This is a genomic window from Tsukamurella sp. 8F, assembly GCF_029167375.1.
GTDB lineage: Bacteria > Actinomycetota > Actinomycetes > Mycobacteriales > Mycobacteriaceae > Tsukamurella.
In genome coordinates, this window is the sequence record NZ_JARFTP010000018.1 from 1 (window position 1) to 56,499 (window position 56,499).

Consider the following 56,499-nt stretch of genomic DNA (forward strand, 5'->3'; position numbering starts at 1 on the left):
CCCCCCCCCCGAGACGGCGGCACCGCGATCCCACCCAGGCCGCAGAGCACCATGTCCGCACCGTCCAGCAGGATGGACGCGACCGCGACGGGATCCGGCAGCGGCCCCGGGACGAACGCGATGCGCGACAGGTCGGCCCCCTGCTCGAGCGCGGCCAGCGTCCCGAATCCCGGCAGGCCACACACCGCCACGCGAGCACCGGCAGCCGTCACCGTCGCCACCAGCGAGACCTCCAACGAAGCCGTGCCGGACAGGGTCGCCACCGTCCCGCGCGGCAGGCCCTCGCCGGGCAACAGGTGTGCGATCTGTGAATCCACCGGCAGCGTTCCGGCGCTCGCAGGTTGCTCCCCCGGAGTCGTCGGCGGCGCATCCGCCGGAGCCCGTGCCGCCGTGCCCGGGACATGCCTGTCCGGCATCGAAGCGAGACGTCTGCGCAGGTCCTCCAACTTTTCTTCGCGGCTGCGCGAATCGGTTCCCCGCTGCGTCAAGGCCATATGTCACACCCCTCCCATACCGTGTGAGATATGAGAGCCACGGGGAAGACGCGACTCGAAAATGTTTTCGATCTCGCCGTCCACGCTAATACCGGCCCGCAGCCGCCGTCAAGCGGTCGACAGCCTCGGCAGCCGGGGCGGGGCGATCGGCTGTGAACTACCATCGAGGCGTGACGGAGAGCCGATCGGAGCGGGTTCCCGGGCCCGACTATCTGGTGTCGGGCCGATACCGCCTGAAGTCGAAGATCGGTGGCGGCGGCATGGGTGCGGTCTGGCTCGCACAGGACGAGTTGCTGGACCGCGAGGTCGCGGTCAAGCAGGTGGTCTCCACCGCCGGGATGACCGAGGACACGGCCACCGAGATGCGGCAGCGCGCCATGCGCGAGGGCCGGATAGCGGCGCGCCTGTCCCACCGCAACGCCATCGCGATGTACGACGTGGCGCTGGACCGCGGCGAGCCGTGGCTCGTGATGGAGTACCTGCCCTCCCGGTCGCTCGCGCAGGTCCTGCACATGACCGGCACGATGCCCGAGGGGCAGGTCGCCCAGATCGGCGCTCAGATCGCGGATGCGCTGGCCGAGGCGCACGACTCCGGGATCATCCACCGGGACGTCAAACCCGGCAACATCCTCATCGCCAACCGCGGCCGGCAGTCCGGCATCGTCAAGCTCACCGACTTCGGCATCTCGCGCGCGAAGGACGATGTACAGCTCACGCAGACGGGCGTCATCACGGGCACACCCGCCTACTTCGCCCCCGAGGTCGCCCGCGGCGACGAGCCCGCCGAGACCGCGGACCTGTACTCCCTAGGCGCCACGCTCTACACCGCGATCGAGGGTGTGCCGCCGTTCGGTGCCGACGAGAACTCCCTGGTCCTGCTGCACAAGGTGGCGCGCGGCCAGATCAATCCCCCCACGCACCGCGGCCCCCTCATGGACGTGGTCCTGTCGATGCTCGAGCCCGACCCCGCCCGCCGGCCGACGCTGGCGCAGGCTCGGGACCGGCTCGCCGCGGTCGCAGCGGGCGGCGGAAACGCCGCCGGCGTGCTGGCCTCGCCACTGCAACAGGCCGACGGCGCCACGCCCGTATGGATGCGGCGCGCCCCGGGGCGCGAAGGGCGGACGTCCGACAGCGCGTACATGCGCCCCGTTGCCGGCCCCGGCTCGCCCAGCGGGTTCGGCCCGGGAGGGCCACCGTCGGGCGCTCGCCCCTCGGGCTCGATCCCGGGCACGGGCATGGTGCGTCCGCTACCGCCGCATCCGTCCAACCCACGCCAGTTCCCAGTCGCTCCTCCGCCTCAGTTGCGGCCGAAGAACGATTCACTGTCGCCGGCCGCGCTGGCCACCGCGATCATCCTGGCATTCATCGCGGTCGCGGCCGTCGCGGCCATCGTCATCGTGCTGATCAACCGCTGACACGTGCCATGCCGGGCCACGTCCACAGATACCTGCCTGCCACCGATCCCTCCCGCACCCCACTCGTCCTGCTGCACGGCACCTACGGCACCGAGACCGACCTGCTGCCATCAGCCGGCGAGGTGGCCCCGGGTGCTGCGCGACTGAGCGTCCGCGGCACGGTCGCGATGGACACCGGATACGCCTTCTTCCGTCGCCACCCCGACCGCCGGGTGGACGAGGCCGACCTCGCGGCCCGGATACCGGAACTGGCGCATCTCATAACTCGGCGTCTCACCGAACCGCCTATAGCATTGGGATTCTCGAACGGTGCCATCATGGCCGCCGCACTCCTCGCCACTCGCCCCGGCCTCCTGTCTTCTGCGATATTGCTGCGCCCGCTGTCGCCGTTCGCCGATCTCCCGCATCCCCTGGAGGGCGTACCGGTCCTCCTGATCGACGGCACGGAGGACACCAGACGGGCCCCGGACGACGGGCCGCGGCTGGCCGAACAGCTGCGGCGAGCGGGAGCGTCGGTCACCCACCGCCGCCTCCGGACCGGACACCTTCCCACCCCCGGCGACATCGTGCTCGCGCGCGAATGGCTGGAGGACCGCGGACTCTGACCCATACCCCATAGGGGTACCTTGTGCTATCGTCGATCATATATACCCCCAGGGGGTAATGAGAGGAGCTCGACGATGACCGTGACCGAATACCGGGTGACCGGGATGACCTGCGGGCACTGCGAGACGTCCGTCCGCGAGGCCGGCTACTCGGCCACACCGGTCTCGTGAACACCGCGGCACGCCTCGCCGCATACGGCGCGGGCCTGGCGGTCGCGTTCGCCGCGGCGTTCGCCACCGCCGCCGCCGTCGTCCCGGAGAGCGCCGTCACGGACCGGCAGAACGGAACCACCATGAAGCACGACGCAGGCCACGGCTCGGCCGGGGCAGACGGCGCCGCCGCAGCTGCAGGGCACGGCGCCGGCACAAGCCACGCCCCTGCCGGAACCTCGCTGTCCGCAGGCGGCTACGTGCTCTCCGCGGTGCAGGCACCGTCGGCGGCGGGCGGGACGGGCGACCTGAGCTTCCGCATACTCCACGCGAACGGCACGCCCGTGACGGCCTACCGGCAACAACATGAGAAGGACCTGCACCTCATCGTGGTCCGCTCCGACGGAAGCCGATTCCGGCACGTGCACCCGGCGCTCGACGTGACGACCGGCACATGGTCGATCCCCTGGACGTGGGACGCAGGGGGCAGCTACCGCGTGTTCGCCGACTTCCGACCCGCCGGCGCGGCGGAGGGCGTGACGCTCACCCGCACCGTCGACGTCGCCGGGGAACTGCGACCCGCATCCCCGAGCGGGCCCCGCACCGTGGATACCGTGGACGGATACCGGGCCGAACTGACCGGCGATCTCGTCGCCGGCGGCCAGAGCGACCTCCGCGTGACGCTCACCCGCGACGGCGCGCCGGTCACCACACTGCAGCCGTACCTGGGAGCGTTCGGGCACCTCGTCGCGCTCCGCGAGGGTGACCTCGCGTACTTACACGTCCATGCCGAGGGCGACGAGCCGCGGCCGGGCCAGACGTCCGGGCCGACCGTCGATTTCGCCGCGCACGCGCCGACCGCCGGCCGCTACCTCCTCTACCTGGACTTCCAGGTGCAAGGCACCGTGCGCACCGCGACGTTCGTGCTGGACGCGGCCCCGGACGGCCACCACTAGGGATTCGAGAGGATAATCGTGTCCACCATGACCGAGCCCACGACCTTCGAGTTCGAGGTCGGCGGGATGACCTGCGCCTCGTGCGCGAACCGCATCGAGCGGCACCTGAACAAGCTCGACGGCGTCATCGCGACGGTCAACTACGCGACCGAGAAGGCCACAGTCACCGCGCCCGCGGGCTACGACGCCGACGACCTCGTATCGGTGATCGAGAAGACGGGCTACACCGCGACGCTCCCGGCCGCCGTTCCCGAAGACGCCGATGGCGACCCCGAACTCACCTCCCTCCGCCACCGGCTGATCGGCGCCGCGATCCTCGCGGTGCCCGTGATCGCCATGGCGATGGTGCCGCCGCTGCAGTTCACGTACTGGCAGTGGGCGTCGCTGACGCTCGCCGCGCCGGTCGTGCTGTGGGCGGGTTGGCCGTTCCACCGCGCGGCATGGGCGAACCTCCGGCACGGGACGGCGACGATGGACACGCTGGTCTCCATGGGGACGCTGAGCGCGTTCCTGTGGTCGCTGTACGCACTGTTCCTGGGCACCGCCGGCACGCCTGGTATGCGGCACGGATTCGAGTTCACGCTCGCGCGGTCGGACGGCGCAGCGAACATCTATCTCGAGGCCGCCGCCGGAGTGACGTTGTTCCTGCTGGCCGGGCGGTATTTCGAGAAGCGGTCGAAGCGACAGGCCGGCGCGGCCCTCCGCGCCCTGCTCGAATTGGGCGCGAAGCAGGTGACGGTGGTCCGCGCGGGCACCGAGGTATCGGTGGCTATCGACGACCTGGTGGTCGGCGACGAGTTCGTGGTCCGGCCCGGCGAGAAGATCGCCACCGACGGTGTCGTCGTATCCGGGGCCTCTGCGGTGGACGCGTCGATGCTCACCGGCGAGTCGGTACCTGTCGAGGTGCGCGAAGGCGATCCGGTCACGGGCGCGACGGTGAACGCCGGCGGCCGGCTGCTCGTGCGTGCGACGCGTATCGGCGCCGACACGCAGCTCGCGCAGATGGCCCGCCTCGTCGAGGACGCGCAGACCGGCAAGGCGGCCGTACAGCGTCTCGCGGACCGGATCTCCGGGGTCTTCGTGCCGATCGTGATCGCGATCGCCGTTGCGACGCTGGGCGCGTGGCTCGGAGCGGGATTCGGCGCATCCGCGGCGTTCACCGCGGCCGTCGCCGTGCTGGTGATCGCCTGTCCGTGCGCCCTGGGCCTCGCGACGCCGACCGCCCTGCTCGTCGGAACCGGGCGAGGCGCGCAGATGGGCGTTCTCATCAAAGGCCCCGAGGTCCTCGAGTCGACGCGCCGGATCGACACCGTCGTCCTGGACAAGACGGGCACCGTCACAACCGGGGCCATGACACTCGTCGACGTCGTACCCGCGGCGGGCGTAGACCGCGCCGAGTTGCTCCGCCTCGCGGGTGCGCTCGAGCGAGGGTCGGAGCATCCCGTCGGCCGGGCGATCGTAGCGGGCGCCGCCGAGGGCGACCCGCTACCCGCGCCCGAGGATTTCGCGAACGTGGAGGGCCGTGGCGTGCAGGGCGTGGTCGACGGCCATGCGGTGGTGGTCGGCCGCGAGTCGCTACTCGCGGACTGGTCGCTGCACCTGGACGAGGCCCTGCGCGCCGCCCGTACGGATGCCGAGAACGAGGGGCGCACCGTCGTCGCGGTGGGCTGGGACGGTGCTGCTCGCGGCCTGCTCGTCGTCGCCGACACGGTCAAGCCGACAAGCGCCGACGCGATCACACGCCTGCGCGGTCTGGGCCTCACGCCCGTGCTGCTCACGGGTGACAACGAGACGGTCGCCCGCCGGATCGCCACCGAGGTGGGCATCGACGAGGTACACGCGGGTGTGCTGCCGGAGGGCAAGGTCGACGTCGTCACCGGGCTGCAGGCACGGGGCAGGACGGTGGCGATGGTGGGAGACGGCGTGAACGACGCACCCGCGCTCGCCGCCGCCGACCTGGGTATGGCGATGGGCACCGGGACGGATGTAGCGATACAGGCCGCCGATATCACACTGGTAGGCGGCGATCTGCGCAGCGCAGCCGATGCGATCCGCCTCTCCCGATCGACGCTGTCGACCATCAAGACGAACCTGTTCTGGGCGTTCGCCTACAACGTCGCCGCGATCCCCGTCGCTGCGCTGGGCCTGCTCAACCCCATGTTCGCGGGCGCGGCGATGGCGCTCTCTTCCGTCTTCGTGGTCGCAAACAGCCTGCGGCTGCGGCGCTTCCACTGATTCCACCGGCCTCTCGCCGCTCGATCGGGGGTTGTGGAAGCGGATGGCTGTTCAGCTAACCCCGATCCGCAGGTCCGGCCACAACGCCGACGCCCCTCAGGTAGGCGGCGAGAACACCCTCCACCGATACGGCACCTCCCACCGCTCGGTGGAAGACCAGCGAGTCGGTGAGAGCGATGACCTCCTCGACGCGTTCATACGAAACCGGTAGTCCCGCCCGGGCCAGCGACGACGTCACCGTCCGGCGGGCGATGGCGTGCACCTCGGACCCGGTGGTCAACCGTTCGCGCAGGCGAGGCTCGTCGTCGAGTTCGAGGATGAGCGCGTAACGGGCCCGCATGTCGTCGCGCCTCACCGCCAGAGCCTCGACCAGGTTCGCGATCTCGCGTGCGACGTCGCCCGGTGTGAGTCGGTCGGCGGCCGCATCGAGATCGACGGCAGCCTTCAGTGTCTCATCGACTGTTCTATCCGCGAGGGCGTCCACGATCAGCTCGAGGAGCGCCGACCTCGTCTTGGCGTGATACGACGTGGATCCCAGCGGTATGCCCGCCTCGCGGTCCACCGCGCGGTGGGTGAGGGCACGTACACCATCGCGGGCGACGATGCGGATGCCGCTGTCGGCGATCGCCCGACGCCGCCGGTCTACTCTCGACACGCAGTGAATGCTACAGGTGTAGAGTTCTGATGTATCTCTACACCTGTAGCGTTTTTGAAAGGCGGCCCGATGTTCGTCGACTTCGTACCCGATGCCGCGCTGTACCCCTTCGAGTCGCGGTGGTTCGACTCGGCGCGCGGGCGCGTCCACTACATCGACGAGGGCGATGGTCCGCCGCTGCTGTTCTGCCACGGGTCACCGACCTGGAGTTTCCTCTACCGCCGGATCGTCGAGGCGCTCCGCGATCGCTACAGGTGCATCGCAGTCGACCTGCCTGGATTCGGATTATCCGAGCGCCCAGGGGGATTCGGATACACGATCGCGGAGCAGACCGACGTGCTCGGGGAACTGATCGACCGTCTGCGGCTCGACGGATTCGTCGTCGCCGGTCACGACTGGGGAGGTCCGATCGGGCTGGGCGCCGCCGTATCGCGCGCGCCACGGGTGCGCGGAATCGCGTTGTTCAACACCGTCTTCTGGCCCGTGGAACCGATCGCGAACCGCGCGTTCGGCGCAGTCATGAGCACCCGCCCGGCGCAGCGCCGGATCCTAGAGCGGAACCTTCTCATCGAGCGGGTTCTGCTCGGCCCACTCGGGCCCGATCTGACGCCGGACGAGGCCGACCACTATCGCTGCGTGCAACCCACACCGGCGGCACGGGCGGCACTCGCGGTCATGCCGCGGCAGATCCGGGAGGCGCGAGAGACGTTGGCCGCCCTGGCCGACGACGTTCCCGCGGCGCTCGGGGACAAACCCGCGCTCGCGGTATGGGGCATGCGCGACAGTGTCTTCCGGCCGCGACACTGCCTACCTCGGATCCGCGCCGCCTTCGCCGACCTCGAGGTGGTCGAGTTGCAGGATGCAAGTCACTTCATACAGGAGGACGCGCCGGATCGTGTGGCCGCCGCGATCGCCCGTCGGTTCGCCTGAACGCACTGGGGCCGACCGCGCCTCCGGCGTCCGATCGCCGCCGCGCGGCCGATCCTAGTCCGCCAGATGACGCGTGTGTGCCCAGCGCGTGAGGGCATTGCGATTGGACTGCTGGGTCTTGCGGAGCACGTTCGACGCGTGGGTCTCCACCGTCTTGATGGAGATGAACAGGTCCTCGGCGATCTCCCGGTACGTATAACCGCGCGCCAGCAGACGCAGCACCTCCAGTTCACGCGGGGTGAGGGAGTCGAGTTCGGGGTCCAGAGCCGGCTCACCCGCCGGCGATCGGCCGGTGAACGAGTCCAACACGAAACCCGCGAGGCGGGGCGAGAACACGGCGTCCCCGTCCGCGACCCGCCGTACCGCATCGGCGAGCTCCGATCCCGAGATGGTCTTGGTGACGTAGCCGCGGGCTCCGGCGCGGATGGTGGCGATGACGTCCTCGGCGGCGTCGGACACGCTGAGCGCCAAGAAGACCGGCTGCTTATCGAGTCGTGCGCGGGGGGCACCGTCGGATACTCCGCGCACGACGGCGACTCCCCCACCCCCGGGCATGTGCACATCGAGGAGGACCACGTCGGGGGCGGTCGTGAGGATCCCGTGCACCGACTCGGCCACGGTCCCCGCCTCACCCACCACCTCTATGGCGGCTTCGCGCGCCAGCTCGGCCCGCACGCCCGAGCGGAACACCGCGTGGTCGTCGACGAGGAACACCCGGTACGTCACTGCTCTCCCTCCTGCGCCGCGCGCCGCGGGCCGCGCGGCATGGTCAGCCCGATCTCGGCCCCGCGGCCGACCTTCGACTTCACGTCGACGGTGCCTCCGCGTCGCTCGATCCGACCGCGTACGGACCCGGCGAGGCCCTGCCGGTCCGACGCTACCGCGGCCGGATCGAACCCGACGCCCCGGTCTCGGACGAAGGCACGGACCTCGTCGGCGGCGACCTCCACGAACAAGTCCACCGACTCGCATCCAGAGTGTTTGGCGGCGTTGACCAGGGCCTCCTTCACCGCACCCAACAGGGCCGTGAACCTGTCGTCGAGGCCCAGCTCGGCACCCTCGACGTCGCCGACCGTCACGAGCGCCACACGGATTCCATGCGTGTCCTCGACCTCGCCGGAGACCACCTCCAACGCCGCGGCCAGAGACGTCGCCGCCGCCGTCTTGGCTCCGAACAGCCACTGCCGCAGCTCGCGCTCCTGACTACGTGCAAGGCGCTTGACGGATGCCTCGTCGTCGGCCTGCTTCTGAATGAGGGCGAGGGTCTGCAGCACCGAGTCGTGCAGGTGGGAAGCGATCTCCTCGCGTTCGGAGGTGCGCACGCGCGCAGCGCGCTCGTCCCCGAGATCGCGCCACAGCCGCAGCCACACGGGCACCGTGAGCAGCGTCGCGCCGACCAGCGTCAGCACGACGGCCAGTAACGAGGTCCGGAGCGTCGCGACGTCGACCCGGCCGATCAGCACCACACCGAGCCCGACGACCACCAGCGTGGCACCGCCGAGCATCCGCGCCCAAGTCAGTGCGCGCGCACGCGACGACCTACCGAGCCTGCCAGCGAGATCCCTTGGGGCCGTGTCTGCTTCACGCCAGACGAGGGCCGCGCCGATCGCGACCACGATCAGCGGGACCACGAACGACGTCCCACTGCCGTCGGCCAGTCCGGCCAGGACCACGGCGCCGAGCACGCCCAGGATCGCCATACCGAGCGAGCGGCTGCGCTCCGCCGGAGACGGGACCTCTGTGTCGGTGCCGAGCGGGCAGAGGAACCACAGCACCGCGTACGCGACCGCGCCGGCCCCCATCAGCGTGAGGAGCATGAACACGATCCGCACGCGCATCACGTCGACACCCAGGTGATCTGCCACGCCGCCCGCGACACCGCCGATCACCCGGCCGCCCGACCGCCGCTGGATCCGCGCCGGTTCCTGCACGGGGGCGTACGCGGGTCCCGCCTGCCCGGCGGCATCCGAGGGTGCCTGCCCCGCTGTGCGCGACGGCGCCCCGTACTGCGGGAAGCCCGGCGTGGCCGCGTGCTGCGGGTGACCCGGCGTCCAGCGGTACCCGCCCGACGCGGGCACCGCGAACCGCCGGCTCGCACGCCGCCCAACACCCGATCGTCTTCTGGCCATCACAGCCGATACTCGCACGGAAACCGGGTACCTGACATCGGGGATCACCCCGACCCGGACCGGGGAGGAGATTTCAGGGAGGTTCCCGATGGTCTCGCGACGCCCGACGCCGGAGGATTATCGCCATGAGTACAGGTACGTTCCAGGCGCAGGCCTCGCAGATGTGGGAGACCCGTCCGCTGCGCGCCCGCCAGGCCCCGTTCGCGGGCGTTTGCACGGGCTTCGCGCGGCGCTACGGCGTCGATGTCACCTTGATCCGGGCCGCGGTCATCGCGGCCACCGTCCTCGGCGGCGCGGGCATCATCGCGTACATCGCGGGCATGATCGTCCTCCCCAAGGAAGGCGAGGCCACCCCGGTACGCCCCGGGCCACGGATCGGCCCACCTCCGGTCGTGCTGGCCATCGCCGTCGGCATCGCGGTCATCGCCGGCGGCGCGTTCGGGCCGAGCTGGCCGGGCAGCGGCATCGTCTCCGGGCTGCTGTTGATCGCCGGATGGTATGCGCTGCACCAGCGCCGGCCGGTCCCGCCTCCCGGCACGTCGATCGCTTCGCCGACCCCGGCGGGGGCCTACCAGCCCGCGGGCGCGTTGTGGCAGCCCGGGGGTTGGACGCCGCCGTGGTCTCCGTGGTCCACGTGGCCGCCGCAACAGAACCCCGGCCAGGGCCCGGCCGCGCAGCCGGGCACCGAAGGCCCGGCGCAGCCGGGCGGCGCACACGAGGCCGCAGAGGAGGCCCGGCCGGAGGCGACTGCGACCACCGGCGAGGCATCGTCGGGCCCGGATCTGCGGAAGCACACCGCCCCGCAGCCTCCGGTGCAGGAGGCACAGACCGACCAGGTGATGCCGCCGCGCTGGGACCCGCTCGGCGCCGCTCCCTTCGCGTGGGACCTGCCTGAGCCGGCGGTCGACATGTTGCCCGAGCCCCTGCCCCGCCGTCGCTCCCGCGTCACCGCTGTGACGCTCGGTCTGGCCCTGATCGTCGCGGCGGCGCTCGCGGCGATGAGCATGACCGGTGTGCTGTCGCTGTCGCCGGTGACGATCGCCGCGGTCACGCTCGGCGTGGTCGGCGCGGGCCTTGTGGCCGGAGCGTTCGCGCGGTCCGGATACGGGCTGCTCGCGGTCGCCATCCCGCTCGCCGGGTTCGTGGTGATCGGCACGACGGCGCAGAACGCGCTCGGGGGCTTCCAGGGGACCTTCGACGGCCCGCGCGGCGACCGTACGTTCACCGTCACCGACGCGACGCAGCTCCGCCCGTCCTACGATCTGGGCGTCGGCTCGCTGACCCTCGACCTACGCGAGCTCACCCTCGACACGGACCGCACGGTCACCACGCACGTCGGTGTCGGGGACACCCGTATCGAGGTCCCCAAGTCGATGAACGTCAAGGTCGACTGCAACATCCGGATGGGCGACGCCCAGTGCCCCGACGGCCTGCAGAAGGGCACGAACGCGGACGGGCCCACGCTGACGATCGACGCGAACGGAAACATAGGACAGGTGGAGGTGCGTCATGAGTGAACAGCACGATGGCGAGAAGGACCAGGAGTCGAAGGGCTTCGCACCCGGCCTACTCATCGTGGGGGTGCTCGCACTGTTGGTGGCGGCCTGGGCCCTGGTAGGCGGCCCACAGTTCGTCGGCGGAGCGAAACTGCTAGGGGGGCTGGCGATCACGGCCGTCGCCATCGCCGGAGTCGCCCTGATCGTGCGGCCGACGAAGAAGCAGTGCTGAGACCCGGGGAGACGCGCCCGGTGGCCCGGTTCGATTGCGAACAGGGCCACCGGTGTGTTCAGCGCAGTGTGATGAAGCCTGTGCCGGGCGTGGACGCCTTGACCGTCACCACCGCGGGCGGCACGTTCACCCAGCGCGCCGTGAACGCGATCCTGCCGACGCCCGGATCCACGGTCGCGATCTGCGGGTACGGAACATTCCAGTCCGCGGGCTTGACGGTGACCGAGCCACGCTTCCCCGTGCCCAGGTTGCGGTAGTCGATCCGCACCATCGAGTCGTACGCGGAGGGTCGTATCGACGACCATACCGACAGCCGGGACTGGCCTGGCCGACCGGTACTGTCGGCCACCACCTTCGAGTGGAACGTCTGCGGCACGAGCATTCCGCTGAGCTGCGTGGCCGTCATCGGGATCTGCGAGACCGGTAGCGGCGCCGCCTGCGCGGGCCCGGCCGCGGTCGCAGAGACCACCGCCGCCGCGACGACTCCCGTGAGCATCCTCGTGATCATGTCCGCCCCTTCCGCTTCGAGGATCGACCGTGGCCGGTGGCTACAGCGCACGGCACGCTACTGCCGTGTCATCGGAGCCCTCGGGTCGGGCGTTACGCCACTATGGCGGCGAAACGGTCACGAGAACAGACCCGCGTTCGCCCGCGCCCACTCTGCAACCGATGCGGCCGGAACCCCGGTCAGCTCCTCGACCAGCGCGTTCGCCTGCTGCGGGTGATCGACGGACGACGCGATGAGGTCCAGATACCAGACCCCGTAATCCCCCATCGTCGCCTTCAGCCGTTCCTCCGCCTCCGCACGGTCGCACTTCTCGTAACGCACTTCGCGGCCGATCCCGACGCCGATCTGTTCGGCGATCTCGGCGCGGGTGAGAGTAGCGGGGCCGGTGATGGGGAACATCCGGCCCGCGTGGTCGGACTTCCAATCCGCAAGCAGCACAGCGGCTGTGCGTGCGATGTCATCCATACCGATCGGCGCGGCCGCCGCATCCGGGTACGGCTCGCGAACCGTGCCGGTCCGGGCGATCTGCCCCGCCCAGCCGGCGAAGTTCTCGAGGAACTCGCCGGGTCCCAGCTGTGCCGCGGGGATACCCGATGCGGCGACGGTGTCCGCGAGCTCCTGCCAGTGCGCTCCGCCGGACAGCGCGACCAACCTCGTCACGCCGGCATCGCGCGCGAGCCCCAGCACCTCCTCCGCGGTCTTCGGCAGCGGCGCGAGGTACATCGCGTCCACGCCCTCGAGCGCGGCGGGCAGGGTCTCGGGTCGGCCCAGGTAGCCGACGGCGGTCTCCACCCCCTCCGGCAGGCCGGCGCGGGCGGGATCGGTGGTCAGCGCGCGGATGTCGCTGACGCCGCTGCCGAGCAGGTGGTCGACGACCTTGCGGCCGATGTTTCCGGTGGCTCCGGTGACGAGGACGGTCATGCCGCCGAGGGTACCGGCACCCACCGACACCTTTCCCGGACAGGAGTCGGATTGCACGCGAAGATCATTGCGTGCGAATCGGATTCACTCCCATTCGATTGTCCCCGGCGGCTTGCTCGTCACATCCAGCACGACCCGGTTGACCTCCTCCACCTCATTGGTGATGCGTGTGGAGATGACCTCGAGGGTCTCGTACGGCACACGGGTCCAGTCGGCGGTCATGGCATCCTCGGACGAGACCGGCCGCAGCACGATCGGGTGACCGTAGGTGCGACCGTCGCCCTGGACGCCCACACTGCGCACGTCCGCGAGCAGGACGACCGGACACTGCCAGATGGTTCCGTCCAGCCCCGCGGCGGTGAGCTCCTCGCGCGCGATGGCATCGGCCTTGCGCAGCAACGCAAGACGTTCCTTGGTGACGGCGCCGACGATGCGGATCGCCAGACCGGGACCGGGGAAGGGCTGACGCCCGACGATCTCCTCGGGCAGCCCGAGCTCGCGGCCGACGGCGCGCACCTCGTCCTTGAACAGCAGGCGTAGCGGCTCGACGAGGGTGAACTCGAGGTCGTCGGGAAGGCCGCCGACGTTGTGGTGGCTCTTGATGTTCGCGGTGCCCGAGCCACCGCCGGACTCGACGACGTCCGGGTAGAGCGTGCCCTGCACGAGGAAATCGATCTTGCCGCCGGCCGAACCGACGACATCCAGCGCAGCGCGCTCGAACGCACGAATGAACTGGTCGCCGATGATCTTGCGCTTGGCCTCCGGATCGGAGACGCCGTCCAGCTTCTCGAGGAAGACGTCGGCGACGTCGGAGGTGACCAGTCGCGCACCGGTGGCGGCGACGAAGTCGGTCTGCACCTGCTCACGCTCGCCCTGCCGCAGCAGGCCGTGGTCCACGAAGACGCAGGTCAGCCTGTCACCGATGGCCCGCTGGACGATGGCCGCCGCTACCGCGGAGTCGACACCGCCGGACAGGCCGCAGATCGCGAGGCCGCTGTCGCCGACCTGGTCCCGTACGTCGGCGATGAGCTGGTCGGCTATGTTGGCCGCGGTCCACGTGGCCTCCAGACCGGCGATGTCGTAGAGGAAGCGCGTAAGCACCTCCTGCCCGTGCGGGCTGTGCAGCACCTCGGGGTGGTACTGGACACCGGCCATGCGGCGGTCGGCGTCCTCGAACGACGCCACGGGGGCGCCCGGGGTGGAGCCGACGACGGAGAAGCCCTCGGGCGCGGCCTGCACGGCGTCGTTGTGGCTCATCCAGACCGGCTGCTCGTCGGGCAGGCCCGTGTGCAGAACACCGCCGTCCGGGGTGAACGTGGTGCGACCGAACTCCCGTCCGCCCGTGTTGGCGACCGTGCCGCCCAGCGCGCGGGCCATCATCTGGAACCCGTAGCAGATCCCGAAGATCGGCACACCCAGGTCGAACACCGCCGGATCCAGCGACGGGGCGTCCTCCGCGTACACGGACGCGGGTCCGCCCGACAGCACGATGGCGGCCGGCCTACGCTCTGCGATCTCGGCAGCCGTGATGGTGTGCGGGACCACCTCCGAGTAGATGCGCGCTTCGCGCACGCGCCGCGCGATGAGCTGCGCGTACTGGGCTCCGAAGTCGACGACGAGGACCGGGGCGGGGGAATTCTCCGTCACCCGCAGCAGTCTAGTGCGCAAACGCCACTCGGCCCCAACCGCGCCGGGTCCACAGGCGGCGGCGTACTCCGGAGCCGCTAGAGCCGGAACGACTCGGCGGCCGCCCGGACCCGGTTCACATGCGCTCGACGGGCGGTCTCGTCGGCAGCTCCCAGGTTCGACAGGTCGGCGAATCGCCCTGCGCTGCCGTCGATCTGCTCACGCAGAATGTCCATGTGTCCGAGGTGCCGGGCCGTCTCGATGGTCATATGAAGGAGGATCTGGCCGAGCGTCACGTCCGCTCGATCAGCAGGCCAATGCGGCACCGTCCCCGGAGCGTCGAGGCCCGCACCGGCAAAGGTCTCCAGGGCATGTCGCCACGCGGATTCGTACTGACACAGGATCAGCTCCCGGCTCTCCCCAGGCAGAGCCCACATGTCGGTATCGGGATCGTCCGCAGCATCCAACACCAGCGACACATCGAGCGGGCGCCCGAATGTCGCCCCGAAATATCCCGCTTCGCAGCAGGTCAGGTGTTTCACCAGCCCGAGGAGATTGGTGCCGGTCGGTGTCAGCGGGCGGCGGACGTCGTACTCCGAGGCCCCGTCCACCTTCCACACGACCGCCTCGCGCAACCGCGCGTACTGGCCGACGAGCAGGTCCTTGTCGAGATCGGTCATAGACGAACGGTAGGCCGCAGGCAGGCGCGCTACACGGCGTCCACGGAACCGAGCAGGTGGCGGAGCGCGCCGTCGAGCTCGGGGTTACGGAACCGATGTCCTCGCTCGAGCAGCACTTCGGGGCGCACGCGCTGGCTCGCGAATGCGAGATCGGCGGCGCCCTCGCGGCCGAGGAGTAGCGCGGGCCCGAAGGACGGCACCGGTATAGCGCGGGCCGGTGCACCGCGGCGGCGAGTACGCGGGTGTACTCGGCGTTCCGCACGACGCCGGGCGCGACCGCGTTGACCGGGCCCGACAACTCCCGGTCCCACAGGCAACGGTGATACACGTCGACGAGGTCGTCGATGCCGATCCACGGCTGCCACTGGCGCCCGTCGCCGAGCCTGCCGCCGAGACCGCTGCGGAACAGCGGCAGCAACATCCCCAGCGTCCCGCCCTGCGGCGACTGGACGATCCCCGTGCGAACGGCCACGACGCGGGCGCGGTCGCCGGCCCCGCTGCGAGCGGCGTCCTCCCACCGCTGGACCACCTCCTGGAGGAAGTCCGCGCGGCGCGGCGGGTCCGAGCGCTCGGTCAGGACCTCGTCGCCGCGATCCCGCCCGTAGAAGCCCACCGCGGACGCGCTGACGAACACCGGGACGCCCGCCGAGGCGGCAGCGGCGGCGAGCAACCGGGTCGGCTCGATCCGGCTCGACGCGACGAGTTCCTTGTGGCTGTCGGTGAAGCGGCCCGCGATCGACGCACCCGCGAGGTGGACCACAGCGTCTACGCCGTCGAGCACGGCCGGGTCGGGCGCCGCCGGATCCCACGCACGCTCCGACTCCGACCTGGGCGCGCCGCGGACCAGGGAGATCACGCGGTGGCCGCCCGTGCTGAGGAATGCCGACAGCGCGGAACCGACCAGTCCTGACGCGCCCGTGACCGCGACGGTCGCCGGCCGGAGACCGGCGTCGCGTGCGGCGTGGTGCGCAGCGAGGTCCCCCGCCAGGCGCCGGTACCGGAAGTCGACCGTCTGGGCGAGCAGGCGCTGTGGGACGGGCGTCTCGATCGAGTCGCCGACGCGGGTGCGCCCACCGTCGAGCGGCTCGAAATCGTGCACGTGCCGCCACGGCAGCACGCCCGCGGGCAGCGACAGGACACCGTCGGCGGCCACCTCGTCGACGAACCGTCGGCCCTCGACGTACGCTGCGGGGTCGTGCCGGGCGACCCACTGCAGCCCCGCGGGCAATCCGAGGACGGTGGCGCCGTCCGCGAGCGACGTCGCCTCCGAACGCAGCCGGACCGGCAGCCACGGCGCCATCAGACGCTGGAACGCACCTGGGCGGCCGAACCAGCCGAAGACCTCCTCGACGGGTTCACCTACGACGGACGATCGCCTGATGCCCATGCGTCCACCGTAACGCGGAAGCGTCAGGCGGGCGCCCCACCGGACTCGCGCACCGGCGGCAGCTTCGGGACGGGAAGGACGAGGGCACCCGGCGCACCATCGGGGACGATGGGCGACTGCGGCGCCGTAGGTGCGATGCGCGTGTACTCGGCGCCCTGCGGGGGCCGCGGGTCCTTCTCGCCCTTGTTCGGCCACAACGATGCGGCGCGCTCGGCCTGGGCTGCGATGGAGAGTGACGGGTTGACACCCAGGTTCGCCGAGATCGCGGCACCGTCGACCACATACAACGACGGGTAGTTGTGCACGCGGTGGTACGGGTCGATGACGCCGTGCTCCGGGTCCTCGGAGATCGCAGCACCGCCGAGGAAGTGCGCGGTCATGGGCACGTTGAAGATGTCACCCCAGGTGCCGCCGGCCACGCCGTTCAGCTTCTCCGCACCGATGCGTGCGGCCTCGTTACCCGCGGGGATCCACGTGGGATTCGGAGCGCCGTGCCCCTGCTTGGATGCCATGCGCCGCTTCTTGGTGCCGGGGATCTTCTTGGTGTAGGTGGTGATCGAGTTGTCGAGGCTCTGCATCACCAACAGAATCAGTACCCGCTGCCCCCAGTTCTTCTGGGCGAGAAGGAGCCTCAGGTCCGAGGGCTTCTCACGTAGACCCCTCCAGAACCCCGACAGGCGTGTGCGGCCCTCGCCGCCGTCGACGAGGAGCGACTGCAGCATGCCCATCGCGTTACGCCCCGGGCCGTAGCGAACGGGCTCGATGTGCGTGTCGGGAGTCGGGTAGAACGAACTCGTGATGGCGACGCCGCGCGACAGGTCGTTGCCCGGGTCGAGCGTGGTCTGCGCCGCACCGAGGATCGACTCCGAGTTGGTGCGGGTCAGCACGCCGAGGCGGTCCGACAGTCTGGGCAGGGCGCCGGTGTCCTTGAGCGAGTGCAGCAGCGTCTGGGTGCCCCAGGTGCCGGCCGCGAACACCACGTTGTCGGCGGTGTAGACGGTGCGGTTCTTGCGCGCCACGGCGCCGGTGCGAACCGTCGAAACCTCCCAGACACCCTTGCGTCCCTCGCGCAGGCCGGTCACGGTCGTCATGGGGATGAAGCGGGCGCCGCCCCGCTCGGCGAGGTGGATGTAGTTCTTCATCAGGGTGTTCTTCGCGCCGACGCGGCAGCCGGACATGCACTGACCGCACTCGGTGCAACCCGTGCGTGCGGGGCCGACGCCGCCGAAGAACGGGTCCTCGTCGGTGTGCCCCGGCTCGTTGAAGTACACGCCGACGGGGGTCTCGGTGTAGGTGTCGGCGACGCCCATCTCCTCCGCGATCTGCTTGATCACGCGGTCCGACGGGGTCTCGTGCGGATTCTTCACAACGCCCAGCATGCGTCGGGCCTGGTCGTAGAACGGGCTCAGCTCGTCGTCCCAGTCGGTGATGTCCCGCCACTGGGGATCGTTGAAGAACGGTGCCGGCGGCTTGTAGAGCGTGTTCGCATAGTTGAGCGAGCCGCCGCCCACGCCGGCACCCGCGAGCACCACGGCATCGTCGAGCAGGTGGATGCGCTGGATCCCGTAGCAGCCCAGCTTGGGAGCCCACAGGAACTTCCTCAGGTTCCAGGTCGTCTCGGCGAAATCCGAGTCCTCGTACCGGCGACCGGCCTCGAGCACGCCGACGCGGTACCCCTTCTCCGTGAGGCGCAGCGCGGTGACGCTACCGCCGAAACCCGAACCGATCACGATCACGTCGAAGTGATCACCCGTAGCCGTGGTGCCTGCCATGAATCTCCCTGCCTACGCGACGGACGCGGGAGGCTGAACCCCGCGCACTCGCGGGCAACAGTACTACTAAACCGCGCTCAATAAGAGGAGTCCATGCGGTTCAGTAGCCGCCGACGTTGAGCTCGACCTTCTGGAACTCCTTGAGATCCGAGTAGCCGGCCTTGGCCATCGCGCGGCGCAGGCCGCCGACGATGTTCAGCTGACCGCGGGCCTCGAACGTCGGGCCGTGCAGGATCTGCTCGAGCGCTGGGCGCTCCGTCGGGTCCTCCCCCAGCGGGCCGAGCTGGCTGGGCGCGACAGACCCGCGCGGGAGCGACGGGTGCGCCGCGGCCGACGGCCAATACCAGCCTTTGCCGGGCGCCTCGGTCGCCGCCGCGATAGGCGCGCCGAGCACGACGGCGTCGGCCCCACACGCGATCGCCCGTGCCACATCCCCGGACGTATGGATGTCACCGTCGGCGATGACGTGCACGTATCGTCCGCCCGTCTCGTCGAGATAGTCGCGCCGCGCTGCCGCGGCGTCCGCGATCGCCGTCCCCATGGGGATGCCGATGCCGAGCACGTCGCGGGTCGTCGTGGCACCCTCCACCGAGCCGTACCCGACGATGACCCCCGCGGCGCCGGTGCGCATCAGGTGCAGCGCCGTGCGATGGTCGGCGACGCCGCCCGCGACCACGGGTACGTCGAGCTCGCCGATGAACGTCTTCAGGTTGAGCGGGCTCTCGCCACCCACGTGCTCGGCGGAGATGATCGTGCCGTGGATGATCAGCAGGTCGATGCCCGCGGCAACGACGGTCGGCGTGAGCTCGGTCGCCCGCTGCGGCGACACCCGTACCGCGGTGGTCACACCCGCGTCACGAATCCGCTTGATCGCCGCCCCCAGGAACTCCGGGTCGATCGGCTCGCGGTGCAGCTCTTGCAGCCTGCGGATCGCGGAGACGCCCGTGAAGTCCTTCTCCGCCAGCTCGAGCACCTCGGCGATCCGGGCCTCCGGATCGCGATGACGCGCCCACAGCCCCTCGGCGTTGAGTACGCCCAGGCCACCCTGCCTGCCCAGCGCGATCGCGAAGTCCGGCCCGCCGACGGCGTCCGTGGGGTGCGCGACCACGGGGGCGTCGAACCGGTAGGCATCGATCTGCCAGGCCGTCGACACCTCCTTCGAGGAGCGCGTGCGGCGGGACGGAACGATGTTGATATCCGCCAGCTCGTACGTGCGTCGGGCCGTCCGGCCCATGCCGATCTCAACCAGGTCGCGCAACGCGAGTCCTTCCTGGGCGCGCCGATCGCGCGCCGTCGTGGGCCGACGACGGTGCCGCGGCCTCCTTCGATGACGCTCTAGCGGGCCGAGTAGTTCGGCGCCTCTACCGTCATCGTGATGTCGTGCGGATGCGATTCTTTCAGACCGGCGGCCGTGATCTGCACGAACTGGGCCCGGTGCAGTTGCTCGATGCTCGCCGCGCCCGTGTAGCCCATCGCCGCGCGCAGTCCGCCCTGTAGCTGGTGGATGACCTGCGACAGCGGGCCGCGGAACGGCACGCGGCCCTCGATGCCCTCCGGCACCAGCTTGTCCTCGGACAGCACGTCGTCCTGGAAGTAGCGGTCCTTGGAATACGACTTGCCCTGCCCGCGGCTCTGCATGGCGCCCAGACTGCCCATGCCGCGGTAGCTCTTGAACTGTTTGCCTCCGACGAGGATCAGCTCGCCCGGCGACTCCGCGGTGCCGGCGAGCAGCGAGCCGAGCATGGCCGTCGACGCGCCCGCCGCGAGTGCCTTGGCGACGTCGCCGGAGAACTGCAGCCCGCCGTCGGCGATCACGGGTACGCCGAGCGGTGCGCACGCCGCATTGGCCTCGAGGATGGCGGTGATCTGCGGGGCGCCGACACCCGCGACGACGCGCGTCGTGCAGATGGACCCCGGGCCTACACCCACCTTGACCGCGTCCGCGCCGGCCTCGACCAGCGCCGACGCGCCGGCGCGGGTCGCGATGTTGCCGCCGATCAGCTGGACGTCGTCGCCTATCTCGGCCTTGAGCTTCTCGATCATGTTGAGCACGCCGGACGAGTGACCGTGCGCGCTGTCGACGACGAGCACGTCGACGCCGGCGTCGTGCAGAGTCATCGCGCGGGTCCACGCGTCGTCGCCCACGCCTACCGCCGCGCCGACCAGCAGCCGGCCGTCGGAGTCCTTGGTGGCGTCGGGATGCTGCTCGGTCTTGACGAAGTCCTTGACGGTGATGAGACCGGTCAGGTGGCCCTGTCCATCGACGATCGGCAGCTTCTCGATCTTGTGGCGGCGCAGAAGCCCGAGGGCGGCCTCGGCGGTGACGCCCTCCTGCGCGGTGACCAGTGGCGCCTTGGTCATGACCTCGGCCACCGGCCGGTCGAGATTGACCTCGAAGCGCATATCGCGGTTGGTGATGATGCCGACGAGCGTCCCGTCTGGCGCGGTGACGGGCAGGCCCGAGATGCGGTAGCGGGCGCACATGTCGTCGACCTCGCGCAGTGTGTGCTCCGGCGAGCAGGTGACGGGATTGGTGACCATCCCGGCCTCGGAGCGCTTGACGGTCTCCACCTGCTGGGCCTGCGCGTCCACCGACACGTTGCGGTGCAGGACGCCCATGCCGCCGTTACGGGCCATCGCGATGGCCATCCGCGCCTCCGTGACCGTGTCCATCGCGGAGCTGATGAGCGGGACCTTGAGGGTGATCTCGCGCGTGAGGCGCGTGGAGGTGTCGACGGCGGACGGGACTATGTCGGATGCGGCCGGGACGAGCAGGACGTCGTCGAAGGTCAAGCCCAGCATCGCGACCTTGTCGGGGTCGTCTCCGCCGGTGCGGACGGGTCGGGGGTGGCCAGGCAGCGTCATGCGTTCCATGGTATCCGGCGCGTGTAACTGGCGAGAAAGCCCGGCTCCTGCGTACCGTAAGGGTGTGCGTAACAACCTGCCTCCCGGGCTGCCGCCGGATCCGTTCGCGGACGACCCGAGCGATCCGACCGCGGCACTCGACTCGATGGACCCCGGCCAACCGCTCGATCCCGCGGAGCGTGCCGCCGTCGAGGAGGACCTGGCAGACCTGTCCGTATACGAGGCACTGCTGGCCCACCGCGGCATCCGCGGGCTGGTGATCTGTTGCGACGACTGCCAGGAGGATCACTACCACGACTGGGACATGCTGCGCGCGAACCTGCTCCAGCTGCTCGTCGACGGCACGGTCCGACCGCATGAGCCCGCGTTCGATCCGAGTCCCGACTCCTATGTCACGTGGGACTACTGCCGCGGCTATGCAGACGCCTCGATGAACATCGCGGACGAGGAGGACTGACCTCCACAGCGCGACATACTCCACAGCACGGCATACGACGGGACCCCGGCACCGACCAATGGTGCCGGGGTCCCGTCGTATGTGAGCTCAACGCGGCGCGGTGGTCCGCTTCGGCACGGTCGTCGTGATCGGCCCGGTGGTCTGCGCATCCGCGCTGGGACCACTCGTGACGGTCGGCTCCGTCGTGGTCGTCGGAGCATCGGTCCGGGACGGTGTCTGCCGCGGCGAGGTCGGGTGCTTCGAGGTCGGCGCGCGCAGCACCCGGGGATCGACCGTGCTGGTCTCCACCGGCGCCGTCGGACCGGCGGTCGAGGGCAGACGGTCCGACGGGTCCCGGCCCGGATTCGGCACGCCGGCGGCGGTGGGGCCGCCGCCCTCGGTGCCCGGCAACTGCGGACGCGACTCCGGCCCCGGCTCGCGGGTGGGGTTGTCCGGCCGCGAGGCCGCCGACGACGGTGCCGTGCCCCCGGGAGTGCCGACGGCCGCCTCGAGGTCGCGGACCTGCTGCTCGAGCTGCGCCCGTACACCCGCGTCGCGGACGGTCCTGCTCTTCGCCTTGGCCTGCGCCAGCGCGGTACGCACGGCCGCCGTGTCGCCGGAGTCGAGCGCTGCCGACGCCTGTCCGAGCTGAGCCTTGGCCGCCGACGTCGCGAGGGTCTCGCTCGCCTGCTGCGCGAACATGGCCTGCTTGGCATCCCACAGGGAGTCGCCGGGCTGCGCCTTGTGTACGAACACGCCTCCGGTGACCGCGACCGCGACGAACGCGGCTGCGGCGCCCGCGATGATCTGGAATCTGCGAGCAGACCGTCGCCTGGACGTCTGCACCGGCGCGGCGAGCACCTCGTCGACGGTGGGCTTCTGCGGGACGGGGCTGGTGACGATCTCGTCACGCCAGTCGGCAAGCAGCGATGCGAGCGCATACTCGGCGGGAGTGTCGGTGGAGACGGTGCCGCCGCCGGCGATGGCGTCGAGCAGCGCATCGTCTCGACGCACCGCCGTCATATCGACGGGTTCATCCTCGCGGATGCGGTCGACGAAGCCGGTGTCCTCCGCCGCGAACCGGCCGGTCCGGCCGTCCGGGTGCATCGGACGGATCGGCGGACCCTGACGGTGTGCAGCGGTGCGCTCGGGCCCGTTCGGGCCTACGCCGTCCGGACCCTGCCCGGACGGGTACTGACCGCCGGGACCCGGACGGTCGGGCCGCTGGCCCCGCCGACGCGGATCGTCACGCCCCTCGCCCACTGCTCTCACCTTCTCTCATCAGCTCGTTCTTCAATCTGCTCAATGCTCTGTGCTGCGCGACTCGGACGGCACCAGCGGTGCCGCCCACGACGTCGGCAGTCTCCTCGGCCGACAACCCGACCACCACCCTGAGGATGACGATCTCGCGCTGTTTCTCCGGCAGGATCTGCAGCAGCAGCTGCATCCGCCGGCCGGCGTCCGAGTCGAGGGCGAGCGCTTCCGGCCCGCCCTCAGTCGACACCGTCTCCGGTATGTCGTCCACCGGATCCGCTTTGTTACGACCTGCACTCCGGAATCCGTCCGCCACCTTGTGCGCCGCGATGCCGTAGACGAAGGCCATGAACGGGCGTCCCTGGTCCTCGTAGCGAGGTAGTGCGGTCATGACGGCCATGCACACCTCCTGCGCGATATCGTCCGCGGACATCGAATGGCGGTCGAAGGCCCCGACCCGGGCCCGGCAGTAACGCACGACCGGGGGACGGATGCTCTCGAGTACGTCGGCGAGCGCCTTACGGTCGCCACGCGTCGCCGCGAGGACCGCCCGGTCCAGCTCCTCACCTGCCAGATTCATCGCCTGTGTCTACCCCGCCGTTACATCCTCGTCGTCGCTCGTGACCGAGCCCACCCAATCGTCACATCCCGCACGTGCGTATCACGCGTATCGCGAGAAATCCGCTCCGCGTGCCGTGAGCACCGCAACGACGCTATCCGCTTCCCAGTCGAAACGGTTGCGCGACTCACCGTCGGTCAGAGCGGCCGCGAGACGCGCACCGGCCCACTGTAGAGGACGCAAGTCGTGAGCGACGGACACTTCATGCCCCCGTAGGGCGAGCTCCAGGGCAGTGGCACTATCGCCTCCCCCAGCGACCGCAGCTGCTCTGACCAGCAGGGTCTTGGCGTGATGCCGTGGCCTGGCAACGCCCGGATCGGCATCCGCAAGCGCCTTCGCCGCCGCCCTCGCACCGGGCCCGTCGCCGGAGTAGACGGCGGTCTCGGCCGCGACCCAAGTGCATCGCAGGGCCGCACGATCGAGCGTCCACCACGGGCCCTGCGGCCCGCGATACGCCGCGATACGCGCGCGGGCGCGCGCGATGAGAGTGTGTGCGAGCGCGTACCGCCCCGTGCCGAGGGCATCGGCCGCGAGGCCGACGAGCCCGTCCACCGCGAAGGCCCGCGCCACCGGATCGGCATCGTCGGCCATCCCGGCGAGCGCGGCGACGGCGGCACCGTCGACGGCCGACGCGAGACGGTGGCGGCCGGTCTGGCGGAGCATCGACGCCTCGAGGCACCGCGCCGCCGAGCTCCATACCCCCGGTCCCCGCAACTGTCCGACGGCCGTCCGCGCAGCGGCGAACGCGCCCTCGCCGGCAGACGCCACGCCCTTCGCCCACGCGCCGTGTGCCGGCACCCACTCGCCGGCATCGCCCACGGCTGCCCCGAAGGCCGCGGCGATATCGCCGGGGCTGGCGGAATCGGACATCCACGCGGCAGTTTGCAAAGAATTAACCTCCGGTCCGCCGCCGATCGGAACGTCCTGAGCCGACGGATTTCAGGCTTCGACGATACCCGCCCGGCGAGTGCCGCCCGCCGCACACCGCGCGCCGCGAGCCTCTGAGAATCGCCCGAGAATGGGCTTTCACCTGCGCTTTCCCTTTCGTGAGACAGGTCACGTGCCGCCACCGAACATGCTGGTCCCGGCCCCCGCCACTACCTCATCGGTTGTGTGAAATCAACGTTAATTCTCGCGCCTATCGGCTATTCATCCCATCGGTTGGGGGAGGTTGACCGCGTCAACATCGTTTGCATACGGTGATCGAGCGACCGGAACAACGGAGTTTCCTCAGCACCATTCACCGCCCGGCGGTCTGTATCAACGCCGGCGCCCCCACGGCTCACGCCGAATGAGTGTTATAGGAGTGATCATGCCTGCGCCGAATCACCTGCCTGGACCGAATGCGGATCTCTGGGACTGGCAGATGCACGGCCGCTGCCGCGGGATCGACAGCTCGGTCTTCTTCCACCCGGACGGCGAACGCGGTCGCGCCCGTGCTCAGCGCGAGCGCCGGGCCAAGGAGCTGTGCCGAGAGTGTCCCGTGTTGCTGCAGTGCCGTGAGCACGCCCTCGCCGTCGCCGAGCCCTACGGGATCTGGGGCGGGTTGTCCGAGACCGAGCGCGCGATCCTGATGAAGCGCCCGCGCCGCCGCGTAGCCGGCTGACCCACCGCCCCGGGTGATCTGCGACGGGTTGTAGTTACATGGCCTCATGTCCCTCGACCGTCGGGCCGCGCACCGCGACCTGATCGCCCTGTCCGCCCCGATCGCGGGGACGCAGCTCGCGACCGTGGTGATCTCGTCCACGGACGTGGCTCTGATGGGCGGCCTCGGGGTCACCGCGCTTGCCGCCGGCGGTCTCGCCGTCACTGTGTTCAACCAGGTCAGAACGATGGGTGTGGGACTTCTGACGCCGGTCGGAAACGAGGTGGCGGTCGCCCATACGCTTCCCGATGCCGGTCGCACCGAAGATCGCCCCGCCGATTTCCACGCGCGTGACGCCGCGGTCCGCGGCGCTGTCCGCGCCGGGTTCCTGGTCTCCACCGTCGCCGCCCTCCTCGGCATCGCGGTCATCGTCGGCGTGGGCCTGCTGCTGCCACTCCTCGGCCAGGACGCTCAGGTGGCCTCCGGCGCGTGGCCGGCGCTGCTCGCGTTCGCCCCCGGCCTGCTCCCCTACTTCTGGTTCCAGTGCCTGCGGCAATACACCGTGGGTATGCGCCGCCCGCGCGCCCTGCTACTCATCACCGTCGCATCGATCGCTCTCAACGCCGCGGTGAGCGCGGGGCTGGCGTACGGGCTGGGAATGGGCGTCGTCGGCATCGCGCTCGGCACGACGGTCGTACAGGTGGCGACGCTGGCCTGGTTCGGGGCGGCGGTCCGCCGCGACGCCGAGCTCGCGCCGCTGCTCGCCGTCGACGTATGGCACGCCGACCGCGCGGCAACGATCCGCCTGCTGCGGCTGGGGGTCCCTACAGCCGCGACGTACGGCAGCGAGGCCGGTTTGTTCTCGGTGCTCGCCCTGTTGATGGGGGTCATCGGGCCCGAAGCCCTCGCCGCGCATACGGCCGCGTATCAGATCATCTTCCTGGTGTTCCAGGTGGCTATCGGCCTCAGCCAGGGCGGTTCGATCCTGGTGTCGCGGGCCGTCGCGCAGCGTGATCCGGCCACGGCCCGCGACGTGGCGCGAGCCGCGCTGACCACAGTGACGGCAGTGGTCGCCGTGGTCGGTGCCGTCTACCTGATGGTCCCGGGGCCGGTCATCGCCGCGTTCACAGGCGGCGCGGACACGGCGACGCGGGACGTCGCGGCGTCGCTGCTGCTCGTCGGAGTGGTCATGCAGTTCGCCGACGCCGCGCAGAACATCGGCGTCGGCATGCTCCGCGGGCTGGCGGACACGGCGGCCGCGTTCCGCATCTCGGTGGTCGGCTACTGGCTCGTCGGGCTGCCGCTTGCAGTACTACTCGCGTTCGGCGCCGGGCTCGACGGTCCCGGCATCTGGCTCGGCCTCACCGCCGGCCTCGCGACCACCGCCGTCCTCCTGCACCGCAGATTCGCCCGCACCCTAGCGCGCCTCGCGCCTGGATGATCCCGCTCGGCCCGGGATACTCACACGAGCGGTCCCGCGGCGATCCGCGCAGCGGTGACGGCCGCCGCCTCGTCGGTACCCATCGCGTCCCAGTACGAGTCGACGAACCACGTGTAGCCGGCCTCAGCCAGCTCAGCGCCCCGCTCGACTGCCCGCGCCCGCTCCCGAAGCGGATGCCCGGTCTCGGCAACGATGTCGTACGGTCCGTGAAGGCCCGCCTCCGCGCGCAGGTCGAGCACCTCGCGTGCCGCACCCGCGAGCTCGGCGACCGTCGGCTCGTACTCCGCCGCAACCGCGCCCGCTCCCGGCGGCGCGATGTTCGGCAGTAGCCCGTCGCACCGCGCAGCCCGCGCCATCGACCGGCGGGCCCCTGCCAACCCGACGCACCAGATGGGGATGCCGGGGCGCTGCACCGTGGGCGGCGGCGCGAACGCAGCGGGATCCGGCGGCCGCACGTGATGATGCCGTCCCTCGTAGGTGAAGGGCTCACCGGACCACAGCCCGCGCAGGATGTCGATGTTCTCATCGACCAGCTCGGCGCGGGTGCGCCGGCCCTCGTCTGGCTCGAACGCGGTCCATGCGGGCATTACGGCACCCAATCCCACCGGGAGGATCACTCGTCCGCCGGACAACAGGTCCAGCGACGTGGTGACCCGCGCGAGATCCCAGGGTCGCCACCGCGAGAGTGGCGTGAGCATGGTGCCCAGCCGGATCCGCTCTGTCGCGACCGCTGCGGCGCTCAGCGCCACCCATGCGTCGAGTCCCGACACCGACTCCCATGAGAAGACGGCGTCCCACCCCGCCTCCTCGGCCTCGCGGGCGGCCGCAGCGAAACGGCGTGGGTCCTTGTCCGTGACGACGATCCCGTACTTCATGCCCGAACGGTAGACCCGACCACCGACATGTTTCCGGCCCGAGCACCCGAGACGACGAAACCCCCGCTCACACGAGGTGAGCGGGGGTTTCGCGAAGGGGGCGCCTATCAGTGCGCGTGCCCGGCATGCGGGTCCGCGGCCTCCTCCTCCGGCTTGTCGACGACGGCCGACTCGGTGGTGAGGATCATCCGCGCGACCGACGCGGCATTGACCACTGCGGAGCGGGTCACCTTGACCGGGTCGATGACTCCGTCGGCCACGAGATCGCCGTACTGCAGCGTTGCGGCGTTGAAGCCCTTGCCGCTGTCCGCCACGGTGTTCACCACTACGGAGCCGTCCTCGCCGGCGTTGGTGGCGATCCAGAACAGCGGCGCGCGCAGGGCCTTGCGGAACGCCCGGACGCCCAACTGGTCGTCGCCGGACGTGGCGTCCTCCAGCTCGGCGAGCTGCTCGGACACCTTGACCAGCGCGGTGCCACCGCCGGAGACGATGCCCTCCTCGACCGCGGCGCGGGCCGCCGACACCGCGTCCTCGACGCGGTGCTTGCGCTCCTTGAGCGCGGTCTCGGTGTGGGCGCCGACGCGGACCACCGCGACGCCACCGGCCAGCTTCGCGAGCCGCTCGGAGAGCTTCTCCCGGTCCCAGTCGGAGTCGCTGGCCTCGATCTCGGCCTTGAGCTGCTTGACGCGCTGCGCGATGTCCGCCGAGGAACCCGCACCGTCGACGATGGTCGTCGAGTCCTTGGTGACCTCGACACGCCGGGCGGTGCCCAGCAGGTCCAGGCCCGCGGTCTGCAGCGTCAGCCCGAGATCCGCGTTGATCACGGTCGCCTTGGTGACGATCGCGAGGTCCTCGAGGAACGCCTTGCGGCGGTCACCGAAGAACGGGGCCTTGACGGCCACGGCCTTGATCGTCTTCCGCAGGGTGTTCACGACCAGGGTGGACAGGGGCTCGCCCTCGACATCCTCCGCGATGATCACCAGCGGCTTGCCGGTCTCCACGACCTTCTCCAGCAGGGGCAGGAAGTCCGGCAGCGAGGAGATCTTGTCCCGGTACAACAGGATCAGGGGATCGTCGAAGACGACCCGCTGGGTCTCGAGGTCGGTGACGAAGTTCGGCGAGATGTAGCCCTTGTCGAACTGCACGCCCTCGGTGACCTCGACATCGGTCTCGACGCCGGAGCTCTCCTCGACCGTGACGACGCCGTCGGCGCCGACCTTGTTCATCGCGGACGCCACCATGTCGCCGATCTCCGCGTCACGCGAAGAGACCGTCGCGACCTGTGCGATGGCGCGCTCACCGTCGACCGGAGTCGCCTGCGCGAGCAGGATCTCCGACGCCTTGTCGGCTGCCGCGCCGATGCCCCGCCCGAACGCGATGGGGCTGGCGCCCGCGGCCACGTTGCGGAGACCCTCCTTGACCAGTGCCTGCGCGAGAACGGTGGCGGTCGTGGTGCCGTCGCCCGCCACATCGTTGGTCTTGGTCGCGACGGACTTCACCAGCTGGGCGCCGAGGTTCTCGAAGGGATCCTCGAGTTCGATCTCCTTGGCGATGGTCACGCCGTCGTTGGTGACGGTCGGACCGCCGAAGGCTTTGGCCAGCACGACGTGCCGGCCACGCGGGCCCAGAGTGACCTTGACGGCGTCGGCGAGCTGGTCGACGCCGCTTTCGAGGGCGCGCCGCGCGTCCTCATCGAATGCGATCTGCTTAGCCATATTGCTCCTTCATGTACAGAACGCCCCGGGCCGTGCGCCGCGGCCGAAGGACCGGTGCGCGGGCGCGGGGCGTTCTGCGAGGTATCGGCAGTGCCTTGTTCGGGCGCTTACTTGCCGATGACGGCGAGCACGTCGCGCGACGAGAGCACCAGGTACTCCTCGCCGCCGTACTTGAACTCGGTACCGCCGTACTTGCTGTACAGGACGGTGTCACCCTCGTTGATCCCGGTGGGGATGCGGGTGCCCTGCTCCGTGATGCGGCCCTCGCCGACGGCGACGACGGTGCCCGTCTGCGGCTTCTCCTTGGCCGTGTCCGGAATGACCAGGCCGGATGCCGTGGTGGTCTCGGCCTCGGTGGCCTGAACCAGGATCTTGTCGTCAAGCGGCTTGATGTTCACGCTTGCCACGTTGCGCCTCCATGTGGGTAGCTGTAGTTCTTCTCGGTCGGCCCTCGGTCACGGCCGTCGTCGCGGGTGCCGGCGTCACCGTGTGCAGCAGGCGTGTGACCCCCTGCACGAACCATCTAGCACTCTACCCACGTGAGTGCTAGCACTCAAGGGAGGGCCGGAGCAGAATCTCCGAGCGAGACCACGGCACCGTCCGAGACCCGGTAGCCGAGCGCGCAATACCGGTCCACCAGGTCCGCATCGTGGCTGATCACGACGATGCCGATGCCGTCGGCGCGGGCCAGCTCGGTGAGACACGTCATCACCTGCTCAGCCGCCGCATAGTCGAGCGCCGAGGTCACCTCGTCGCACAGCAATACGCGCGGGCGCGCCGCGAGTGCCCGGGCGACGGACGCACGCTGCCGCTGCCCGCCGGACAGCTCGTTCGGTGACCGCGCGGCGAGGTCCGGTTCGAGGCCGACGCGGGCGAGCAGGGCGGTCACGGCATCGTCGCCTGAGGGCGCACCGGCCAGCATCGCGACCCGCGCGATCGACGCGCCGACGGTGCGCCGGGGCTGCAGGCTCGCGAGCGGATCCTGCGGGATCACCTGGATCAGCCGCCGGACCGCGGCCGGCCGCCGGGCGGACAGCACCTTGCCGTCGAGCTCGATGCGCCCGGCGACCGTGGTCCCGTCGGCGAAGCCCGCGAGGGCGCGCGCGAGCGTCGTCTTGCCGGCGCCCGACTCGCCCACCAACGCCGTGAGCACCCCCGCCGGAACATCGAGATCGGCGTCGGCCACCACGGCCGCGCGCCGGCGCCGGACCGTCAGCCCCCGCGCGGTCAGCACCGCGTCCCCGGGCGCCGCGTCACGCGCGGGTGCGTAGTCGGCCCGCCCCGAGCGGGACGCCCCGGTCACGTCGACGACGCCGTCCGCATGCAGCGCGAGATAGTCGACGTCGTGGCCGGACACGACCACGGTTCGGCCCGCATCCGCGCGGGAGCGCAAGAGCGCGACCAGCGCGTCGGCGCGGGCGCGGTCGAGCCCCGCGAAGGGCTCGTCGAGGAGCAGCACCGGGGTGTCGCGGCCGACCGCCCGGGCGACGGCGACGCGCCGCCGTTCGCCGCCCGACAACTCGCCTGCGCGGCGCTCGAACGCGGCCTCGGGCACGCCGAGCGTCGCGGCCGCCTCGGCCGCGAGCGGCGCGGCGAGCAGACTCCGAACCCGCGTCGCGACGGGCAGCGCGAGCCCGGCGTCCTGGCCGACCAGCGTCACGCGCGTGCGGCGCAGCCGGCGGAGTTCGGTCCCCGCCAGCGCCAGCGGCGCACCGCCCCCGACGGCCACCTCTCCGCGCAGGCAGTCCACCTGCGGCGCGACCTCGCCGACGAGCGCCGAGAGCAGCAGCGTCTTGCCCGAGCCCGAAGGCCCGGTGAGCAGCGTGACGGTGGCAGGCTCGGCGTCGAGGTCGTATCGGCGCTCGACGCCGTCGGGCGTACGCAGACACAGGTCCGCCACGTGTACGCCGGATTCGGCGGCGTCCACGGCCTCGGACGACGCCGGCAGCGGGGCGGACGTGCGGCGACGCGGGGCCGCCCGGCGAACGACGAGGAGCCGCACCGCCACGGTGATCCCGACGATTCCGGCCACCGGCGCCACCGCGGCCCACGGGTTGAGTCCCAGGCCCGCGCCGACCGCCGACCGCGTCATCGATGCCCAGTTCACATCGCCGAGCGCGCCCGTTAACCCCAGGAAGACCGCTGTGCTGACCATGTAGACGCACGAGACGAATCGGATCACGAACTGCTCGAGCGCGGTGTCACGGAGGTTGGGTGCGACCTCGCGCCACGCGAGCCCCCACATCGACTCACCGTTGTTCACCGCCACCTCGACGTAGCCGGTGTGGGCCAGGCCGTCCGCGGCGGCATGGAACACGACGACGCAGTAGGGCGTGCCGAACAACAGCGCCACCAGTGCGAAACCGATGAGATGCAGGTCCGGGAAAGCCACTAGCAGGACCAGCATCCCGAGCACGGGCGGCAACAGGATGATCACCGTCGCGACCGCCGAGACGACCGAGCCGAGGCGCGGACGCAGCGCGGCGACCACGCCGACCAGCAGCGAGACACCGGTGAGGACCACGGCGAGCACGAGGCACAGGGCCGTGATACCGGCGCCGCCCACCAGGAATCGGGAGAGCACGTCGCGCCCGAGCTCGTCGCCGCCGAGTGGCGCTCCCGGCCCGGGTGGGCCGAAGGGCTCGGTCACGGGCAGCGACGGGTCGTGGGGCGCGAGCAGCGGCGCCACCAGAACGAGCCCGAGGAGCGTCAGGCAGACGACGCGGGCGACGATCCGGGCCAGTGAGCTCCGGCGGTCCCTCATATGCGCCTCCCTCGATTGCCCCACGCGCGCAGCAGATCGGCACCGATCAAGGCGAGCGTCATCACGGCGGCCATGAGGAGGACGACGGTGGCGGCGAGCGCCGCGTCCCGGTCGCTGATCGCGCCGGACAGCACCGACCCGAGGCCGGGATAGTTGAAGAGGGTCTCGACGACGACGGTCCCGCCGAGCAGCGGGCTGAACGACACTGCGAGGGCCGCGGCGACGGTGGGCGCGGCGGCGGGAGCGAGGTGGCGCGTGAGGATCTCCGTCGGCGTTGCCCCGTCGAGGCGCGCGGCGCGCGCTCCCGGAAGGGCGTCCGCCTCGGCCAGCGCCGCGGCGACCACGCCGACGTTGCGAGCCGCGACCGGCAGAGCGAGCGCCAGCATCGGCAGCACCAGCATCGATGCCGACGCCGGCCCACCGCCCGGGCCGGGCACGGTGACCGTCGGGAGCCAGGCGAGCCAGACCCCGAACACGAGCGTGAGGGCCACACCGAGGGCGAATTCGGGGATCGCGAGGAAGAGCCCGGTGAGGACGTCGACGCCGCGCGCGACCGGACCCCCGGGCCGTGCGTGGGCGAGCAGCCCGCCCGCAAGCGCGAGCACGGTGCCGAGCGCCATCGCGCCGACGGCCAGCAGCAGCGTCGCCGGGACCCGGCGCCCGACGACGTCGGCGATCGGCTCACCTTGGTGGCTGACGCCGAAGTCCCCCCGCAGGACCCTGCCCAGCCACACGGCACACTGCACCGGCCACGCCCGGTCGACGCCCAGGGCGTGCGCGGTCGCCGCCGCGTCCGAGGCCGAGACGTCCCGGCCGACAAGTTGCCCCACACCGTCGCCGGGCAGCATGCTGAGCAGCCAGAAGGTGAGCACCACGACGACCAGGAGCGTCGCGATCCGTAGCGCCAGCGACCGCCCGATCGCGACCGCGGCGCCGCTCACGACGAGAGCCAGACCTTCTCGAGCTGCACGCGGCCGTAGCCGGTGATGGTGGGCACGCCGTGCACGTTCGCCTTGGTGACGTCCACTCCGTCGGCTAGCCCCCAGGACACGTACGGGCCCCGTTCGAACTCGATCTGCTGCAGCTTCTCGAACGCGGCGTCCTGCTCCTGGCCGTGGCCGTGCGCGAGCAGGTCCGCGTACGTCCGGTCGTATTCGGGATCGTTGAACTTCGTCTCGTTCGCCGACGATGTGGATGCGAGGATCTTGCCCGCGTAGAACACGATCGAGTCGTTCGTCCCCCAGCTGACGGTCATGAGGGACGCCTGCGGAGTCTTCCAGTACTTGTCGTAGAAGACGGACGGCTCCTGCGCGCTGACGTCGATCTGCAGCCCGATGTCGCGGAGCTGGGTCGCCGCCAGCCGCGCGGACGCCACCTCGCCGAACGTCTCGTCCTTGGTGTACAGGGTGTACCGCTTGGAAGTGTCGAACTTCGCCTCGGCCAGCAGCCGCTTCGCGTCCTCGACATCGCGTCGACGCACCAGCGAGTGGTCCAGCTTCGGATCACGCACGCCCAGTACGTCGTTCGCGGCGGCACCCCAGCCCGAGTAGACCTGCTTGACCATGGCATCGCGGTCTATGCCTTTCGCGACCGCCTGGCGGACACGCGGATCGGCGAACGGTCCGTCGGACGCACGCATCGCGAGCATGACATTGGTGTCGTCCCGCCGCCGGACGACGGCCAGGTCCTTGCGGCCTGCCACCGCACGTCCGGCGAGCGGCCCCACCGCGCTGGCGAGATCGATCTGACCCGAGGTGACGGCGTTGGCGAGAGCCTGGGTGTCGGCGAACGGCGTGACGGTGATCGCGTCCACGTAAGGGCGCCCGCCGTACCATTGGTCGTTCGCCCGCAGCCGCGCGGTGCCATCCGTGTAGGACTCGAGGACGAAGGGGCCGGTACCGGGCGAATCGGTGATGAGGCCGGGCGAACCCTCCTTCATCACGAACGTCATGAACCGCAGCAGCAGTGGGAGCTGGCTGTTCGGTGTCTTGGAGACCAGCTTCACCGCGTGCGGCCCGGCCACCTGGATGTCGTCGGGCTCGACGGGAACCTTCCAGTCGCCGCCGGGCTTGCCGTGTAGGCGGCGCAGGGAGAAGACGACGTCCTCGGGACGCACCGGGCTGCCGTCGTGGAAGACGGCACCATCGGCGATGGTGAAGGTCCACTCCCGCTGAGTCGGGTCCGACACCCAGGACTTCGCGAGGCGCGGCGCGACAGGCTCGCTCTCCGCGGGAACCGTGAGGGGGTCGAATACCAGCGAATGGATGAGGTTGTCACTGTCGTTGCGCAGCAACATGTGTGGATCCCGCTGCTGCTTCGACGCGGTCCCGACCGCGCCCACACGTAGCGTGCCTCCGCGGCGCGGCGGCCCGGCCTGGGTCGACCCCGAGGGCGTGCCGGAGCCGCCGGCTCCGCAGGCGGCGAGCGCCACCAGTCCCGCCGTGGAGGCCATCGCCCCCAGTGCACCACGCCGTGTCAGTTCGATACTCATCGCTAATCCTCGGATCCGCTCGTGGGCCGCTCCGGCCCCGGCGCCACCGTAGCAGCATGGTTAGCCTCACCATCAGTGACGGAACGCGCCCTCACTGTGCGAGCGGCCACATATCAGTCAAATTGCTAATGATTATCGTTTGCGATAGTTTTTCTGGCGTGCCGAACCGACTCCGCCTCCTCGTCCCCATCGCGCTCGCCTCGCTTCTAGCGGTGTCGGCTTGCGACACAGCACGTTCCCCACACGGGCCCACGGATACCTTCACGGTGATCGACACCGAGGAACTGGGCGGCCTTTCGCCGTTGCTCGGCCACGGCGACAACGGTGAGTCGAAGATCTACGAGGGCCTGTACCGGGTGCAGGAGGGGCAGGACGACCGGATCCCCGATGCCGTCCCGGTATTGGCGGTCGACGCGCCGGAACCCGTCGGCGGGGACCTGGCCCACTGGAGGGTGCACACGCGCACCGGCGTCACCTTCTCCGATGGGACTCCCTTCGGACCCGCGGACGTCGCGGCCACCTACAACGCCGTCGTCGACCCCGCCTTCGCATCGCCGATCGCCGCGCAGTTCGACTTCATCGAGTCGGTCCAGCAGAGCGGCCCCGACACGGTCGACTTCCACCTCACCGGGCCGTACGGCGATGTGCCGCACCGTCTCTTCCTATCGATCGCGCCCGCGCGCTACTTCCGCGAGAAGGTGCCGGCGGACCGCTCGCCGCTCGCAGACCACCCGATCGGCACGGGCCCCTACGTGCTCGAATCGCTGCGTCCCGACCAACTGGTGCTTCGGGCACGTGCAGATCACCGCGACGGCACGCCCGCCGTGAAGCGGTTCGTGGTGCGCCGCACCGACGACGACCGCGCCCGCGCCGCGCAACTGCGCGCCAGCGCCGACGGCACCCGTCTCCCAGCCGAGCTCGCAGGCGCCGTCGCCAAGGACGGCTACCGCACAGTGACCGCGAAATCCGGTGACTGGCTAGGGATCACACTGCCTAGCGGGAACCGGGTCGCCGGAGACCCGGCCGTGCGACTCGCCCTGAACCTCGCCGTCGACCGGCAAGCGATGGTGCGCGACATCCTGCACGGCGGGGGCACGCCCGTCTCGACGCTGGTCACATCGCGATACGGCGCCGCCTACGACCGCGCGTCCGAGTTCCCCTTCGACCCCGCGCAGTCCGAGCGCACTCTCGAAGCAGCCGGATGGCGGAAGGGCCCCGACGGGATACGCGCCAAAGACGGTGTGCGAGCCGCCTTCCCTGTTGCGTACTACCCCACCGAGGTCGTCCGCCGCGACCTGACGATGGCGACCGTCGCCGCCGCCCAACGGGTCGGCGTCGAACTCGAACCCGTGCCGGTCGAGAAGTCGACGATGACGGCGTCATACCTCACCAAGACGTCGTTCCTGCTCGGCGGAGGAGGCCAGCCCTACACGCTCGACTCGCAGCTGTATCCGAAGCTGCACTCGAAGTACGCGGCACCCGGCGTGGGGTCCAAGTGGGACAACGTCTCCGACTACACCGACCGCGACGTCGACCGGGCGCTGGACGCCGCCCGTGTCGAGACGGACCCGGCCGAGCGGAACGCCCTCTACCGCGAGGTCCAGGTCGCCTACCGCAGAAACCCCGGCCTGCTCGCCCTGGTATCGGAGAACCACACCTATGTGCTGCGCCCCGGCGGATGGAAGGTCGGGCCGACCGCCCTCGAACCGCACACGCACGGTGTGGCATGGGGGCCGTGGTACTCACTCAGCCGGTGGACGCGGTGACCCTGTCTCCCACGGTCGCCCGTGTCGCGCGACTGACCCGCCGCCGGCTGGCCTTCGCGCTGCCGCTCGTGGTCGCGATATCCGCCGTGACATTCGCGCTGGCATGGGCGAGCCCGTTCGACCCGGTGGACGGCTATCTCGGTGATCGCGGCGACGGCTATACCGACGTCCAGCGCGAGGAGCTGCGCACACGACTAGGTCTCGACGAGGGCTGGGCGAGCGCCTGGTGGCACTGGCTCGGTGGGCTGCTGCACGGCGACCTCGGGTTCTCCCGCGCATATCACGAGCCCGTGACTCAGGTCCTCTCGGAGCGCTTCGGCTGGTCGATGCTGCTCGGCGTCGCCGGCGGTGGCGTGGCGATCGTCGTCGCGCTCGTCCTCGGCATCGCCGCGGGTATCGATCGCGGCGGGCCCGTCGATCGGGCTATCGGTGCGGTCGCCGTGCTGCTGCAGTCGCTGCCACCGTTCGTCCTGCCTCTCGGCTCTATACTGCTGATATCGACTGTGGGCCTGACTCTTCCGGTATCCGGTGTATCGGAACCGGGTGCGGACCCAACGGTGGCGTCCGCTGCGGGCCACCTCGTGGTGCCCGCACTGGCGCTCGGCCTCTCGCAGACCCCGTGGCTGATCCAGGGATTGCGGGAATCCATGGTGCGCGCCGCGTCCACCGATGCGGTGGCCGGCGCCCGCGCCCGCGGACTGCCGCGGCGCGCGATCGAGTTCGGCCACGTGCTACCCGCGGCGATCGCCCCGTTCCTGGCTCTGGCCGGCGGCCGGATGCCGGAGCTGCTGGTCGGCGCCACGGTCGTCGAGACCGTCTTCGCCTGGCCGGGCCTGGGCGAGGCTACTGTGGAATCGGCACGCGCGCTGGACTTCCCGATGCTCGCCGTCATAGCCGTGTCATCGACAGCGGTCGTGCTGATGGGCAATCTCGCCGCCGACGCCGCGGCGGTCGCCATCGACCCGAGGATCGCGGACGATGGCTGAGCTCTCCACCCCACGCCGCTTCTCCGTGCCCGTCGTCGTGCAGCGCTTGCGGCCTGCACCCACGGCGGCGCTGCTGGTGCTGTTCGTCCTCGCGCTGTTCGCGACGCTCGGACCCGCACTCACGTCCGCCGACGAATCACTCGTCGACTTCGCCTCTGCGGGAACGGCTCCCAGCGGCGCGCATCCGTTCGGAACCGACGGCACGGGCCGCGATCTGTTGGCGATGGTGGCCGTCGCGATGCGGGTCTCACTGGGAATCGCCCTGGTAACGGCCGCCGTATCGACGGTCGTCGGCGTCGTCGTGGGCCTGATCGCCGGGCTGCTCGGCGGCTGGTGGGACCGGATCGTGATGCGCATCGCCGACGCCTTCACGGCACTCCCGAGCCTGCTGCTGTCCATCCTCATAGTGGCGATGTTCTCCGGATCGGTGCCTGCGATCATCGTCTCGCTGGTGCTCACCCACTGGACGGCCGTCGCCCGCGTGGTCCGCACCGAGGTGCTGCCCCTGCGCGACGCCGAGTTCGTGCAGGCGGCGCGGCTCGCAGGGGTGCCCAGCCACCGTATCGCCCGGATCCACCTCCTGCCGGTGGTCGCCGGACAGGCCGCTGTAGGTGCGGTATTCCTTGTAGCCCACGCGATCTGGCACGAGTCGACGCTCTCCTTCCTCGGGCTGGGACTACCGGCACACCGCGCCTCCCTGGGCACCCTGCTCTCGGACGCCCAGGAGGCGCTGCTCCTCGGCCAGTGGTGGCGACTGCTGTTCCCGGCCGGGGCGATAATCGCGGCCACGCTCGCGCTCGCGGTGCTCGGCCGTGCGGGCGCCTCCGGCACCGCGCGAGGAGACCGTGGTGGCGCAGCCGCTGGGAGTCACGCATGACCACGCCCACGACCCTCGATGTCTCGGGTCTCACCGTACGGATCCCGCTGCGCCGCGGCGGTACGGTCCACGCCGTCACGGATGCCTATCTCACCGCCTCGGCGGGCCGACTCCACTTCCTGGTCGGCGGGTCCGGCTCGGGGAAGTCGACGCTGATGTCGACCATAACGGGGCTACTCCCCCGCTCGGCCGTCGTGTCCGGGAACGTATCGGTGACCGACGAATCGGGGACGGTCCTCACCGGCCCGGAGCTCTGGCAGCGGCGCGGGCGCACCGTCGGCGTCGTGCCGCAGTCGGCCATGACCTGCTTCACCCCCGTCCGCCGCCTCGGTCCACAGCTCGCCGAGACGGCGAGGTACGCCCGCGGTGAGCGCTCCCCGGCCGAGCTGCTCGACCTCGTCGAGCTCGATCGCTCCGCCCTCCGGCGGTATCCGCACGAGCTCTCCGGAGGCATGGCCCAGCGGGCGGCGATCGCGGCTGCCCTGGCCGGCGACCCACAGGTGATCATCGCCGACGAGCCGACGTCGGCGCTCGATCCGGAGCTGTCGACGTCCGTCGTCTCGCTACTGAGCGACCTCGCCGGTACCGGTCGCATCGTCATTGCTGCGACCCACGACCTGGCGTGCATCACCGGTGACACCGCAGACATATCGGTCATGTGTGCGTCGCGGGTGGTCGAATCCGGTCCGGCACGCCGCGTGCTGGACCGGCCTCGGCACGAGTACACCCGTGACCTGCTCGCGGCGCTGCCCGAGAACGGGCTCACGCCGCTTCCCCACCCACTACCCGATCTCGTCGACCTCCCCGACGACTACCGCTACGGAGACACCATCGTATGAATCCCGACCTCGACAAGGGCCTTGCGGGGCAGCACCTCTCGTTGCGTCGGGGCGGCGTTGCGGTCGTCTCCGACATCGACGTCCACGTCGCGCCGGGCGAGATCGTCGGGCTCACGGGGCCGTCCGGCGCAGGCAAGACGTCCCTGCTGCGGGTGCTCGCCGGACTCACCCGGCCGACGACAGGGACGGTGACGGTCGACGGTGCGACCGCCGCCCCCGGAGACGGGTCACGCGCCGTGCTGTTCCAGTCGCCACGACGTTCCTGCGACGCGCGCCTGACGCTGCGGCGCTCCATCGAGGTGTGCGCGCGCGGTTCGCTCGACGCGGCGGAGCTGTCCGGTGTCGTCGGCCTGCCCGCGGCTCTGCTGGACCGCCGGCCGCCCGAGGTCTCGGAGGGGCAGCTCCAGCGCGCGGCGCTCGCACGGGCGCTGGGCGGCAGGCCGAGATATCTGCTCTGCGACGAGCCGACCTCCGCGCTGGACCCCGCCGCGTCCGCAGCGGTGGCCAGGGCGATCCGTGACGTAGCGCGGACGGGCGTCGGCGTGCTCTTCGTCACTCACGACCTGCCCCTCGCGGATGCGTGCTGCGACCGAATCCTCCGGATCTCCGATGGGAGCGTGTCGTCTGACCAGCAGCGCGACCGTACGTACGCGTAAACCTATCGCCGATCACGAATATTGTTGCAATAAAGCATATCTCGGGCGTAACGGAGTTAACCCAACCACATTCATTGCGTCCACGTAACAATGAAGTTAGGCTCACCTACAGCCCAGGACCTCCCCTGGAGACGATGCCTGCTGCACGGCTCCGTGCCGTCGTATACCACTGTGTACCAACATATTCCGCAGCCCGAGGAAAGGAGGGCCATTGCCCTCGAACGACCCGCAACTGACCGTCCTCACCCGCAGCGACCTCGCCGACCTCCGGGTGGCGCCGCACGACGCCGTATCGATGGTCGAGGAGGGCTATCTGGCGTACGCGGCCGGCAGATCCCGCAATCCGGCCAAGCTGATGGTGCCGATGCCCGAAGCGGGCCGCGACGCCGTCACCTATTCGATGCTGGGCTACGACGGCTCGCTGGAGCAGGCCGCGTTCAAGACCTCGTACCGGCAGGGCAGCACCAGCGCCGAGAAGTACTACACGACCATCACCCTGTACGACGACGCGAGCGGAATGCCGTTCGCCCTCATGGACTGTCACCGTGTCGGCGCGACCCGGACGCCGGCGTCGACCGCCCTCATCGCGCGTTCCTGTGCGCGCCCGGGAGCGCGCTCCGCCCTGATGGTCGGAACGGGAGCACAAGGCGTACAGACGCTTCCGTATCTACTGACCGTCCTCCCGGGCCTCGAGCATGTGTCACTGTTCGGCACCCACCCAGACGGCATCGCCGCATGCGTCGCCGCCGTCGAGGACGAATTCCCAGGCCGCAAGGTAGAACTCGTCGACGACGTGCGCGAGGCGGCGAGCCGATCGGACATCGTCGTCGCAGCATCGGGCCGAGCAGCGCATCCCAAGATAGAGCTCGGCTGGCTGCCCGAGGGCGGCCTGCTGGTGTCCGTATCGAGCAAGGGGGTCAAGGAGGGCACACTGGCGGAGGCCGACTACACCGTGGCCACGTCGACGGCTCAGGTCGAGGTGACGGGCCGTCGGATGGCGGGCCCCGAGGGCGAGTTCCACGTGGATGCGGAGCTTCCCGAGATCCTGGCCGGCCGCGCGCCGGGGCGGCGATCGGACACCGACCGCGTCTTCGCGTTCTCTAGCGGCATGATCATCACGGATATCCCCGTCGCGCACGCCCTCGCGACCCGCGCGATCGCAGCCGGACGCGGACAGGAGGTGGCGCTGTGGAGCTGACCGAGAAGCCGGCCGCCCCCGAACGGCCCCGGACCGGCGCGCCGGTGACCGACGGGGCCGAGGCCTTCGCGCCGCCGCTACCCGCCGTCGAGCGGGACTGGGCGCCCGCCCTGCGCCGTTCCCCCGAGCTGTGGCAGATCGCTCGCGCCGTGGGCGGCGGGCCGTTCCACGTCGTCCACCCGGGCACGTTCGCCGCCAATCTGCGCGCCATGATCGACGCCCTCGCCGCCGAATCCGTCTCCGGCACCGTGTACTACGGCAAGAAGGCGAACAAGGCGGCGGCCTGGCTGCGCGAAGCGGCCGTCCCCGGAGCAGGCGTCGACGTCGCGAGCGTCCCGGAATTCGCCGCCGCACTGGGCAACGGCATCCGTGCCGAGGACATCGGAGTGACCGGTGCGGCCAAGTCCGGCGGCCTGCTGTGGCTCGCCGCGCGGCACGGCGCGTTGGTCGCCGTCGACGCCGCCGACGAACTCGAGCGCGTCGCGTGCGCCGCGGCAGATGCGGGACGCAGCGTCGACGTGCTGCTGCGGGTCCGTCCACCGTCGGCACCGGAGAGCCGATTCGGCATGGACACCGACAGCCTGCAGGCGGCCGTGCGCCGCTGTTCCGAGCTCGACGGCCGAGTTGAGCTGCGCGGCTTCTCGTTCCACCTGGACGGGTACGCGGTGGAGCCCCGGGCCCGTCTCGCCGACACGCTGGTCGACCTGTGTATCGACGCGCGCGCAGCCGGCCACCGCGCAGATCGAATCAGCATCGGGGGCGGTATCGCCGTCTCGTACGTCACCGAGGAGGACTGGGCGGCATACCGCCACGGCGCGCGGCCCGAGTGGTTCCACGCGGGCCGGATGCCGGAGAAGACGTACCCATACCACCAGGCGCCCACCGGCGCCACGATGGTGACGGCGATCCTGCGCACCGAGAGCCGCGGCAGAGTGCTGGCGGAGCGCCTGCGGGACAACGACATCGAGATCCTGCTCGAACCCGGCCGCGCCCTGGTGGACGGCGCCGGGTTCAGTGTCTTCCCCGTGCAGGGCTTCGAACCGCGGCCGGGCCACGGTGTCACCACCGTGGCCGGCCTGAGCATGAGCCTCTCGGAGCAGTGGAAGGGCAGTGAGTTCCTGCCCGACCCGATCCTCGTTCAGCGCGATCCGAGCAGCGACGGGCCGGTGCGGACATTCGTCGGCGGCGCGAGCTGCATGGAGTACGACGTGCTCACCTGGCGTGCTGTCCGGCTGGATGCGCCGCCCCGCGCCGGAGACCTGCTGGTCTACCCGAACACCGCGGGTTATCAGATGGACAAGAACGAGAGCGGCTTCCACCAGCTGCCACTTCCGCCCAAGGTCGTCGTCGACGACGACCACCGCTGGCACCTCGACACCGAGTTCCCGACCCAGGAGGTCCGATGACACCGCCCGCCGCGGCGTCCCCGCTCGCCGTGCTCCCACGTGAGCTCAGCGGCGACGCCGTCATCGCCCGGCGCACCAGCGAGCTCGTGGGTTCCACGCCTCTACTCGAGCTGGTGCGCACCGGCTCCGGCACCCGCTTGCTGCTCAAGCTGGAGCAGCTCAACCCGACCGGTTCGTGCAAGGTCCGGATGGCCAGGCAGATGGTGCTGGAGGCGGAGGCCGACGGGCGGTTGCGTCCGGGCGGTCGCATCGTCGAGCCCACGTCGGGTAACACCGGCCTGGGCCTGGCCCTGGTCGCGCTGGAGCGCGGCTACCGGTTCACCGCGATCGTCGACCGGCACGCGGCGAAGGACAAGCTGCGCGCCATGGAGGCTATGGGCGCAGAGCTGGTGGTGGTCGAGGCCGACCCGACCGCGGGTCCGAGCAGCATCGAGCGCCGTCGCGTAGCCGCGCAGATCGCCGCCGAGACCGGCGCCTTCCACCCGGATCAGCACAACAATCCCGGCAACGCGAACGGCTACGGCGACCTGGCCGACGAGCTCATCGACCAGCTCGGGACGTTCGACGTCTTGGTGGCGGCACTCGGGACCGGTGGGTCGTTGTGCGGCACGGTGCGCGGGCTGCGGTCACGCGGGGTGATGGCGCAGTCGGTCGCCGTCGAGCCGCGCGGCTCCATCGTGTTCGGCGGCGAACCCGGCGTCTACCACCAGACCGGCGCCGGAAGTCCGGCCGGCTTCCCCATAGGGTGCAACGTCGATCGCGACGTCATAGACATCGACCACCGCGTCGGCGACGGCGACGCCTTCGCTACCGCGCGGGTCGTCGCCCGCCGCACGGGCCTCCTGCTCGGCGGGACCACGGGCGGAGCTATCCACGTCGCGCTGCGGCATCTGGTGCTCTGGCCGGCCGGCAGCACCGTCGTCGTACTCTGCAATGATGCGGGCGAGAAGTACCTCGACTCCGTATACGACGACGACTGGCTCGCCGCGCGCGGCGTGCTCGACGAACCGGCGCACCGCCGCGTCAGACGTTGGCTGAACGCCTACGACGAGTCCGTCCGGGTTGCCGACGACGACCGCGCCTCGCGACGGTCGGAGATGGGAGGGCTGACCGCGTGACGCGGGAACCGCACGGCTATCGCGATGTCCTCGCGCTGGCCTCACCGATCGCCGGGATCCAGCTGGCTCAGGTCGCGCTCACGAGCGTCGACCTCGCGATGCTGGGCCTGATCAACGTGACCGCGGTCGCCGCAGGCGGCCTCGCCATCCTGCTGTACAACCAGGTCCGCACCATGTGCGTCGGAATGGTAACGGGGATAGGCAATCTCGTCGCGACCGAGGCGGGGGCGGGCGAGCGGCGCACCGGATCGCACGCCCTCGATGATGAGGCGAGCGACCGGATCCGGGTGCTGGTGCGCTCGGCACTCCTCGTCGCCACCCTTACCGCGGCGGTGGGTGCCGCCGTGCTCTGCGGACTGGGCGCGGCCTTACCGTTGCTCGGGCAGAAACCCGAGGTGGTGGGACCGGCGCGCGCAATGATCTTCGCGCTGGCCGGCGGCCTCTTCCCGATGGTGTGGCTGAACGTGTTGCGGCAGTTCGCCGTCGGTCTTCGCAGGCCGGGTTCGCTGCTCGCGGTGACCCTCGTGTCGATCGGTGTCAATGCCGTCTGCAACGCCGCCTTCATCTACGGCTGGCTCGGTCTGCCGCACCTCGGCGTAGCCGGTGTAGGACTCTCGACGACCGTCGTGCAGGTGTTCACGCTGGCGGTCTTCGCCTCGGCGCTGCGGCGCGACACCGGGCTGCGCGGGCTCGTCTCGCTGGCCGCGTGGCGCGCCGATTCGGCGACGGTGCGGCACATCGCGCGGCACGGAACGCCCATCGCATTGACCTACGGATCCGAGGCGGCGATCACGTCCATCGCGACGCTGCTCATGGGCGCCTTCGGTCCGGTCATGCTCGCTGCGTCCAATGTGGCCAATCAGCTGGCATACATCGTCTACCAGTGCAACATCGGCCTGTCCCAGGGCTCGTCGATCCTGGTAAGCCGAGCGCTGGGCAAGGGCGACGCGGATGCCGCGCCCGTCATCGCGCGCCGCGCACTGACGCTGTCGTGGTCGTTCATGGCGGTCCTCGCGGTGCTGTTCATCGCGGTGCCGCAGGCGATGCTGTGGCCCTTCCTGCACGGCGCGACCGACCACACCGTCGTCGCCACGGCCTCGACACTGCTGCTGTTCGCCGTCGCTCAGATGTACAGCAAGGGGACACAGAACATCCTGGTCGGGCTGCTGCGCGGCCTGGGCGACACGGTATCCGGGCTGCGCTGCACCCTCGTCGGGTACTGGGCGGTGGGTATCCCCGCGATGCTGCTGTGCGCGTACGCCTTCGGATGGCGCGGCTGGGGCGTGTGGGCCGGGCTGTGCCTGGGCTTCGCTACGACCGCGGTGCTGCTCGCATGGCGGTTCCACGTGCGGGCCGAATCCGCGGCCGCGGCAGCCGTGAGCCCCGTCGACCGCGCAGCCTCGAGCTCCTGACCTCGCCATAGGGTCTCGCCTAGCGGGATACTTCGTCTCGGGAAATGCATGTCCGTTTTGGTACCGTTTCCTGCATGTCGCAGACCACCCGTGCGTCAGCCGACGAGACACTCGCGGCCCAGTGGCACGTCCTCCTGCGCGACTTCTCGCGTCTCAACTGCGCGCTCGACCGCGCCCTGGGCGAGCACAAGCTCTCAGCATCGGAGTTCGAGGTGCTGGAGCAACTCGCCCAGGAGCCGGTCGACGGGCTGCGCATGGCCGACCTGTCGGAACGGGTCCACCTGTCGCAGTCCGCACTGTCTCGCCTCGTCGGTCGGCTCGATCGCGAGTCGCTGCTCACGCGCGAGATCTGCCTCGGCGACCGGCGCTCCGTCATCGCCCGTATCACTGCCGAAGGCGTCGCCCGATACGCGGCGGCGCGCCCCGTGCACCGAGCCGTCCTGCGCGCCGAGGCCTCCCGTTCGCCCATCGGCTCGTACCTCAACGGCGTCCGCTGAGGTCTGGCAGCGCACGGGCATAGAGCGTCCCGACGCCCAGCAGACCCCCGCCGACCAACAGGAACGCGACCGCACGCACCAGACCGTCGAGGGCCGCGAGGTCGAACAGGAAGAGCTTGGCGACCGCGCCACCGATCATCGCGAGGCCCGCGGCCCTCGCCCCCGCACGCCCGCGCCGCCGCGACACCGCGAGCGCCGCCGCACCCGCCGCGATCCACAGCACCGTCGCTACGCCGTGGCCCCACAGGTAGCCCGTGTGCCCACCGAGCGCGTAACCGGCGTTGGCCGACAGGGCGGTCGCAAAAGCCAGCGCCGCGACCGCCCCCGTACCCCACGACGACTCACCCGGGCCGAACCGCCACGCTCCGACCAGCGCGAAAGCGATGCCGCACGCCGATCCGGCCAGCACGGCGGCGGAACCGAGTGGAGCCCAGCGACTCTCGTCTACCGTGGTCGCCACCAGGTCGGGCAGCATCAGCAGGCCGCCTGCGGTACCCAGGACCAGACCCGCCCATCGGGTGGCGGCATCGCGGCCTGCGAATGCGAGCAATGCCGCGCCGCACGCGACTAGTACCGCAGCCCCGGTCGCCGCGCCCAGCGCGACGAGGGCGGCCGCAGCGCCGGCCACCCCGGCCGCGGAGTACCAGGCGCCGCGCACACGTTGGGTCGTGCCCGGCAACCACGCGACGAGCGCCGCGCCGAGCGCGCCCAGCATCAGGCCCGCCGCGGCCAGGCGGTCCGGAGCCGAGACCGGCGCAGCCAACAGCGGAAGCAGCCCGATCAGCCCACCGGCGAGGACCGGTGTTCGATTCCCGGCCCGGACCTCCGGGTCTGCCGCCGCCCACAGCCCGACGAGGCCCGCGGCCAGTGCGGCCGCGACCGCCGCGGGTGCTTCGGCGGCGGTCGCGGCGATCAGCAGCGTGCCCAACGTGACCGCAGTGCCTACCGAGCACACCAGATGCAGCCACGGCCAGCGCCGCGGGCGCCCGATCGGTACCGTCGCTGCGGCGAGCACCAGGGTGAACGCTCCGAGCAGGTAACCGTCGTCGGCGAGCGCCGGTGCCAGCACATAGAGCGGTGCGAGCACGAGTATCCCGAACCACTCCGACCGCCAGCGCGCCGCAAGCGCCAGACCGCCGAGCGCGATCGCTCCCGCGAGCACCAGCCCTACGGCCGGCGGCAACCAGCCGTAGATACCCGTCGCGGCGACCACGTCCAGGTACCCCGCCGCGGCGCCGGTGGCTCCGAGCGCCACCGCTCCTACACGCCCTCCCGGCCTCGTCGACGACCACAGCGCCGCGCCCGTCAGGGCGACGGCCAGCGTGCCGCCCAGGCCGACCCGTACTGCGGGCCCGAGCAGACCGGCCTGCGCAGCCAGCGCAAGCAGGAGTGCGACGCCGATCAGCGTCACGATCGCGCCGCCCGCAGCGAGTACACGCGCCGTAGTCGGTCGCGGCACGGTGACGTGCGGTGTGGCGACGGTCGGTCGAGGCGCGCGGGGCGTGTACAGCGGTCCCGTCGCGGGCTCGAAAGTGCGGGGCCAGGGGCCCGGCACCGCCGGGCCCGACGGCGCCTGGGGCCCCGGCATGCGCACGGGCGCGGAGGGGCGCGGGGCCGGGGGCTGCGGCTGCGGTCCTCCGGCAGGCGTCTGCACGTATCCGGCAGATGTCGCGGGGGCGGACTGCGTCGCCAGCGCAGCGACCTCACCGCGCATCCAGTCGAGACGCCGGGCGGTGATGTCGATCTCCACTGCGAGTCGGTCCAGGCGGGTGCTGTGATCGTTCATGCCTAGTAGCGTCGCGCCAAGGGCGCCTCGGGCGGATGAGTAGTCCTACCCGAATCGGCAGGGGATTCGCACCGGTATCGGGGGCCGGCGTTGCGTCGTCGGCGCTGTGCTCGTCGACTGTGCGCGTGCCGCCCCCGGCGACGAAGGGCTGAAGGCCGGTCTAGCGCCGGAACGCCGCGCAGCCGAATCCCATGTCCAACCGGTTTGCGAAGCAGGCGTATGGGTACCCGCACGAGTGCCGCGATGCCCGCGTGGGCTGTCACGCGGGCGGCCGTCGGCCACGATCCACCGCGACGAAGGGATGTGCATGATCGTCCGCACCACGGCAGAGATCACCGGCAGCGATCGCCAGATCGACACCGAGAACTGGACATCGAAACGAATAATCCTGTCGGACGACGACGTCGGATTCTCACTGCACGAGACGACCGTCGCACCGGACACGCGCACCGACCTGCACTACCCGGACTATGTCGAGGCGGTCTGGCTCATCGAGGGCACGGGCGAGCTCGTCGACCGCGATAACGATCGCATCCACCCGCTCGGACCCGGCACCATGTACCTGCTCGACGGGCACGAGCGGCACACCATCGTCGCGCGAAGCAGGCTACGCATGTACTGCGTCTTCACGCCCGCGGTCCCGCCCGGCAGCCCCTGAGCTGTGCGGTGGGCGAATTCTCCGCCGCCACGCCCACGCCGCGTCACCGACCATCGATGTGGGCCAGCGCCATGAGCATCGCAGTGGCGCGGGCACGGTTCTGCACGGTGTCGACGGCGAAGCCGAGAGCAGCGGACAGCCTGCCTAGACGGTGCGCAACGGTACTGTGGTGCAAGTGGATCCGCTCCGCAGCAGAGCGGAGCGTGCCCGACGCCAGGTACACGCGAAGCGTGTCGACCAGTTCGGCGCCGTGCGGCGTCCGCGCGAGTTCTGTCGCGCGCGCCAGGTCCGGTACGGCCTCCCGCGGTACGGCCCGGCCTGGCGCGATCAGGCACAGGGCGCCCAATTCGTCGGCGAGTACGACGGGGTTATCGGCGGTTGCCTGGGCCCGCGCGAAGCGCGCGTTGTCGACATACCCGGCGATCTCCGCGGCGGGCGCGGACAGCGAGAGGCCGACGCGCGCAGAAGTCTTCGAATCCACGTCCGCCGATACCACGATCAGGACGGTGCCGTCCACCGCTATGGCACATGAACGACCAGCCGGGGCAATGCCTTTCGTTCTCACCTGATCGGTGGCTGCGACCCGCACAGCCGAGTCCGGGCCGAGACCCAGTGCCGAGCAGGCGGTCAGGGCGGACACATCGTCCATCGGGAACAGCAGGTCGCGCGTGTGGTCGGCGGCGGTCGGGGCGCTCCGCGGCGCAAGGATGATCGCGGTGGTGAGCGCCATTCGATCCACGAGCATCTCGTCGAGAGGCAGGGCAGGACCGCGGCGCTCGATCCAGACCGTGCCGACCACGTGGTCACTCACCACCACATCCGCCGACGTCGATGGCTTGCGCTCCTCGTGGGGCTGCCAACGTCCCCGCTCGTCGCACCGGGCGGGCTTGACGCCGGGGAACCCCGAGACGTCGACGCCGACCGTGCAGTCGGCGAGTGCGGCGGCGGCGCGCAGCATTGCCGCGACATCGCCTCCGTGCCGCACCAAAGTGTCGAAGTAGTCGATGACACGGACCAGGCCCGCGGAATCGGCGTCCAACTCCGCGAGCCGATACATCAGCCCCTGCATACGGCGAACCCCTGCATCCGATGAAACTACGAGGCTCGGGCCCCGCTTCGCAAGCCACGCCGCAGGGCATCCAATGCCTCCGCGTGGGCGCGCCGACTGACCTCCGCCGTGGCCACGAGACTCGATCCGTGGAAGGTGCCCGGGAACGAGTGCAGTTCCACACTGCTTCCCGCGCGGAGCAGCCGCACCGCGTAGTCGATGCCCTCGTCGCGCAGCGGGTCCAGTTCCATCGTCGAGACGTACGTCGCGGGCAGCCCGGTCAGGTCGGTGGCGCGTGCGGGCGCCGCGTAGGGCGAGACGTCGGGGTCCTCCGGCCCGGCGTAGGAGTCGCCCAGGTAGTGCCGCCAGGAGTGGATCGCGTTGGGCCGGTGCCACACCGGGGTATCGACGAATTCGATCATCGACGGCGTGGCGAGCCGGTCGTCGAGCTCCGGTATCTCGAGCAGTTGGAAGGCGATGGGCACGACGCCCTCGTCGCGAGCGCGCAACACCGTCGCCGCCGCTAGCCCACCGCCGGCGCTCTGACCGCCGACCGCGATCCGCCCCGCGTCGATGCCGAGCCGTCCGGCCTGTGCGTGCACGTGGCGCAACGCGGCGTAGCAATCGTCCAGCGGCCCTGGGAACGGCGTCTCCGGCGCGAGCCGGTACTCGACATTCGCGACCGCGAAGCCCAGCTCGCGCACCACCGAAACGCAGAACTCGTCGCTCGACGCGGCCGTCCCGATCGCGAAACCGCCGCCGTGCATCCAGACGAGGACCGGGAGCGGGCCGCGCGCCTGCTCCGGAGTGAAGAACCGGATCGGGACGTCGGGAGCGCCGCCCTGGCCCGGGGCCGCGAGCTCGCGGAGTTCCACCCCTTCGAGCGAGATGTCCGCGGCATGCGCCGCCATGAGCTCGTCGAATACGATGCGGGCGGCCGCGGGATCGGCGAAGTCGACCTCGGGGAGCATGCCGAGCACCGCTGCGAGTTCCGGGTCCATCGTGGGGAATTCGGTCATGCGACAAGTCTGGCTTCCCGGGCACCCGCTGTCACCCGGCGCGCGGAGGAACTTTCTGACCGCCCGTCCGACGCGCGTCGGACGGGCAGCTACAGTCGACTGGTCGCGACCGAGAGCCCGGGCGAGCTCGCCGCCCGGAGCGATGTGGGAGTCGCATCGCGGTCGATCACGTGCGCACCGAGCGTCGCGATCATCACTCCGTTGTCTGTGCACAACCGCGGCTTGGGCACGCGCAGATCGAAACCTGCTGCATCGCAACGTTCCTGAGCCAGTTCGCGGATGCGCGAGTTCGCAGTCGCGCCACCGCCCAGAACCAGCGTGTCGACGCCGACGTCCTGCGCCGCGCGAATCGCCTTGAAGGTCAGCACGTCCGCGACGGCCTCCTGGAAGGAGGCGGCTATATCCTCCACACGCAACGCACGCCCCGCCGCCTGCTCGGCCTCGACGTGTCGGGCGACCGCGGTCTTGAGGCCGCTGAACGAGAAGTCGTAACGCGCGTCCTGCTGCCGGGTCATCGCCCTCGGGAACGCGATCGCCTCCCGGTCTCCGCGGCGCGCGAGGTCGTCGATCACGGGGCCGCCCGGGTACCCGAGGCCGAGCAGCCGGGCCACCTTGTCGAAGGCCTCGCCCGCTGCGTCGTCGACGGTGGTACCCAGTTCTGTGATCGGCTCCCCGAGATCCGTCACGTGCAGGAGGTGCGTATGCCCGCCGGACACGAGCAGCGCCACGCACGGCGGCATGGGACCGTGCTCGAGTGTGTCGACTGCGACATGACCGCCCAGGTGGTTGAGCCCGTAGAACGGCAGATCCCACGCCGCCGCATAAGCTTTCGCAGCAGCTACGCCCACGAGCAGCGCGCCCGCGAGCCCCGGTCCGATGGTGACCGCGACAGCGTCTGGCCGCTCTACACCGGCGGCCGCGAGCGCGCGGCGCATCGTCGGGATCACGGCCTCGAGGTGCGCGCGCGAGGCGACCTCGGGCACCACACCGCCATAACGGGCGTGCTCGGCGACCGACGACGCCACCTCGTCCGCCAGCAGCTCGCACGTGCGTGTGTCGGTGTCCCACCGGACCAGGCCCACGCCGGTCTCGTCGCACGAGCTCTCGATCCCCAGGACGATCACGCCGGGTCCCCTTCCTGCAGCGCCGGCCGGCGCATCGTGTACGCATCGGCACCGGACGGCCGATAGTAGCGGCGGCGCAACCCGACCCGCTCGAATCCCGCGCGCTCGTACAGCTCGATCGCGCGATCGTTGTCGGTGCGGACTTCGAGGAACACCGCACCGCCATGGGCATCCGCCTCCGCGAGCAGAGCTCCGAGTAAGGCGCGGCCGACCCCGTCCCCCTGGTAAGCGGGATCCACACCGATGGTGTGGATCTCGGACTCCGGAGCGATGCGCGTGCCCAGCAGACCGATGCCCGCGTACCCGACCAGCCTGCCCTCGTCGCGAGCCGCGAAGAAGCGCACGTGCGGCTGCGCGAGCTCGGATACGAAAGCCTTTGCGGGCCAGGGGCCATCGCCGGCGAACAGGATACGCTCGAGCTCGGCGCAGCGATCCGCATCAGCCTCGGCGAGCGGGGTCAGGTCAGCCACGGGCAGCCGTCTCCACAGCGTCGGGACGTCGCAGGTACAGCGGAACGAGCGGTTCGGGCTCGGTACCGATCAGCGGCGCGGCGGCAGCGACGAGGGTTGCGGGCGTCGGTGCGGCACCCGCGATCACGCGGGCACCGTCGACGATGGCCCCCTCCTCCACCGCGGGCCCGTCGATGCCGAGGTCCGCAGGCTTACACACGTCCGGCCCACCCGTTCGCACACCGTCTGAGTATCTGGCCCAATAGACCTCCCGGCGTCGTGCGTCGGTCACCACCAGGGTGTCGCCCCGACTACCGACCGCGATCGCGTCCAGGCTGCACACCCCGTGCACCGGGATGCCGAGGGCGTCGCCGAACGCCGCGGCCGTCGCCATCCCGACGCGCAGACCGGTGAACGGCCCCGGGCCGCAGCCGACGACGATCGCGCCGATATCGGACCGCGCGAGCCCCGCCTCGTCTAGGCATTCGAGGACGAACGGCGTGAGTACCTCCGCGTGGCCGCGCGAATTCGTCTGGTCCCGCCTAGCGAGGACCGAACGCGTGTCGAGGTCGACGATCCCCACCGTGAGCGAAGGCGTTGCCGTGTCGAGGGCGAGGACGAACATGCCGCGAGTTTACCGAGCGGGGCTTCTCACGCGGCCAGCGCGTAACCGGCGGCGCACGCCGCCAACGACACGATCAACGACGCACCGGCGTACACCGTCGCTGCCACGGCCCTGCGCTGCTGCAGCAATCGCACGGTCTCGACACTGGCCGTGCTGAACGTGGTGTAGCCGCCGCACACGCCCGTCCCCAGCGCGAGTTCCCAGGTCTGCGTGAGTTCGCCGTGGGCGAGCAGACCCGCCAGCACACCGAGCACCAGCGAGCCCGTGATGTTGATGCCGAACGTCGCCCAGTGCCCGAGCGCGCCCCACCTGGCGCGGGCGGTGCCGTCGAGTGTGAAGCGCAGCAGAGCGCCCAGGCCGCCGCCGAGTGCGACCAGCAACGCCGTCATTCGTCGGCCCCGGATACGAGACGTGCGGCGACTGCAACACCCACGGCAGCCGCCACCAGACCGCCGACGACGGTGACCGCCAGATACGTCACGCCCGCGCCTACATGCCCGCCCGCGAAGAGCGAGCGGCCGTCGAGGGCGAACGTGCTGTACGTCGTGAGGCCCCCGCAGAACCCCGTCCCGAGGAGCAGGCGCAGCCGCCGGCGATGGCCGTGGTCCGGGCCTGCCAGCACCAGCGTCTCGAGCAGGCAGCCGAGGACGAAGGCACCCACGAGGTTGACGATCAGGGTCGCCCACGGCATGTGCCCGGCGGATGTCGGCAGCAGGCACGCGACGCCGTAACGGGCGACACTGCCCACCGCGCCGCCCGCGAAGACGAGCGCGAGGGGCGCGGGTCGCAGGTGCAGGGCGCGTTCGGGGGGACGCAGCGTCGCGGGCGACTCCATCTCCTTGCTCATAGGCCGTCCCGCGCAGGTACGAAGACCAGCGGGAGGATGCGGTTGCGCGCGAGCACCCCGCGCGCGACGCGGCTGCCGAAGAGCTCCTCCACCACGCCACGGACGCCGCCGTGCGGGCTACCCAGTACGACCGCGTACGCATCGGCCTGTTCCGCGACGCGCAGCAGCAGGCGGGCGGGCGCCTCACCACGGGCGACGTGATACGTCCAACCGGCCGGCACGCCCACGAGCAGCTCGTGCTTGACGCTGCGCGACAGGTCGTCCAGACGCGCGTCGAGGGCGTCCTCCCAATCGTCCCCGTCGGGGTCGATCGGGGTGTCGACGAGGTCCTCGATATGCACCACGTCGAGGCGCGCACCGATTCTGCTTGCGAGGTCGGCGGCGAATCGAAGCGCCGCGACGCTCGCCGGGTCACCGTCCCAGCCCACGACGACCGGCGGCGCGGAGGGTTCGGGTCCGGGCGGGTCGGTGGAGTGATCGGCGACCAGCGGCCTGGGCGCTTCACGCATGACTGCCTCCTACGCAGACGTATCGGGGCGACGTCGGTCGCCGGGCGTCTCGTAGGAACCATCAGCCTGCGGGCGGTTCGGGAGTCCGTTTCGACTCCCAGGCGGGATCCATCGCCGTCTGACCGTGAGCATACCCTGCGGCCGAACCCGGTCAGTCCAGCGGCAGCCCGAAGGAACGGATGATCCGACGTGCGACGGCGCGTACCTCGGAGCGCGCTGCGTTCCGGTCCTCCGCTCGCGAGACGTACAGCGCGGACTCGTCGATCGCGCCCAGCACCACGTGGGCGATCGGACGAAGCGGCTGCGGCTGCATCGCTCCCACCTCGACTGCGCGTGCGAGCAACGCCTCGATCACCGCCATGCCGTACTGCTCGCCCCGGGCGCGCCACTCCTCCCACCCGAGCACCGCAGGCGCGTCGACCAGGGAGATGCGCGTGATCCCCGGCTCGGTGAGCGCATCGAGGATCGCATCGAATCCGATCTCCATGGCGCGCAACGGATCTTCCGGGTCCGCGGCTCCGATGACACCCGCGGCGTGACCGATCGCTTCCCGCTCGATGTCATCGAATACCTCGATGAACAGACCGCGTTTGTCCCCGAACTGGTGGTACAGCGCGCCACGGGTGACCCCTGCCGCGTCGACGATCGCCTGGGTGCCGACACCCGCGTACCCGTGCTCGGCGAACAGAGCCCTGGCCGCCGCCTTCAGCGCGGCCTTGGTCGCGGCCGTGCGCTCGGCCTGCGTTCTCCTATTGACTTCCATACAGGTTGCACGTAACTTTCATACCGAGTGTTCGTAAGTGTTGGAGCAGTCCTCGAAAGGATACGACCATGCGGCCCACCAGCATTGCTACACGCTCGGCCGGAAGCCCCACAACAGCGTGGTACATCGCGTTGGCGGCCATCGGCACTGTGCTCCCCTGGATCTTCTTCGCCGCATTCTTCGGTGCCAACGGTCCCGATGTGCCCGCCTTCCTACGTGGAATCTTCGCCAACGGTGCCGCCGGCGGATTCACGGCCGACGTACTGATCAGCATCGCCGTCTTCCTCGTATGGTCCTATCCCGACGCACGCACCCGGGCGGTCCGGCACTGGTGGCTGGTGCTCCCATCACTCTGCGTGGTCGGCCTGTCGCTCGCATTCCCGCTATACCTGGTGCTTCGTCACCGAACAGTCGAAACACCCGGTCCGACAACGAAAGAAGCAACGAGATGAACCTGGCCGAATTGCCTTCGGGCACCGTCGAATACCGGACGTACGGGCCCGAGGAGTCCGAGCACCCTCCCGTTCTGTTCGTACACGGGGTCGTCATGGACCTACAGCTGTGGGACCGGGTCGCCGAGACGCTCGGGGCCGCCGGTTATCGCTGCTTCGCCGTCACCTGGCCGCTCGGTTCGCACCGAATCGCCTGGGGCGCTGGGGCGGACCGCACGGCTAGAGGTGCCGCCGGGCTGATCGCCGAGTTCGTCTCCGAGCGCGGGCTCGAGGGCTGCACGCTGGTCGCGGTCGACACCGGCGGCGCGATCAGCCAATATCTCATCCACGACCGGCCCGAGCTGATCGGCCGCGCAGTGCTGATGAACTGCGACTGCTTCGACACGTTCCCACCCCAGCCGTTCGCGCTGCTGTTCTCCCTCCTGCGGCGCCGACCCCTGATCCGTCCGCTGATGTCGTTGATGCGCAGCGACGCGCTTCGCCGCTCGCCGCTCGGTTTCGGGCTGCTGAGCACGGTCATCGATCCGGAGATGACCGAATCGTGGGTCCGCCCACTGCTGACCGATCCCGCCGTCCGCGACGACCTGGCCGCACTCCTGAACAACCTCGAGCCGCGCGAGCTCGCCTCGATAACCCCCAGGATGCGGGACTTCGGCAAGCCGGTGACCCTGGTATGGGGTATGGACGACCGCTGCTTCACGCCCGAGCTGGGCCGCCGACTCGCCGACGCGTTCGGCAACGCGGAGTTCGTGGAGGTGCCGGATGCACGCACGTTCGTCTGTATCGACCGGCCCGATGCCGTGGTCGGCGCGATCACCAGGATCACGACGAACGCCTGAAACCTGTCGGGGGTAGGGCGGACCATGGAGTCATGGTCAACGCACAGCAGATAGCAGCAGCCGACGTCCCCGACTGGGCCCCCATCCTGAGGGGCCTCTACACCCGTTTCCGCACGGGCGATTTCAACAAGGGCATCCGTCTGGTGGATGCGTTCGCGGAAGCTGCGGACGTCGCCGATCACCACCCGGAGGTGGTCCTGACGTACGGCCACGTCGACGTACGGCTCACCAGCCACGACGCGGGCGACGTCACCGAACGCGACCTCGCCCTCGCGCGCACGTTCTCGGAGATCGCCGCGACGCAGAACGTCCCCGCCGCGCCCGGCGAGCGATGTCTCGTCGAGCTGGGTCTCGACACCGCGGACGCCACTCGGATCGCCCCTTTCTGGTCGGCGGTCCTCGGCCAGCCGGTCTCGGACGGCGAGGTCACGGACCCGACGGGGATCGGGCCGACCATCTGGTTCCAGCCGACCGAACCGCACGAGCCCCCACGGCAACGCTTCCACCTCGACGTATGGGTGGACCCGCGGGTCGTTCGAGAACGGATCGACGCGGCCCTCGCCGCAGGCGGGACGCTCGTTTCCGACGCCGAGGCGCCCCGGTTCTGGATCCTCGCCGACACGCAGGGCAACAAGGCGTGCCTCTGCACAGCGGAGGATCGCTAGGGCGGGCCCTAGCGAAGCCGAACGTCGGTGACCGCCTGTCCCGGGGCGCCGACCGCCGAATCGGACCAGCCGCTCCTCTGGAAGGGCGATGCCTTCGAGACGACGGGTGCTGCGCGCACTCCAGGTCGAGCACCGTCGCCGGATCAGGCGGTGCGCCAGTCCCATTCGGCGGTGCGGACGTCGGAGTGCGCGAGGCGCGTGAGTCGGACGTGCAGGTATCGCTCGGCGAGCCGCTCGGCGACGCCCTCCCCCCACTCCACGACGACGACGGAGTCCTCGAGATCGGAATCCAGATCCAGCGCGTCCAGTTCCCCCAGCCCGCCGAGGCGATAGGCGTCGACGTGGATCATGCCCGGGCCTCCGTCGGGCCCGGGCGCATGCTCGCGGGCGATGACGAATGTCGGGCTCGAAACGCGCCCCTGCACCCCGAGGCCGGCGGCGATGCCCCGCGAGAGTGCGGTCTTCCCCGCTCCGAGCGGACCGTCGAGGATCACCAGATCACCCGCTGTCAGCTGGGCGGCGAGATCGCGGCCGAGCTCTTCGGTGTCCTCGACACGCTCGAGAGTCCGGGCACGCACCCGCTCGCTGCTCACACTTCCACCCTTACCCTGGCGACCAGTTCGACCAGCGCCTGCGCGATAGTCGACGCCGCCTCCATGATGAGCATGTGCCCGGCGCCCTCGACCACCAGGAACCTGCAGTCGAGCTCGACCGCCATGTTCTT

At 70.6% G+C, this 56,499-nt stretch carries 55 protein-coding genes, 2 pseudogenes and 1 riboswitch (1 of these 58 only partly in view); of the genes and pseudogenes, 24 read left to right on the plus strand and 33 right to left on the minus strand.

Annotated elements, in window-relative coordinates; all coding sequences use genetic code 11:
* Positions 1–317: pseudogene (locus P0W64_RS14445) on the minus strand (hypothetical protein); the annotation flags it as partial.
* 347 nt (positions 318–664) lie between these two features.
* Here P0W64_RS14445 and P0W64_RS14450 point away from each other — a divergent pair.
* From P0W64_RS14450 to P0W64_RS14465, 4 genes are all read left to right on the plus strand, one after another.
* Positions 665–1,909: a serine/threonine-protein kinase gene (locus tag P0W64_RS14450; protein ID WP_275480843.1), complete on the plus strand. Its 1,245-nt coding sequence runs from the start codon at positions 665–667 to the stop codon at positions 1,907–1,909.
* Between the two features lie 8 nt (positions 1,910–1,917).
* Entirely contained in the window at positions 1,918–2,514 is a 597-nt protein-coding gene (locus P0W64_RS14455; protein WP_275480844.1) for a hypothetical protein, read from the plus strand.
* Between the two features lie 167 nt (positions 2,515–2,681).
* Positions 2,682–3,620 carry a heavy-metal-associated domain-containing protein gene (locus P0W64_RS14460; protein WP_275480845.1) on the plus strand — a complete coding sequence of 313 codons (939 nt, stop codon included), beginning with the start codon at positions 2,682–2,684 and terminating at the stop codon, positions 3,618–3,620.
* A gap of 27 nt (positions 3,621–3,647) precedes the next feature.
* Positions 3,648–5,855, plus strand: coding sequence for a heavy metal translocating P-type ATPase (locus P0W64_RS14465; protein WP_275480846.1), 2,208 nt, complete (start codon positions 3,648–3,650; stop codon positions 5,853–5,855).
* A 55-nt stretch (positions 5,856–5,910) separates the two neighbouring features.
* Here P0W64_RS14465 and P0W64_RS14470 read toward each other — a convergent pair whose 3' ends face one another.
* Positions 5,911–6,510 carry a TetR/AcrR family transcriptional regulator gene (locus P0W64_RS14470; protein ID WP_275480847.1) on the minus strand — a complete coding sequence of 200 codons (600 nt, stop codon included), beginning with the start codon at positions 6,508–6,510 and terminating at the stop codon, positions 5,911–5,913.
* 69 nt (positions 6,511–6,579) lie between these two features.
* On the opposite strand from P0W64_RS14470, the gene P0W64_RS14475 reads away from it, so the two are divergent.
* Complete coding sequence (locus P0W64_RS14475) at positions 6,580–7,440, plus strand: haloalkane dehalogenase (protein ID WP_275480848.1); 861 nt, start codon at positions 6,580–6,582, stop codon at positions 7,438–7,440.
* Positions 7,441–7,494: 54 nt separating this feature from the next.
* Here the strand turns inward: P0W64_RS14475 and P0W64_RS14480 are convergent, their stop codons facing one another.
* Together P0W64_RS14480 and P0W64_RS14485 are read right to left on the minus strand one after the other, a co-directional pair.
* The gene (locus P0W64_RS14480) at positions 7,495–8,166 is read right to left on the minus strand and encodes a response regulator transcription factor (protein ID WP_275480849.1); all 672 of its coding nucleotides are present in this window, start codon (positions 8,164–8,166) and stop codon (positions 7,495–7,497) included.
* Positions 8,163–9,569, minus strand: coding sequence for a PspC domain-containing protein (locus P0W64_RS14485; protein WP_275480850.1), 1,407 nt, complete (start codon positions 9,567–9,569; stop codon positions 8,163–8,165). Before P0W64_RS14485 ends, P0W64_RS14480 begins: the two co-directional genes overlap by 4 nt.
* 125 nt (positions 9,570–9,694) lie before the next feature.
* On the opposite strand from P0W64_RS14485, the gene P0W64_RS14490 reads away from it, so the two are divergent.
* On the plus strand, positions 9,695–11,086 hold the full coding sequence (locus P0W64_RS14490) for a PspC domain-containing protein (protein ID WP_275480851.1): 1,392 nt from the start codon (positions 9,695–9,697) through the stop codon (positions 11,084–11,086).
* The gene (locus P0W64_RS14495) at positions 11,079–11,297 is read left to right on the plus strand and encodes a hypothetical protein (protein WP_275480852.1); all 219 of its coding nucleotides are present in this window, start codon (positions 11,079–11,081) and stop codon (positions 11,295–11,297) included. The genes P0W64_RS14490 and P0W64_RS14495 overlap by 8 nt, the downstream gene beginning before the upstream one ends.
* A gap of 58 nt (positions 11,298–11,355) precedes the next feature.
* Here the strand turns inward: P0W64_RS14495 and P0W64_RS14500 are convergent, their stop codons facing one another.
* From P0W64_RS14500 to guaB, 8 genes and pseudogenes are all read right to left on the minus strand, one after another.
* Positions 11,356–11,805 (minus strand): hypothetical protein, encoded by a 450-nt coding sequence (locus P0W64_RS14500; protein WP_275480853.1) that lies wholly within the window; start codon positions 11,803–11,805, stop codon positions 11,356–11,358.
* A gap of 117 nt (positions 11,806–11,922) precedes the next feature.
* Complete coding sequence (locus tag P0W64_RS14505) at positions 11,923–12,726, minus strand: NmrA family NAD(P)-binding protein (protein ID WP_275480854.1); 804 nt, start codon at positions 12,724–12,726, stop codon at positions 11,923–11,925.
* 84 nt (positions 12,727–12,810) lie between these two features.
* Positions 12,811–14,373, minus strand: coding sequence for a glutamine-hydrolyzing GMP synthase (guaA, locus tag P0W64_RS14510; RefSeq protein WP_275480855.1), 1,563 nt, complete (start codon positions 14,371–14,373; stop codon positions 12,811–12,813).
* Positions 14,374–14,450: 77 nt separating this feature from the next.
* Positions 14,451–15,032: a DinB family protein gene (locus P0W64_RS14515; RefSeq protein WP_275480856.1), complete on the minus strand. Its 582-nt coding sequence runs from the start codon at positions 15,030–15,032 to the stop codon at positions 14,451–14,453.
* Positions 15,033–15,061: 29 nt separating this feature from the next.
* Positions 15,062–16,419: pseudogene (locus P0W64_RS14520) on the minus strand (TIGR01777 family oxidoreductase).
* Between the two features lie 23 nt (positions 16,420–16,442).
* Positions 16,443–18,191, minus strand: coding sequence for a GMC family oxidoreductase (locus P0W64_RS14525; protein WP_275480857.1), 1,749 nt, complete (start codon positions 18,189–18,191; stop codon positions 16,443–16,445).
* Positions 18,192–18,291: 100 nt separating this feature from the next.
* Positions 18,292–19,449, minus strand: a complete 1,158-nt coding sequence (locus P0W64_RS14530) for a GuaB3 family IMP dehydrogenase-related protein (RefSeq protein WP_275480858.1) — start codon at positions 19,447–19,449, stop codon at positions 18,292–18,294.
* Positions 19,450–19,526: 77 nt separating this feature from the next.
* Positions 19,527–21,056: an IMP dehydrogenase gene (gene guaB, locus P0W64_RS14535; protein ID WP_275480859.1), complete on the minus strand. Its 1,530-nt coding sequence runs from the start codon at positions 21,054–21,056 to the stop codon at positions 19,527–19,529.
* A gap of 64 nt (positions 21,057–21,120) precedes the next feature.
* Between guaB and P0W64_RS14540 the strand changes: the two genes are divergently transcribed.
* Complete coding sequence (locus tag P0W64_RS14540) at positions 21,121–21,513, plus strand: DUF5319 domain-containing protein (protein WP_275480860.1); 393 nt, start codon at positions 21,121–21,123, stop codon at positions 21,511–21,513.
* A gap of 87 nt (positions 21,514–21,600) precedes the next feature.
* Here the strand turns inward: P0W64_RS14540 and P0W64_RS14545 are convergent, their stop codons facing one another.
* The 3 genes from P0W64_RS14545 to P0W64_RS14555 all read right to left on the minus strand — a co-directional run bounded on the left by P0W64_RS14545 (position 21,601) and on the right by P0W64_RS14555 (position 24,235).
* Entirely contained in the window at positions 21,601–22,764 is a 1,164-nt protein-coding gene (locus P0W64_RS14545) for an anti-sigma-D factor RsdA (RefSeq protein ID WP_275480861.1), read from the minus strand.
* Positions 22,739–23,326, minus strand: a complete 588-nt coding sequence (locus P0W64_RS14550; protein WP_275480862.1) for a sigma-70 family RNA polymerase sigma factor — start codon at positions 23,324–23,326, stop codon at positions 22,739–22,741. Before P0W64_RS14550 ends, P0W64_RS14545 begins: the two co-directional genes overlap by 26 nt.
* Before the next feature lie 81 nt (positions 23,327–23,407).
* Positions 23,408–24,235, minus strand: coding sequence for a hypothetical protein (locus tag P0W64_RS14555; protein WP_275480863.1), 828 nt, complete (start codon positions 24,233–24,235; stop codon positions 23,408–23,410).
* A gap of 442 nt (positions 24,236–24,677) precedes the next feature.
* Between P0W64_RS14555 and P0W64_RS14560 the strand changes: the two genes are divergently transcribed.
* Together P0W64_RS14560 and P0W64_RS14565 are read left to right on the plus strand one after the other, a co-directional pair.
* A complete protein-coding gene (locus tag P0W64_RS14560) occupies positions 24,678–24,971 on the plus strand; it encodes a WhiB family transcriptional regulator (RefSeq protein ID WP_275480864.1) in 294 nt (97 codons plus the stop codon).
* Between the two features lie 46 nt (positions 24,972–25,017).
* Positions 25,018–26,391: an MATE family efflux transporter gene (locus tag P0W64_RS14565; protein ID WP_275480865.1), complete on the plus strand. Its 1,374-nt coding sequence runs from the start codon at positions 25,018–25,020 to the stop codon at positions 26,389–26,391.
* A 20-nt stretch (positions 26,392–26,411) separates the two neighbouring features.
* Here P0W64_RS14565 and P0W64_RS14570 read toward each other — a convergent pair whose 3' ends face one another.
* From P0W64_RS14570 to P0W64_RS14595, 6 genes are all read right to left on the minus strand, one after another.
* Positions 26,412–27,266: an LLM class flavin-dependent oxidoreductase gene (locus P0W64_RS14570; protein ID WP_275480866.1), complete on the minus strand. Its 855-nt coding sequence runs from the start codon at positions 27,264–27,266 to the stop codon at positions 26,412–26,414.
* Between the two features lie 107 nt (positions 27,267–27,373).
* Positions 27,374–28,981: a chaperonin GroEL gene (gene groL / locus P0W64_RS14575; RefSeq protein WP_275480867.1), complete on the minus strand. Its 1,608-nt coding sequence runs from the start codon at positions 28,979–28,981 to the stop codon at positions 27,374–27,376.
* A 107-nt stretch (positions 28,982–29,088) separates the two neighbouring features.
* Entirely contained in the window at positions 29,089–29,388 is a 300-nt protein-coding gene (gene groES, locus P0W64_RS14580; RefSeq protein ID WP_275480868.1) for a co-chaperone GroES, read from the minus strand.
* 146 nt (positions 29,389–29,534) lie between these two features.
* A complete protein-coding gene (locus tag P0W64_RS14585; protein ID WP_275480869.1) occupies positions 29,535–31,745 on the minus strand; it encodes an ATP-binding cassette domain-containing protein in 2,211 nt (736 codons plus the stop codon).
* Positions 31,742–32,686: an ABC transporter permease gene (locus P0W64_RS14590; RefSeq protein ID WP_275480870.1), complete on the minus strand. Its 945-nt coding sequence runs from the start codon at positions 32,684–32,686 to the stop codon at positions 31,742–31,744. Before P0W64_RS14590 ends, P0W64_RS14585 begins: the two co-directional genes overlap by 4 nt.
* The gene (locus P0W64_RS14595; protein WP_275480871.1) at positions 32,683–34,236 is read right to left on the minus strand and encodes an ABC transporter substrate-binding protein; all 1,554 of its coding nucleotides are present in this window, start codon (positions 34,234–34,236) and stop codon (positions 32,683–32,685) included. The genes P0W64_RS14590 and P0W64_RS14595 overlap by 4 nt, the downstream gene beginning before the upstream one ends.
* Positions 34,237–34,394: 158 nt before the next feature.
* Between P0W64_RS14595 and P0W64_RS14600 the strand changes: the two genes are divergently transcribed.
* The 10 genes from P0W64_RS14600 to P0W64_RS14645 all read left to right on the plus strand — a co-directional run bounded on the left by P0W64_RS14600 (position 34,395) and on the right by P0W64_RS14645 (position 44,991).
* Positions 34,395–36,002, plus strand: a complete 1,608-nt coding sequence (locus P0W64_RS14600) for an ABC transporter substrate-binding protein (protein ID WP_275480872.1) — start codon at positions 34,395–34,397, stop codon at positions 36,000–36,002.
* Positions 35,963–36,988, plus strand: coding sequence for an ABC transporter permease (locus tag P0W64_RS14605; RefSeq protein ID WP_275480873.1), 1,026 nt, complete (start codon positions 35,963–35,965; stop codon positions 36,986–36,988). Before P0W64_RS14600 ends, P0W64_RS14605 begins: the two co-directional genes overlap by 40 nt.
* Complete coding sequence (locus P0W64_RS14610) at positions 36,981–37,865, plus strand: ABC transporter permease (RefSeq protein ID WP_275480874.1); 885 nt, start codon at positions 36,981–36,983, stop codon at positions 37,863–37,865. Before P0W64_RS14605 ends, P0W64_RS14610 begins: the two co-directional genes overlap by 8 nt.
* Positions 37,862–38,704 (plus strand): ATP-binding cassette domain-containing protein, encoded by an 843-nt coding sequence (locus tag P0W64_RS14615; RefSeq protein WP_275480875.1) that lies wholly within the window; start codon positions 37,862–37,864, stop codon positions 38,702–38,704. Before P0W64_RS14610 ends, P0W64_RS14615 begins: the two co-directional genes overlap by 4 nt.
* Entirely contained in the window at positions 38,701–39,360 is a 660-nt protein-coding gene (locus P0W64_RS14620) for an ATP-binding cassette domain-containing protein (protein WP_275480876.1), read from the plus strand. The genes P0W64_RS14615 and P0W64_RS14620 overlap by 4 nt, the downstream gene beginning before the upstream one ends.
* Positions 39,361–39,571: 211 nt before the next feature.
* Entirely contained in the window at positions 39,572–40,558 is a 987-nt protein-coding gene (locus tag P0W64_RS14625) for an ornithine cyclodeaminase (RefSeq protein WP_275480877.1), read from the plus strand.
* A complete protein-coding gene (locus tag P0W64_RS14630) occupies positions 40,549–41,964 on the plus strand; it encodes an alanine racemase (RefSeq protein WP_275480878.1) in 1,416 nt (471 codons plus the stop codon). The genes P0W64_RS14625 and P0W64_RS14630 overlap by 10 nt, the downstream gene beginning before the upstream one ends.
* Positions 41,961–43,082, plus strand: coding sequence for a cysteine synthase family protein (locus P0W64_RS14635; protein ID WP_275480879.1), 1,122 nt, complete (start codon positions 41,961–41,963; stop codon positions 43,080–43,082). The genes P0W64_RS14630 and P0W64_RS14635 overlap by 4 nt, the downstream gene beginning before the upstream one ends.
* The gene (locus tag P0W64_RS14640; RefSeq protein WP_275480880.1) at positions 43,079–44,494 is read left to right on the plus strand and encodes an MATE family efflux transporter; all 1,416 of its coding nucleotides are present in this window, start codon (positions 43,079–43,081) and stop codon (positions 44,492–44,494) included. Before P0W64_RS14635 ends, P0W64_RS14640 begins: the two co-directional genes overlap by 4 nt.
* Positions 44,495–44,568: 74 nt before the next feature.
* The gene (locus tag P0W64_RS14645; protein WP_275480881.1) at positions 44,569–44,991 is read left to right on the plus strand and encodes a MarR family transcriptional regulator; all 423 of its coding nucleotides are present in this window, start codon (positions 44,569–44,571) and stop codon (positions 44,989–44,991) included.
* Here P0W64_RS14645 and P0W64_RS14650 read toward each other — a convergent pair.
* Complete coding sequence (locus tag P0W64_RS14650; RefSeq protein WP_275480882.1) at positions 44,975–46,777, minus strand: DUF2339 domain-containing protein; 1,803 nt, start codon at positions 46,775–46,777, stop codon at positions 44,975–44,977. The genes P0W64_RS14645 and P0W64_RS14650 overlap by 17 nt on opposite strands.
* 307 nt (positions 46,778–47,084) lie before the next feature.
* Here P0W64_RS14650 and P0W64_RS14655 point away from each other — a divergent pair, with 307 nt between their 5' ends.
* Complete coding sequence (locus P0W64_RS14655) at positions 47,085–47,435, plus strand: ectoine synthase (protein ID WP_275480883.1); 351 nt, start codon at positions 47,085–47,087, stop codon at positions 47,433–47,435.
* Positions 47,436–47,478: 43 nt separating this feature from the next.
* Here the strand turns inward: P0W64_RS14655 and P0W64_RS14660 are convergent, their stop codons facing one another.
* The 9 genes from P0W64_RS14660 to P0W64_RS14700 form a co-directional block, all read right to left on the minus strand.
* Positions 47,479–48,504, minus strand: a complete 1,026-nt coding sequence (locus tag P0W64_RS14660; protein WP_275480884.1) for a helix-turn-helix domain-containing protein — start codon at positions 48,502–48,504, stop codon at positions 47,479–47,481.
* Between the two features lie 26 nt (positions 48,505–48,530).
* Positions 48,531–49,502: an alpha/beta hydrolase gene (locus P0W64_RS14665; RefSeq protein WP_275480885.1), complete on the minus strand. Its 972-nt coding sequence runs from the start codon at positions 49,500–49,502 to the stop codon at positions 48,531–48,533.
* A gap of 89 nt (positions 49,503–49,591) precedes the next feature.
* The gene (gene tsaD, locus P0W64_RS14670) at positions 49,592–50,626 is read right to left on the minus strand and encodes a tRNA (adenosine(37)-N6)-threonylcarbamoyltransferase complex transferase subunit TsaD (protein ID WP_275480886.1); all 1,035 of its coding nucleotides are present in this window, start codon (positions 50,624–50,626) and stop codon (positions 49,592–49,594) included.
* Positions 50,623–51,096, minus strand: a complete 474-nt coding sequence (gene rimI / locus P0W64_RS14675; protein WP_275480887.1) for a ribosomal protein S18-alanine N-acetyltransferase — start codon at positions 51,094–51,096, stop codon at positions 50,623–50,625. Before rimI ends, tsaD begins: the two co-directional genes overlap by 4 nt.
* Positions 51,089–51,700, minus strand: a complete 612-nt coding sequence (tsaB, locus tag P0W64_RS14680; RefSeq protein WP_275480888.1) for a tRNA (adenosine(37)-N6)-threonylcarbamoyltransferase complex dimerization subunit type 1 TsaB — start codon at positions 51,698–51,700, stop codon at positions 51,089–51,091. Before tsaB ends, rimI begins: the two co-directional genes overlap by 8 nt.
* A gap of 26 nt (positions 51,701–51,726) precedes the next feature.
* Complete coding sequence (locus P0W64_RS14685; protein ID WP_275480889.1) at positions 51,727–52,089, minus strand: CrcB family protein; 363 nt, start codon at positions 52,087–52,089, stop codon at positions 51,727–51,729.
* Positions 52,086–52,547: a fluoride efflux transporter CrcB gene (crcB, locus tag P0W64_RS14690; RefSeq protein WP_275480890.1), complete on the minus strand. Its 462-nt coding sequence runs from the start codon at positions 52,545–52,547 to the stop codon at positions 52,086–52,088. The genes P0W64_RS14685 and crcB overlap by 4 nt, the downstream gene beginning before the upstream one ends.
* On the minus strand, positions 52,544–53,056 hold the full coding sequence (locus P0W64_RS14695) for a universal stress protein (RefSeq protein WP_275480891.1): 513 nt from the start codon (positions 53,054–53,056) through the stop codon (positions 52,544–52,546). Before P0W64_RS14695 ends, crcB begins: the two co-directional genes overlap by 4 nt.
* Positions 53,057–53,101: 45 nt before the next feature.
* A riboswitch (Fluoride riboswitch) is annotated at positions 53,102–53,181 on the minus strand.
* A 26-nt stretch (positions 53,182–53,207) separates the two neighbouring features.
* A complete protein-coding gene (locus tag P0W64_RS14700) occupies positions 53,208–53,819 on the minus strand; it encodes a TetR/AcrR family transcriptional regulator (protein WP_275480892.1) in 612 nt (203 codons plus the stop codon).
* A gap of 68 nt (positions 53,820–53,887) precedes the next feature.
* Between P0W64_RS14700 and P0W64_RS14705 the strand changes: the two genes are divergently transcribed.
* From P0W64_RS14705 to P0W64_RS14715, 3 genes are read left to right on the plus strand one after another with little or no spacing between them, the layout of a single operon-like run.
* Entirely contained in the window at positions 53,888–54,271 is a 384-nt protein-coding gene (locus P0W64_RS14705) for a DUF2834 domain-containing protein (RefSeq protein WP_275480893.1), read from the plus strand.
* Positions 54,268–55,110 carry an alpha/beta hydrolase gene (locus tag P0W64_RS14710; protein WP_275480894.1) on the plus strand — a complete coding sequence of 281 codons (843 nt, stop codon included), beginning with the start codon at positions 54,268–54,270 and terminating at the stop codon, positions 55,108–55,110. The genes P0W64_RS14705 and P0W64_RS14710 overlap by 4 nt, the downstream gene beginning before the upstream one ends.
* Positions 55,111–55,142: 32 nt before the next feature.
* Positions 55,143–55,775 carry a VOC family protein gene (locus P0W64_RS14715; protein ID WP_275480895.1) on the plus strand — a complete coding sequence of 211 codons (633 nt, stop codon included), beginning with the start codon at positions 55,143–55,145 and terminating at the stop codon, positions 55,773–55,775.
* 143 nt (positions 55,776–55,918) lie between these two features.
* Here P0W64_RS14715 and tsaE read toward each other — a convergent pair whose 3' ends face one another.
* Together tsaE and P0W64_RS14725 are read right to left on the minus strand one after the other, a co-directional pair.
* On the minus strand, positions 55,919–56,368 hold the full coding sequence (gene tsaE, locus P0W64_RS14720) for a tRNA (adenosine(37)-N6)-threonylcarbamoyltransferase complex ATPase subunit type 1 TsaE (protein WP_275480896.1): 450 nt from the start codon (positions 56,366–56,368) through the stop codon (positions 55,919–55,921).
* Positions 56,365–56,499, minus strand: partial view of an alpha/beta hydrolase gene (locus P0W64_RS14725; RefSeq protein WP_275480897.1) — the final stretch only. It continues 918 nt past the right edge of the window; the window shows 135 of its 1,053 coding nt (coding positions 919–1,053); its start codon lies off the right edge, out of view; the stop codon is at positions 56,365–56,367. The genes tsaE and P0W64_RS14725 overlap by 4 nt, the downstream gene beginning before the upstream one ends.

Coding starts and splice junctions, on each gene's coding strand:
- P0W64_RS14455 (WP_275480844.1), top strand. CDS start 1,918: ATGCCGGGCCACGTCCACAGATACCTGCCTGCCACCGATCCCTCCCGC.
- P0W64_RS14465 (WP_275480846.1), top strand. CDS start 3,648: ATGACCGAGCCCACGACCTTCGAGTTCGAGGTCGGCGGGATGACCTGC.
- P0W64_RS14475 (WP_275480848.1), top strand. CDS start 6,580: ATGTTCGTCGACTTCGTACCCGATGCCGCGCTGTACCCCTTCGAGTCG.
- P0W64_RS14485 (WP_275480850.1), bottom strand. CDS start 9,569: ATGGCCAGAAGACGATCGGGTGTTGGGCGGCGTGCGAGCCGGCGGTTC.
- P0W64_RS14490 (WP_275480851.1), top strand. CDS start 9,695: ATGAGTACAGGTACGTTCCAGGCGCAGGCCTCGCAGATGTGGGAGACC.
- P0W64_RS14495 (WP_275480852.1), top strand. CDS start 11,079: ATGAGTGAACAGCACGATGGCGAGAAGGACCAGGAGTCGAAGGGCTTC.
- P0W64_RS14500 (WP_275480853.1), bottom strand. CDS start 11,805: ATGATCACGAGGATGCTCACGGGAGTCGTCGCGGCGGCGGTGGTCTCT.
- P0W64_RS14505 (WP_275480854.1), bottom strand. CDS start 12,726: ATGACCGTCCTCGTCACCGGAGCCACCGGAAACATCGGCCGCAAGGTC.
- P0W64_RS14515 (WP_275480856.1), bottom strand. CDS start 15,032: ATGACCGATCTCGACAAGGACCTGCTCGTCGGCCAGTACGCGCGGTTG.
- P0W64_RS14525 (WP_275480857.1), bottom strand. CDS start 18,191: ATGGCAGGCACCACGGCTACGGGTGATCACTTCGACGTGATCGTGATC.
- guaB (WP_275480859.1), bottom strand. CDS start 21,056: ATGACGCTGCCTGGCCACCCCCGACCCGTCCGCACCGGCGGAGACGAC.
- P0W64_RS14550 (WP_275480862.1), bottom strand. CDS start 23,326: ATGAATCTGGCAGGTGAGGAGCTGGACCGGGCGGTCCTCGCGGCGACG.
- P0W64_RS14555 (WP_275480863.1), bottom strand. CDS start 24,235: ATGTCCGATTCCGCCAGCCCCGGCGATATCGCCGCGGCCTTCGGGGCA.
- P0W64_RS14560 (WP_275480864.1), top strand. CDS start 24,678: ATGCCTGCGCCGAATCACCTGCCTGGACCGAATGCGGATCTCTGGGAC.
- P0W64_RS14565 (WP_275480865.1), top strand. CDS start 25,018: ATGTCCCTCGACCGTCGGGCCGCGCACCGCGACCTGATCGCCCTGTCC.
- P0W64_RS14570 (WP_275480866.1), bottom strand. CDS start 27,266: ATGAAGTACGGGATCGTCGTCACGGACAAGGACCCACGCCGTTTCGCT.
- groL (WP_275480867.1), bottom strand. CDS start 28,981: ATGGCTAAGCAGATCGCATTCGATGAGGACGCGCGGCGCGCCCTCGAA.
- P0W64_RS14585 (WP_275480869.1), bottom strand. CDS start 31,745: ATGAGGGACCGCCGGAGCTCACTGGCCCGGATCGTCGCCCGCGTCGTC.
- P0W64_RS14595 (WP_275480871.1), bottom strand. CDS start 34,236: ATGAGTATCGAACTGACACGGCGTGGTGCACTGGGGGCGATGGCCTCC.
- P0W64_RS14605 (WP_275480873.1), top strand. CDS start 35,963: ATGGGGGCCGTGGTACTCACTCAGCCGGTGGACGCGGTGACCCTGTCT.
- P0W64_RS14610 (WP_275480874.1), top strand. CDS start 36,981: ATGGCTGAGCTCTCCACCCCACGCCGCTTCTCCGTGCCCGTCGTCGTG.
- P0W64_RS14615 (WP_275480875.1), top strand. CDS start 37,862: ATGACCACGCCCACGACCCTCGATGTCTCGGGTCTCACCGTACGGATC.
- P0W64_RS14620 (WP_275480876.1), top strand. CDS start 38,701: ATGAATCCCGACCTCGACAAGGGCCTTGCGGGGCAGCACCTCTCGTTG.
- P0W64_RS14635 (WP_275480879.1), top strand. CDS start 41,961: ATGACACCGCCCGCCGCGGCGTCCCCGCTCGCCGTGCTCCCACGTGAG.
- P0W64_RS14645 (WP_275480881.1), top strand. CDS start 44,569: ATGTCGCAGACCACCCGTGCGTCAGCCGACGAGACACTCGCGGCCCAG.
- P0W64_RS14650 (WP_275480882.1), bottom strand. CDS start 46,777: ATGAACGATCACAGCACCCGCCTGGACCGACTCGCAGTGGAGATCGAC.
- P0W64_RS14655 (WP_275480883.1), top strand. CDS start 47,085: ATGATCGTCCGCACCACGGCAGAGATCACCGGCAGCGATCGCCAGATC.
- P0W64_RS14660 (WP_275480884.1), bottom strand. CDS start 48,504: ATGCAGGGGCTGATGTATCGGCTCGCGGAGTTGGACGCCGATTCCGCG.
- P0W64_RS14665 (WP_275480885.1), bottom strand. CDS start 49,502: ATGACCGAATTCCCCACGATGGACCCGGAACTCGCAGCGGTGCTCGGC.
- tsaB (WP_275480888.1), bottom strand. CDS start 51,700: ATGTTCGTCCTCGCCCTCGACACGGCAACGCCTTCGCTCACGGTGGGG.
- P0W64_RS14685 (WP_275480889.1), bottom strand. CDS start 52,089: ATGACGGCGTTGCTGGTCGCACTCGGCGGCGGCCTGGGCGCTCTGCTG.
- crcB (WP_275480890.1), bottom strand. CDS start 52,547: ATGAGCAAGGAGATGGAGTCGCCCGCGACGCTGCGTCCCCCCGAACGC.
- P0W64_RS14695 (WP_275480891.1), bottom strand. CDS start 53,056: ATGCGTGAAGCGCCCAGGCCGCTGGTCGCCGATCACTCCACCGACCCG.
- P0W64_RS14700 (WP_275480892.1), bottom strand. CDS start 53,819: ATGGAAGTCAATAGGAGAACGCAGGCCGAGCGCACGGCCGCGACCAAG.
- P0W64_RS14705 (WP_275480893.1), top strand. CDS start 53,888: ATGCGGCCCACCAGCATTGCTACACGCTCGGCCGGAAGCCCCACAACA.
- P0W64_RS14710 (WP_275480894.1), top strand. CDS start 54,268: ATGAACCTGGCCGAATTGCCTTCGGGCACCGTCGAATACCGGACGTAC.
- P0W64_RS14715 (WP_275480895.1), top strand. CDS start 55,143: ATGGTCAACGCACAGCAGATAGCAGCAGCCGACGTCCCCGACTGGGCC.